Source organism: Lysinibacillus telephonicus, assembly GCF_003966145.1.
In the GTDB taxonomy this organism is placed as follows: Bacteria; Bacillota; Bacilli; order Bacillales_A; family Planococcaceae; genus Ureibacillus; species Ureibacillus telephonicus.
In genome coordinates this window covers 1-57671 of record NZ_RXNR01000018.1, presented here as the reverse complement: position 1 = coordinate 57671, position 57671 = coordinate 1, and the positions used below count along the sequence as shown (strand labels likewise).

50 protein-coding genes, 2 pseudogenes and 3 riboswitches (1 of these 55 running past the window's edge) are annotated in these 57671 nt (G+C 35.0%); of the genes and pseudogenes, 15 read left to right on the top strand and 37 right to left on the bottom strand.

Annotated elements, in window-relative coordinates; genetic code table 11:
* On the top strand, positions 1–1021 hold the 3' portion of the coding sequence (locus tag EKG35_RS08335; protein WP_126293984.1) for a saccharopine dehydrogenase family protein. The gene continues 203 nt to the left of window position 1, outside the view; 1021 of the gene's 1224 nt are visible here — the last part of the coding sequence; the start codon falls outside the window, past its left edge; the stop codon is at positions 1019–1021.
* The gene (gene nspC, locus EKG35_RS08330) at positions 1022–2161 is read left to right on the top strand and encodes a carboxynorspermidine decarboxylase (RefSeq protein ID WP_126293983.1); all 1140 of its coding nucleotides are present in this window, start codon (positions 1022–1024) and stop codon (positions 2159–2161) included.
* A 62-nt stretch (positions 2162–2223) separates the two neighbouring features.
* On the opposite strand, the gene EKG35_RS08325 is transcribed toward nspC, so the two are convergent.
* Complete coding sequence (locus EKG35_RS08325) at positions 2224–3402, bottom strand: MFS transporter (protein WP_126293982.1); 1179 nt, start codon at positions 3400–3402, stop codon at positions 2224–2226.
* A gap of 426 nt (positions 3403–3828) precedes the next feature.
* Between EKG35_RS08325 and EKG35_RS08320 the strand changes: the two genes are divergently transcribed.
* The 3 genes from EKG35_RS08320 to EKG35_RS08310 all read left to right on the top strand — a co-directional run bounded on the left by EKG35_RS08320 (position 3829) and on the right by EKG35_RS08310 (position 8193).
* Entirely contained in the window at positions 3829–4026 is a 198-nt protein-coding gene (locus EKG35_RS08320) for an SE1561 family protein (protein WP_126293981.1), read from the top strand.
* Between the two features lie 134 nt (positions 4027–4160).
* On the top strand, positions 4161–5711 hold the full coding sequence (locus EKG35_RS08315; protein ID WP_126293980.1) for a fumarate hydratase: 1551 nt from the start codon (positions 4161–4163) through the stop codon (positions 5709–5711).
* 577 nt (positions 5712–6288) lie between these two features.
* Positions 6289–8193, top strand: coding sequence for a heavy metal translocating P-type ATPase (locus EKG35_RS08310; RefSeq protein WP_126293979.1), 1905 nt, complete (start codon positions 6289–6291; stop codon positions 8191–8193).
* 38 nt (positions 8194–8231) lie between these two features.
* On the opposite strand, the gene EKG35_RS08305 is transcribed toward EKG35_RS08310, so the two are convergent.
* Both EKG35_RS08305 and EKG35_RS08300 read right to left on the bottom strand, forming a co-directional pair.
* Positions 8232–9173, bottom strand: a complete 942-nt coding sequence (locus EKG35_RS08305) for a YihY/virulence factor BrkB family protein (protein WP_126293978.1) — start codon at positions 9171–9173, stop codon at positions 8232–8234.
* A gap of 247 nt (positions 9174–9420) precedes the next feature.
* A complete protein-coding gene (locus EKG35_RS08300) occupies positions 9421–9750 on the bottom strand; it encodes a YtxH domain-containing protein (RefSeq protein ID WP_126293977.1) in 330 nt (109 codons plus the stop codon).
* Between the two features lie 175 nt (positions 9751–9925).
* Between EKG35_RS08300 and EKG35_RS08295 the strand changes: the two genes are divergently transcribed.
* Positions 9926–10147, top strand: a complete 222-nt coding sequence (locus EKG35_RS08295; RefSeq protein ID WP_126293976.1) for a DUF1128 domain-containing protein — start codon at positions 9926–9928, stop codon at positions 10145–10147.
* 207 nt (positions 10148–10354) lie between these two features.
* On the opposite strand, the gene EKG35_RS08290 is transcribed toward EKG35_RS08295, so the two are convergent.
* The 4 genes from EKG35_RS08290 to motA form a co-directional block, all read right to left on the bottom strand.
* Positions 10355–11269 (bottom strand): pseudouridine-5'-phosphate glycosidase, encoded by a 915-nt coding sequence (locus EKG35_RS08290; protein ID WP_126293975.1) that lies wholly within the window; start codon positions 11267–11269, stop codon positions 10355–10357.
* A complete protein-coding gene (locus EKG35_RS08285) occupies positions 11269–12357 on the bottom strand; it encodes a PfkB family carbohydrate kinase (RefSeq protein ID WP_126293974.1) in 1089 nt (362 codons plus the stop codon). Before EKG35_RS08285 ends, EKG35_RS08290 begins: the two co-directional genes overlap by 1 nt.
* 181 nt (positions 12358–12538) lie before the next feature.
* Complete coding sequence (gene motB / locus EKG35_RS08280) at positions 12539–13306, bottom strand: flagellar motor protein MotB (protein ID WP_126293973.1); 768 nt, start codon at positions 13304–13306, stop codon at positions 12539–12541.
* Positions 13290–14093, bottom strand: coding sequence for a flagellar motor stator protein MotA (motA, locus tag EKG35_RS08275; protein ID WP_126293972.1), 804 nt, complete (start codon positions 14091–14093; stop codon positions 13290–13292). Before motA ends, motB begins: the two co-directional genes overlap by 17 nt.
* Before the next feature lie 448 nt (positions 14094–14541).
* Here motA and EKG35_RS20850 point away from each other — a divergent pair, with 448 nt between their 5' ends.
* Together EKG35_RS20850 and EKG35_RS08270 are read left to right on the top strand one after the other, a co-directional pair.
* A complete protein-coding gene (locus EKG35_RS20850; protein ID WP_185807684.1) occupies positions 14542–14682 on the top strand; it encodes a hypothetical protein in 141 nt (46 codons plus the stop codon).
* A 96-nt stretch (positions 14683–14778) separates the two neighbouring features.
* Entirely contained in the window at positions 14779–15381 is a 603-nt protein-coding gene (locus tag EKG35_RS08270) for a beta-class carbonic anhydrase (protein WP_126294006.1), read from the top strand.
* Between the two features lie 34 nt (positions 15382–15415).
* Here the strand turns inward: EKG35_RS08270 and EKG35_RS08265 are convergent, their stop codons facing one another.
* Positions 15416–16015, bottom strand: coding sequence for a GNAT family N-acetyltransferase (locus tag EKG35_RS08265; protein WP_185807683.1), 600 nt, complete (start codon positions 16013–16015; stop codon positions 15416–15418).
* Between the two features lie 68 nt (positions 16016–16083).
* On the bottom strand, positions 16084–16905 hold the full coding sequence (locus tag EKG35_RS08260) for a polyphosphate kinase 2 family protein (RefSeq protein WP_126293970.1): 822 nt from the start codon (positions 16903–16905) through the stop codon (positions 16084–16086).
* A gap of 112 nt (positions 16906–17017) precedes the next feature.
* On the opposite strand from EKG35_RS08260, the gene EKG35_RS08255 reads away from it, so the two are divergent.
* Complete coding sequence (locus EKG35_RS08255; RefSeq protein WP_246020264.1) at positions 17018–17749, top strand: hypothetical protein; 732 nt, start codon at positions 17018–17020, stop codon at positions 17747–17749.
* An 88-nt stretch (positions 17750–17837) separates the two neighbouring features.
* Here the strand turns inward: EKG35_RS08255 and map are convergent, their stop codons facing one another.
* Both map and thiT read right to left on the bottom strand, forming a co-directional pair.
* Entirely contained in the window at positions 17838–18587 is a 750-nt protein-coding gene (map, locus tag EKG35_RS08250) for a type I methionyl aminopeptidase (protein WP_126293969.1), read from the bottom strand.
* Positions 18588–18788: 201 nt separating this feature from the next.
* Positions 18789–19346: an energy-coupled thiamine transporter ThiT gene (gene thiT / locus EKG35_RS08245; protein WP_126293968.1), complete on the bottom strand. Its 558-nt coding sequence runs from the start codon at positions 19344–19346 to the stop codon at positions 18789–18791.
* A 139-nt stretch (positions 19347–19485) separates the two neighbouring features.
* A riboswitch (TPP riboswitch) is annotated at positions 19486–19593 on the bottom strand.
* A gap of 143 nt (positions 19594–19736) precedes the next feature.
* On the opposite strand from thiT, the gene EKG35_RS08240 reads away from it, so the two are divergent.
* Positions 19737–20057 carry a magnetosome magnetite crystal formation protein family gene (locus EKG35_RS08240; protein WP_126293967.1) on the top strand — a complete coding sequence of 107 codons (321 nt, stop codon included), beginning with the start codon at positions 19737–19739 and terminating at the stop codon, positions 20055–20057.
* Positions 20058–20233: 176 nt separating this feature from the next.
* Here EKG35_RS08240 and EKG35_RS08235 read toward each other — a convergent pair whose 3' ends face one another.
* The 13 genes from EKG35_RS08235 to EKG35_RS08175 all read right to left on the bottom strand — a co-directional run bounded on the left by EKG35_RS08235 (position 20234) and on the right by EKG35_RS08175 (position 38134).
* Entirely contained in the window at positions 20234–23308 is a 3075-nt protein-coding gene (locus tag EKG35_RS08235) for an AAA family ATPase (protein ID WP_126293966.1), read from the bottom strand.
* The gene (locus tag EKG35_RS08230) at positions 23305–24477 is read right to left on the bottom strand and encodes an exonuclease SbcCD subunit D (protein ID WP_126293965.1); all 1173 of its coding nucleotides are present in this window, start codon (positions 24475–24477) and stop codon (positions 23305–23307) included. Before EKG35_RS08230 ends, EKG35_RS08235 begins: the two co-directional genes overlap by 4 nt.
* A 126-nt stretch (positions 24478–24603) precedes the next feature.
* Complete coding sequence (locus tag EKG35_RS08225) at positions 24604–25833, bottom strand: aminopeptidase (protein ID WP_126293964.1); 1230 nt, start codon at positions 25831–25833, stop codon at positions 24604–24606.
* Position 25834: 1 nt separating this feature from the next.
* Entirely contained in the window at positions 25835–26983 is a 1149-nt protein-coding gene (locus EKG35_RS08220) for a DEAD/DEAH box helicase (RefSeq protein ID WP_126293963.1), read from the bottom strand.
* Between the two features lie 222 nt (positions 26984–27205).
* Positions 27206–27916 (bottom strand): cysteate racemase, encoded by a 711-nt coding sequence (gene cuyB / locus EKG35_RS08215; protein WP_126293962.1) that lies wholly within the window; start codon positions 27914–27916, stop codon positions 27206–27208.
* The gene (locus EKG35_RS08210; RefSeq protein WP_126293961.1) at positions 27913–29133 is read right to left on the bottom strand and encodes a carboxylate--amine ligase; all 1221 of its coding nucleotides are present in this window, start codon (positions 29131–29133) and stop codon (positions 27913–27915) included. Before EKG35_RS08210 ends, cuyB begins: the two co-directional genes overlap by 4 nt.
* Positions 29134–29440: 307 nt before the next feature.
* The gene (locus tag EKG35_RS08205; RefSeq protein ID WP_126293960.1) at positions 29441–30772 is read right to left on the bottom strand and encodes a DUF2252 domain-containing protein; all 1332 of its coding nucleotides are present in this window, start codon (positions 30770–30772) and stop codon (positions 29441–29443) included.
* A 244-nt stretch (positions 30773–31016) separates the two neighbouring features.
* Positions 31017–32198 carry an acetyl-CoA C-acetyltransferase gene (locus tag EKG35_RS08200; protein WP_126293959.1) on the bottom strand — a complete coding sequence of 394 codons (1182 nt, stop codon included), beginning with the start codon at positions 32196–32198 and terminating at the stop codon, positions 31017–31019.
* A 23-nt stretch (positions 32199–32221) separates the two neighbouring features.
* Complete coding sequence (locus EKG35_RS08195; protein WP_126293958.1) at positions 32222–33715, bottom strand: class I adenylate-forming enzyme family protein; 1494 nt, start codon at positions 33713–33715, stop codon at positions 32222–32224.
* 65 nt (positions 33716–33780) lie between these two features.
* Positions 33781–34929: an acyl-CoA dehydrogenase family protein gene (locus EKG35_RS08190; RefSeq protein ID WP_126293957.1), complete on the bottom strand. Its 1149-nt coding sequence runs from the start codon at positions 34927–34929 to the stop codon at positions 33781–33783.
* A 178-nt stretch (positions 34930–35107) separates the two neighbouring features.
* Positions 35108–36856, bottom strand: coding sequence for a methyl-accepting chemotaxis protein (locus EKG35_RS08185; RefSeq protein ID WP_126293956.1), 1749 nt, complete (start codon positions 36854–36856; stop codon positions 35108–35110).
* A gap of 268 nt (positions 36857–37124) precedes the next feature.
* Positions 37125–37364 carry a hypothetical protein gene (locus EKG35_RS08180; protein WP_126293955.1) on the bottom strand — a complete coding sequence of 80 codons (240 nt, stop codon included), beginning with the start codon at positions 37362–37364 and terminating at the stop codon, positions 37125–37127.
* 68 nt (positions 37365–37432) lie between these two features.
* The gene (locus EKG35_RS08175) at positions 37433–38134 is read right to left on the bottom strand and encodes an arginase (RefSeq protein WP_126293954.1); all 702 of its coding nucleotides are present in this window, start codon (positions 38132–38134) and stop codon (positions 37433–37435) included.
* Positions 38135–38325: 191 nt separating this feature from the next.
* Between EKG35_RS08175 and EKG35_RS08170 the strand changes: the two are divergent.
* Positions 38326–38861 (top strand): annotated as a pseudogene (locus EKG35_RS08170) (pyridine nucleotide-disulfide oxidoreductase).
* 53 nt (positions 38862–38914) lie between these two features.
* Here the strand turns inward: EKG35_RS08170 and EKG35_RS08165 are convergent.
* Together EKG35_RS08165 and EKG35_RS08160 are read right to left on the bottom strand one after the other, a co-directional pair.
* Positions 38915–39109 (bottom strand): gamma-type small acid-soluble spore protein, encoded by a 195-nt coding sequence (locus tag EKG35_RS08165; RefSeq protein ID WP_126293953.1) that lies wholly within the window; start codon positions 39107–39109, stop codon positions 38915–38917.
* Positions 39110–39237: 128 nt separating this feature from the next.
* On the bottom strand, positions 39238–39954 hold the full coding sequence (locus tag EKG35_RS08160; RefSeq protein ID WP_126293952.1) for a hypothetical protein: 717 nt from the start codon (positions 39952–39954) through the stop codon (positions 39238–39240).
* 157 nt (positions 39955–40111) lie between these two features.
* On the opposite strand from EKG35_RS08160, the gene EKG35_RS08155 reads away from it, so the two are divergent.
* Positions 40112–40702 (top strand): metallophosphoesterase family protein, encoded by a 591-nt coding sequence (locus EKG35_RS08155; RefSeq protein WP_126293951.1) that lies wholly within the window; start codon positions 40112–40114, stop codon positions 40700–40702.
* A 191-nt stretch (positions 40703–40893) separates the two neighbouring features.
* On the opposite strand, the gene EKG35_RS08150 is transcribed toward EKG35_RS08155, so the two are convergent.
* The 3 genes from EKG35_RS08150 to EKG35_RS08140 are packed head-to-tail and all read right to left on the bottom strand — an operon-like array spanning position 40894 to position 43718.
* Positions 40894–41886, bottom strand: a complete 993-nt coding sequence (locus EKG35_RS08150; RefSeq protein ID WP_126293950.1) for an ABC transporter substrate-binding protein — start codon at positions 41884–41886, stop codon at positions 40894–40896.
* Positions 41876–42682, bottom strand: a complete 807-nt coding sequence (locus tag EKG35_RS08145; RefSeq protein ID WP_126293949.1) for a heme ABC transporter ATP-binding protein — start codon at positions 42680–42682, stop codon at positions 41876–41878. Before EKG35_RS08145 ends, EKG35_RS08150 begins: the two co-directional genes overlap by 11 nt.
* Entirely contained in the window at positions 42675–43718 is a 1044-nt protein-coding gene (locus tag EKG35_RS08140) for a FecCD family ABC transporter permease (RefSeq protein WP_126293948.1), read from the bottom strand. Before EKG35_RS08140 ends, EKG35_RS08145 begins: the two co-directional genes overlap by 8 nt.
* Positions 43719–43851: 133 nt before the next feature.
* A riboswitch (cobalamin riboswitch) is annotated at positions 43852–44029 on the bottom strand.
* Positions 44030–44189: 160 nt separating this feature from the next.
* A riboswitch (cobalamin riboswitch) is annotated at positions 44190–44366 on the bottom strand.
* 175 nt (positions 44367–44541) lie between these two features.
* On the opposite strand from EKG35_RS08140, the gene EKG35_RS08135 reads away from it, so the two are divergent.
* Positions 44542–45117 carry a YitT family protein gene (locus EKG35_RS08135; RefSeq protein ID WP_126293947.1) on the top strand — a complete coding sequence of 192 codons (576 nt, stop codon included), beginning with the start codon at positions 44542–44544 and terminating at the stop codon, positions 45115–45117.
* Positions 45118–45206: 89 nt separating this feature from the next.
* Here the strand turns inward: EKG35_RS08135 and EKG35_RS08130 are convergent, their stop codons facing one another.
* From EKG35_RS08130 to EKG35_RS08110, 5 genes are all read right to left on the bottom strand, one after another.
* Positions 45207–46088: a DMT family transporter gene (locus tag EKG35_RS08130; RefSeq protein ID WP_126293946.1), complete on the bottom strand. Its 882-nt coding sequence runs from the start codon at positions 46086–46088 to the stop codon at positions 45207–45209.
* A 130-nt stretch (positions 46089–46218) separates the two neighbouring features.
* Positions 46219–46776 carry a TetR/AcrR family transcriptional regulator gene (locus EKG35_RS08125; RefSeq protein ID WP_126293945.1) on the bottom strand — a complete coding sequence of 186 codons (558 nt, stop codon included), beginning with the start codon at positions 46774–46776 and terminating at the stop codon, positions 46219–46221.
* 16 nt (positions 46777–46792) lie between these two features.
* The gene (locus EKG35_RS08120; protein WP_126293944.1) at positions 46793–47506 is read right to left on the bottom strand and encodes an MBL fold metallo-hydrolase; all 714 of its coding nucleotides are present in this window, start codon (positions 47504–47506) and stop codon (positions 46793–46795) included.
* 190 nt (positions 47507–47696) lie between these two features.
* Positions 47697–48395, bottom strand: a complete 699-nt coding sequence (locus EKG35_RS08115) for a hypothetical protein (RefSeq protein ID WP_126293943.1) — start codon at positions 48393–48395, stop codon at positions 47697–47699.
* 155 nt (positions 48396–48550) lie between these two features.
* On the bottom strand, positions 48551–49255 hold the full coding sequence (locus EKG35_RS08110; protein ID WP_126293942.1) for a DUF421 domain-containing protein: 705 nt from the start codon (positions 49253–49255) through the stop codon (positions 48551–48553).
* 281 nt (positions 49256–49536) lie between these two features.
* Here EKG35_RS08110 and EKG35_RS08105 point away from each other — a divergent pair, with 281 nt between their 5' ends.
* Positions 49537–51135, top strand: coding sequence for a ribonuclease J (locus EKG35_RS08105; protein WP_246020266.1), 1599 nt, complete (start codon positions 49537–49539; stop codon positions 51133–51135).
* Positions 51136–51381: 246 nt separating this feature from the next.
* Positions 51382–53013: a catalase gene (locus EKG35_RS08100; protein WP_126293940.1), complete on the top strand. Its 1632-nt coding sequence runs from the start codon at positions 51382–51384 to the stop codon at positions 53011–53013.
* 134 nt (positions 53014–53147) lie between these two features.
* On the opposite strand, the gene EKG35_RS08095 is transcribed toward EKG35_RS08100, so the two are convergent.
* The 3 genes and pseudogenes from EKG35_RS08095 to EKG35_RS08085 form a co-directional block, all read right to left on the bottom strand.
* Positions 53148–54086 carry an SDR family oxidoreductase gene (locus EKG35_RS08095; protein WP_126293939.1) on the bottom strand — a complete coding sequence of 313 codons (939 nt, stop codon included), beginning with the start codon at positions 54084–54086 and terminating at the stop codon, positions 53148–53150.
* A gap of 357 nt (positions 54087–54443) precedes the next feature.
* Complete coding sequence (locus tag EKG35_RS08090) at positions 54444–55043, bottom strand: YitT family protein (RefSeq protein WP_126293938.1); 600 nt, start codon at positions 55041–55043, stop codon at positions 54444–54446.
* Between the two features lie 279 nt (positions 55044–55322).
* Positions 55323–55955, bottom strand: a pseudogene (locus EKG35_RS08085) (SpoVR family protein); the annotation flags it as partial.
* Positions 55956–57671: the final 1716 nt, after the last annotated feature.

Sequence of the window (57671 nt, the reverse complement as noted above, 5' to 3'; positions counted from 1 at the left end):
TGAATTAATCAATGGATTTAAACCAGATGTGGTAATTAACGTAGCTTTACCATATCAAGACTTAACAATTATGGATGCATGTTTAGAAACAGGTGTGCATTATGTAGATACTGCAAACTATGAGCCACCTGAAACAGCTAAATTTGAATATAAATGGCAATGGGCTTACAAAGAAAAGTTCGAAAAAGCTGGACTTACAGCTTTATTAGGTAGCGGATTTGACCCAGGTGTAACAGGTGTATTCAGCGCTTACGCATTAAAACACCATTTTGATGAAATTCATTACATCGATATTTTAGATGCGAATGCTGGTGACCATGGTTATCCTTTTGCAACAAACTTCAACCCAGAAATTAACATCCGTGAAATTACAGCAAACGGACGTTACTGGAAAGAAGGCAAGTGGGTAGAAACTGAACCTTTAGAATACAAAGAAGTTTATAACTTCCCTGAAATTGGACCTAAAGATATGTACCTTCTATACCATGAAGAACTAGAATCTTTAGCAAAAAATATTACAGGAATTAAACAAATCCGTTTCTGGATGACATTCTCTGAAAAATATTTAACTCACTTACGAGTTTTAGAAAACGTTGGAATGACATCTATTGAACCAATCGAATTTGAAGGACAAATGATTCAACCACTTCAATTCTTAAAAGCTGTTTTACCAGATCCAGCTTCACTTGGACCTCGTACAAAAGGTAAAACAAATATCGGTTGTATTTTCCGTGGAATTAAAGACGGGAAAGAAAAAACTTACTATGTGTATAACGTATGTGACCATGAAGAATGCTACCGCGAAGTTGGCAGCCAAGCAATATCTTATACAACAGGTGTACCAGCAATGATTGGTGCAATGCTTGTTATGAATGGTGAGTGGCAAAAACCTGGTGTATGGAACGTGGAAGAGTTCAATCCAGATCCATTCATGGAAGCATTAAATAAATGGGGTCTTCCATGGCAAGAAAGTCATAACCCTGAACTACTTGACCTTGACCTAGAAAAAGAGGCAAAGTAAATGAAAACGATTGATTGGAACCAAGCACCGTCACCTAGTTATGTAGTGGACGAGCGCTTGCTTGAGCGTAACTTAGAAATTTTAAAATCTGTACAAGATCGTACAGGTTGTGATATTTTGCTAGCATTAAAAGGCTTTTCAATGTTCTCAACTTTCCCTATGGTACGCAAGTATTTAAAAGGGATTACTTCAAGTTCATTATTTGAAGCCCGTCTTGGATTTGAAGAGTTCGGCAAAGAGGTGCATGCATATGCACCTGCTTATGCGGAACATGAAATTGATGAGTATTTAAAATATGTGGATCATATTGTGTTCAACTCATTTGACCAATTAAACAAGTACAAAGAAAAAGTACAAAGTTTGGACAAGCACGTATCAATTGGATTACGTGTAAACCCTGGCTATTCTGAAGTTGAAACAGAGCTTTACGATCCATGTGCTCTAAACTCTCGATTAGGAATTCCTTTTGAGCAGTTCCGTCCAGATGAATTAGACGGTGTTGAAGGAATTCATTTCCATGCAATGTGTGAGCAAAACTCTGATGTGCTGGAACGTATTCTTCCACATTTTGAGGAAAAATACGGCCCTTATTTACATCAAATGAAATGGGTGAACTTTGGTGGAGGCCACCATATCACTCGCCCTGATTATGATGTAGATAAGCTTGTAAATTTAATTAATTATATTAAAGAAAAATACGATGTTCATGTTATTTTAGAGCCAGGTGAAGCAATTGCTTTAAATACTGGCTACTTAGTAACAACTGTACTTGATGTTGTGAAAAACGGTATGGAAATTGCCATTTTAGATTCTTCGGCAACATGTCATATGCCAGATGTTCTTGAAATGCCTTACCGTCCACAAATTATCGGAGCAAGTACACCAAACGACAAACCATACACATATCGCCTTGGCGGTATGACATGTCTAGCTGGAGATGTGATTGGTGACTATTCATTTGATAAGCCTCTAAAAGCTGGAGATAAAGTAATTTTTACAGACATGGCACACTACACAATGGTGAAAAACCATATGTTCAATGGTGTAAACTTGCCTAGCATTTGCTTATACAATGAAGAAGAAGGCGTAAAAGTTGTTCGTAAATTCGGTTATGAGGACTACAGAAATAGACTTTCATAAGTCAGTACAAGTTTAGAAACAAAGGCTCTACATGAGAGGTTTCTCGTGTAGAGCCTTATTATTTAATCTGTTATAGTTTTTAATTTTTTTCCAAAGAAAAAGACAATACAATACATAATTATTAATATAGCTGCGATAAATAGTAAAAAACTAATCGTTTGAACTAATTGTAAATACAAACCCCCAATAAACGGTCCAGTGAGGCTTCCTAAGCTGAAGAAAATCCCACATAGTAAATTTCCTGTTGGCAAAAGCTCTTTAGGTGTAAGTTCAGCCATATATGTAATACCCATTGAGAAAAGCGATCCTAGGAACATACCCGATAATAAAAATACCGCCACAACTACAGGCTGAAATTGTTCTAGTAAACTACCAACGCTAAAAATAACTGCCCCTGCAAAAAATGTTACTAATATAACCTTTCTTCTTCCAACCTTATCTCCAATAATTCCTATAGGTACTTGCGTTAAAATTCCTCCTATTGAAAATGCGGCTAAAATAACTGACACGATAGATACATCAAACTCTTTTCGTAGGGCATACACTGGAAACAAGGCATTCAATGATGTTTCTAATACGCCATATACAAATGGCGGCAGAAACGCAACCCATGCATACTTAAACGATAACTTATATCGAGTAATACTATTTGTTTCATTACTATCCCCTTTCAATACTTCTGGATGTTCATTTCGAACAAAAAATACTGAAGACCACGCAATTATGCAAAGTATTGAAGATAAAATAAATGGAAGTGCTTGGGAAATTTCTACAAGGTTTACCATTAACGGTCCAACTGCAAAACCAACACCGAAAGACAAACCATATATGGACATACTTTTTCCTAAGCTCCCTTTAGGGGCAGAGCTAGTTAGCCATGTTTGAGTGGCAAAATGAAGACAATGATCCCCAATACCTATAAGTAAACGTAAAATAAACCAAAACAAAACGTTTTGCCAAAGTGGAAATAATAATAGTGAAATAAAAACGATTGCTCCTCCAACTACAATAACGGATTTATACCCAAATTTTCTTAATGGTTGTTCTATGAATGGTGAAATCAATAATGTTCCTATGTATAATCCAGTAGCATTTAATCCATTTAGTGTAGAAGAAACACCGTCTTTTTCAAAAATCACGGAAATTAGCGGTAATAGCATACCTTGCGAAAATCCTGAAATTGAAACAATGGCTATTAAAGTCCAAAATCTTCGTTGTTCGTATTTTTCTGTTGTTAACATGCCTGCCCTCCAACATACATCATCCCAAATCTGCGATACTATGTTAACATATCAAGTGGAAAATAGCTTCAAAATTTTCCAAATAAAAAACCCTAGCGACATCAAATCGAATGTTCGCTAGGGTCTTTACATTTCAGATAACTCCATTTTCAGTTGCATAAACTCCAATTCGGCCATTCGATAGCCGAAAAATTGTTTAAACTCCCTCCTTTTCATAGATTGAGTGAGCATTTATCTTCCGACCATCTCCTTTACTTATAAGTATTATTAATTTATCACATAAAACCATTTGTGTAAATATTCAGAATAAAAAAATAACTTAAATGATTCAATGGACCCATTTCAAATCCTAAGCTTTATTTCAACATAACAATTGAACATAGGCTATAAATTCGCTATGATGGTCATGACGAAAGAGGTGGATTTATGTCGAACCCAATAACTGATAAAAATAAACAAGTCAATTATTTAAAAGAACGTCTTCAAATTTTCGTCGAGGTTTTAGATGCTATCGATCCTGAAACTGCTGATATTGAAGATATCGATCGACTTATCAAAATTATCGATGATGTTGAGGAGAAAATGGACCAATTCCATAACCGCAATGAATTGACAAACGAGTAACAAATAGGCCAAGCAACAATGCTTGGTTTCTTTTTCTAGCAAGACTATTAAGCTATCACACTTTTTTTCATGAAATTAAAAAGGTATAATAATGCTTGGAGTGTAAATTTCAAATATTCTGGGGGGAATATATAATGTCACAAGTGGCAACATCCTATTTACAAACTTTAGAAAAAAGCCTTTATGATTTAGTAACTGAAACGTCAACAAATTTACCTGCAGACGTTCGCCGTGCAATTAAAAAGGCAAAAGAAGCAGAAAATGCAGGCACTCGTGCTGCAATGAGTTTAGACACAATTACTAATAACATCGTAATGGCGGAGGATAACGTATCACCAATCTGCCAGGATACAGGCTTACCTACTTTTAAAGTAAAAACTCCTGTTGGCGTAAACCAAATCGAAATTAAAAAAATGATTCGCAATGCTGTAGTTCGAGCTACAAAAGATGCAAAATTACGTCCAAACTCTGTTGACTCATTAACGGGTAAAAACAGTGGGGATAATTTAGGTGAAGGTGTACCTGTAGTTAAATTCGAACAATGGGAAAAAGACTACATAGAAGTAAAGCTAATTCTAAAAGGCGGCGGCTGTGAAAACAAAAACATTCAATACAGCTTACCTTGTGAATTAGAAGGTCTTGGCCGTGCTGGTCGTGACTTAGACGGAATCCGTAAATGTATTCTACATTCAGTATGGCAAGCACAAGGACAAGGCTGTTCAGCTGGATTCATCGGTGTAGGTATCGGAGGAGATCGTTCTTCTGGATATGATCTTGCGAAGGAACAACTATTCCGACATGTTGATGATGTTAATCCAAATCCTGATTTAGCAAAATTAGAAGAATACATCGTAGAAAAAGCAAATACATTTGGTGTTGGAACAATGGGCTTTGGTGGTGAAGCAACATTACTAGGCTGTAAAATTGGTGTAATGCACCGTATACCGGCATCATTCTATGTATCAGTAGCGTATAACTGCTGGGCTTACCGTCGTATGGCAATTGATATCGACGCAAATACAGGCGAAATCATTAAATGGCATTACCAAGAAGGCGAAAAAATCTCTTTCCGTGACGAGCCAAAAACTGAAACAAAATCTGAAAGTAAAGTAGTAGAATTAAAAGCACCTATTACTGAAGAGCAAATTCGTGAACTTAAAGTTGGGGACGTTGTTAAAATTAGCGGCCGTATGTATACTGGACGCGACGCAATCCACCACCATCTAATGAGCCACGATGCACCAGTTGATCTAAACGGTCAAATTATTTATCACTGCGGACCTGTAATGGCAAAAGACGAAAACGGCAACTGGACAGTTAAAGCTGCTGGTCCTACAACGTCAATTCGTGAGGAGCCATACCAAGGCGACATCATGAAAAAATTCGGCATCCGCGCTGTAATTGGTAAAGGTGGTATGGGACCAAAAACTTTAGCTGCACTTAAAGAACACGGCGGTGTTTACTTAAATGCAATTGGTGGAGCTGCTCAATACTACGCTGACTGTATTAAATCTGTTGACGGTGTTGACTTACAAGAATTCGGTATTCCTGAAGCAATGTGGCACCTAACTGTTGAAGACTTCACAGCGGTAGTAACAATGGACTCACACGGCAACTCATTACACGCAGACGTTGAAAAATCATCACTAGAAAAACTTTCGCAGTATGCGGAGAGAGTATTCTAAATAAAAAGAGAAAATTTTATACTTTGAAACACTATACTCAGAAGTTTTTATTTTATCTCCGCTGCGCGAAAGGCGAAGCCGACAGCGATAACCGCAGAGAGAGTATTCTAATAAAGAAAGGTATTCTTTTTCATAAGTATTCTTTATTATAAGCTTTTATTTTAACTCTGCTGCGCGAAAGGCGGAGCCGACAGCGCTAACGCGGAGAGAGTTTTCTAAATAAAAAGAGAAAATTTTATACTTTGAAACATTATACTCAGAAGTTTTTATTTTATCTCCGCTGCGCGAAAGGCGAAGCCGACAGCAAAAAACACAACTTACCAAGTTAACATTTTAAGCTCGTAAGAATCCCATTCTTACGAGCTTTTTTTATTTCCCTGTCCCCCTCTTCAACTCAATCTAAGAAGTAAACTTTCTTCACATTTCTTCTAAAAGGAATTTAATTAGTTTTACATTATACTCGTTCTATATTATAATAATTATAAATTAATAAGAATTATAGTTTAAATGAAAACTGTTATCATTGTTGATATTTAAATAATTTGATATTGATATTCATTATCAGGAGGAGGATATGATGGATACTTCTAATCGAGAAAACGATGTTCTAATTGAGAAAATTAAGGAACATGGCGAACTGATTGCCGCTCTGTTATCAGGATTGCTTATATTGCTTGCATGGAGATTGGAATCTAGTGGCCTAAATACAGCGGCAATTATTTCATACTTAAGTGCATTTATTATCGGTGGCTACGCAAAAGCAAAAGAAGGCATTCTTGAAACCATTCAAAATAAAACATTAAATGTTGAATTATTAATGGTATTAGCTGCAATTGGTTCTGCAATCATTGGCTACTGGACTGAAGGGGCAGTATTGATCTTTATCTTTGCACTAAGCGGTGCCCTTGAAACGTATGCAATGAATAAAAACAAGCGTGAAATTACAGCATTAATGAATCTACAACCTGAAGAAGCTTGGTTAGTTCGAGGTGCCTTTGAGCCAATAAAAGTTGCTGTTTCTTCCTTAATTGTTGGGGATCATTTGTTAATAAAACCCGGCGAACGCATTCCCGCCGATGGACAGATTCTAAAAGGAACATCTACTATAGACGAATCTGCCATAAGTGGTGAATCCATGCCTGTAACAAAACAAGCTGGTGATGATGTCTATGCTGGAACAGTGAACTTAAATGGAACTTTAACTATTAATATGACAAAACCAAATTCAGAAACATTGTTCCAAAAAATTATTACGCTTGTTCAATCAGCTCAGAGCGAAAAGTCACCATCTCAACAATTTATCGAAAAATTTGAGGGTATATATGTTAAATTTGTTCTTTTAGCTGTTGCTTTAATGCTGTTCCTGCCTCACTATGTACTAGGCTGGGATTGGACAACAACATTTTATCGAGCAATGGTTCTTCTAGTTGTTGCATCGCCTTGTGCACTTGTTGCATCAATTATGCCTGCAACCTTAGCTGCCATTTCAAATGGAGCAAAAAATGGTGTTCTCTTTAAAGGTGGTTTACATCTAGAGCATTTAAGTGTTCTTAAATTGCTTGCAGTTGATAAAACAGGCACTTTAACTGTTGGGACTCCTGTAGTAACAGATATTATCGTACGTGAAGATTTAGATAAAACAAATACAATTGCAACTTTAGCGTCCATTGAATCACAATCAAACCACCCACTCGCACAAGCTATTTTGAAATATTCAAAGGATCATAATATCAACACTATACAGGGGATTGATATTGAAGATGTTCCTGGGTGGGGTTTAAAAGCAAAGTTTGACGGACATAGCTATATTGTTGGAAAGCCCGATTTTGTAGGTCGGAAAGAGGCTCAAAGCTTTGCTAGTGGAGCTGCTGAAAAACTTGCTGAAGAAGGAAAGACAGTTATTTTTATGCGTGACGACCTAGGAATTGCAGCACTTGTTGCGATGAAAGATACTGTGCGTGAAGAAGCAAAACAGGCTATTAAATTATTAAAAGAGTTAGGAATTCACGTTTCAATGCTGACTGGGGATAATGAAAAAACGGCAAAAGCAATAGCTAAGGAAGCTGATGTAAATGAATACATTTCAGAGTGTCTACCTGAAACGAAAGTAAATTATATAAAAGACTATTTAGCAAAATATAAATATGCTGGAATGGTAGGCGACGGTATCAATGATGCCCCTGCGCTTGCAACTGCAACAGTCGGCATCGCAATGGGTGGAGGTACTGATGTTGCATTAGAAACGGCAGATGTAGTCTTAATGAAAAATGATTTATCAAAAATTGCCTATGCTGTTCGATTATCCCGAAAAATGCAGCGTATCGTAAAGCAGAATATTATTTTCTCTATTGCAGTAATCGCCCTTTTAGTCTGTTCAAACTTTTTACAATTAGTTGACTTACCATTTGGCGTTATTGGTCATGAAGGAAGTACAATTTTAGTAATATTAAACGGCCTTCGCATGTTAAATTCAAAAATATAAAATTAAAATGACCCAAAATATTGATTTTGGGTCATTTTTTATGTTGACGCTAATTTTTTCCGTTTCTCAATTTTGGCTAATTTTCTTTTCTGCATTGAGGCATTTAATAATCCACCAAAAATTAATATCATACCAGTCATATATAGCCATAGCATTAATAAAATAACACTAGCAATACTTCCATACGTTGAAGCAAAATTGCCAAAATTATTTACATAGTATGAAAATGCATAAATTAACACCAGCCAAGAAACAGTTGAAAAAATAGCACCTGGTAAAACACTTGTGAAATGTAATCTAGGATCTGTATTTGGAATAATCCAGTACATTAAAACCAATATAATAAAAATTAGTATCGGCGGCAGTATCCATTGAACAAATCTCCAAAATTCAGCAAATGTTTCTTCTACTCCTAAATAGTTAAACAGCGATAGCGCGATTTGATGCCCGAATATAGGAATTAGTAATACCATTAAAATTACAAGTACAAGTGAAATTGTAAAAACTAATGACCACGCACGGTTGATTATACTTAGCCTTGCCTCTGCCTCATATGCATCATTTAAAGTTTTAATTAGTGCATTTACACCTCTCGAAGCTGACCAAATTGTTCCGATAATACCGATTGATAATAATCCTCCGCCATTATGAGTCGTTAAAATTTCAGTCAATGTTCCTTGTGTTAGTAAAAATACTTCAGTTGGTACAATCGTCTGAATAAAGTCGAAAACATAATCTTCATTTAAATCTAAGTAAGGCAATAGCGTTACAATGAATATTAATAAAGGAAAAAATGATAATAAAAAGAAGTAAGCTAATTGAGCACCCATTCCAGATATATCAACATCTCTCATACGAACGATTAAATCTTGAAAAAATCCCTTTACTGTCGTTACATCAATATTGGATTTATCAGGTGCAATAAAAGTTTTTATAAAAGATAAAATTTCATTTTGAGATTCCTTATTGTTTTTACTCAAAATTAGCTCCCCCCTTTATTGAAAAGTGCAAGCACCCTGCTGGCATCGGCGAACGCTGCTTACCATATCAAACCGTCAATTTATTTGCATCAAAAGTGAAATTTGCATGATTTACGCCGTTGCGAGCCCAAATTAGAAGACAGAAACACAAATTTTCAACCGAGGTCAAATCACGCTCTTAAGGGCTGGGGGCCTTGTGCCAGACATTCTTCAAATATTTTGTACTTTATTGTTCAGAAAAAGATCATTATTTTTCTATCACATTATTTGTAAACGCGTTTTTTGTATCACTAACAATATTTTGAATTGTATTTGGCAGCTCTTTTACCTCTTCTATTTTGTGAACAATCGTATTTATATTATCTGAAGCATTATCGTACAACTCCTGTACTTCATCCAATTTTTCTTCAATTATATGTTGTAACTCATCTTTATTCTTCGCATAATAAATGACAGTATCTTTTACTTTTTTCGACATCTCAATTGTATGTTCTCTCGTTTTGCGGTCAAACATACTAATTATCGCTCCTGTTAGTGCACCTATTACAATTGATTTGAATAATTTACTCTCACTCATCATGTTTTCCTCCTAAAACTTTTTAAAACATTAAAATAGTTATATTAGATTTCTTATCATTACCATGATATATAAATTTTTACGTTTTTTAAAGGGAACGTCCCAAATTAGGTTGACACGAAGCGTATGTAATGAAATGATAAATCCGTATAATTGAAAGGTAGGGCGATAAAAAATGAATTTATCAAATCCATCAAGAGAAAATGTCATCTTTATGATTGAACAAATAAAAGAAAAACTTCGAATGGTTAATGTCGATGCTATGAAATCTGAGCATTTTAATGATGAAAATTATGAAGATATTTTATATCTTTACGAAATGGTGATGAAACGCAATACATTCAGCCCTAGTGAAATGCAAGCAATTGTTTCTGAACTAGGTGCACTACGTAAATAATAAAGGCAATCTGCACTCTTTAGACATATGTGAACGGGGTGTCAACTCAATTCTAGGCAACAGGGTTTATTTTGTTTGAAACTTGGCTGTTTCCCCCTTTGACACATAAAGGAGCTTTAGATCATCCGACTCGATTGTTCTTACTATAGACTTTCAAAAAAGAAGTTTCCATTGATAAAAATATCAGTGGAAACTTTAATTTTTAAACTATTTATTTTTGTTTAGGGCAATAGCGATTTCTGCGCCAATTTTGGCATTGTTTTTTACAAGTGCAATATTTGCCTCCAACGATTTTCCTTCTGTTAATTCTTTTACTTTTCCAAGTAAGAAAGGCGTAACTTCTTTACCTTGTATACCTTTCTCGTCAGCCTCTTTTAACGCTTGTTCAATAATTCCGTTAATAAAGTTTGCATCTAATGCATCTTCTTCTGGTATTGGATTGGCAATAACTGCTCCACCTTGCAAGCCTAATTCCCATTTCGCTCTCATCATGTCTGCAACTTCCCGGGCAGTATTTATTTGGAAGTTTACATTAAACTTACTTTCTCTTGTATAGAACGCAGGCAATTTATCAGTTCCAAATCCAACAACAGGAACGCCCTTTGTTTCTAAGTATTCTAAAGTTAGTCCTAAATCCAGAATTGATTTTGCACCAGCACATACAACCGCAACATTTGTTTGAGCAAGTTCTTCTAAATCTGCCGAAATATCCATTGTATGTTCTGCACCGCGGTGTACACCACCAATACCACCTGTAACAAATAGCTCAATTCCTGCTAGTTCAGCAGCAATCATAGTAGCTGCCACAGTTGTAGCTCCAAGTTTTTTTGTCGATAGTAAAAATGCTAAATCCCTGCGAGAAGCTTTTGCAACATCTCTTGCATTCCCGAACATCTCCAACTCTTCATCAGTTAAACCAATTTTAATTTTCCCGTCTATAAGTGCAATTGTTGCAGGTACAGCACCTTTGTCTCGAATAATTTGTTCAACTTCTCGTGCAGTTTGAACATTTTGAGGGTAGGGCATACCATGTGAAATAATTGTTGATTCAAGAGCTACGATTGCCAGCCCTTTTTCCTTTGCCTCGATTACTTCTTGAGAAAATGATAAATATTTTTCCATTATGAATTCCTCCAATGTATTAATTCTTGTGGTGATAAATCTTGCCTAACAGTTGTATCTGACTGCAATGTTTTTGCAGCATTATAAAGTCCAAATTCCACTGAGTCATGTAAGTGTTCTCCACTTATTATCCCATGTATAAAAGCACCTACAAAAGCATCTCCAGCACCTGTTACATCTACAACTTTGTTTACTTTAGCTGCTTTAAAATGAATGATGTCATTATGATTTCCAACAATAACACCATGCTCGCCAAGTGTTAAAATGACGTTACTTGCTCCTCTTTCAAGCAATTTCTTTACTGCAATAAAATAATCATCGTTATTTTGAATACGAATATTTAAGTAAATTTCTGCTTCATCACGATTGCAAATAAAATACGTTACTCCTACTAAATCAGGCGGCATATTTTTCATTTTTGGAGCTGATACTGGGACAATAATAAAAGGCATTTTTTTTAGATAGGCTATATTTTTCAAATAGAGTACAGTTTCTTTAGGACAATTTAAATCCACTATAATGCACTTTGCATTCATTAAAACTGCTTCATGTTTTTTTATTACAGCTGGTTGAAGCTGATCATAGATTGCCATGTCTGCCATCGCTAGGATGAGTTCCCCACTGCCATCTAAAACTGCGCTATATGATCCTGTTTTATTTTTGGATGTTTTCTCAACTAAATCTAAATTAAAAAATGCTTTACTTTGTTGTTCAATAGTTACCGCATCCTGATCTTGTCCAAGTATTGTCATAAGTTTTACTTCATTACCTAGACGACCTAGATTTTCAGCAATATTTCTAGCTACACCTCCAACACTTTCAGTTACTGATGCTGGATTTGAGGTACCATACTGAACACTTCCTTCAAGATGGAATTTTCGATCCACATTTGCTCCACCAATTGCAACAATTGAATTTTTTTCAGGCAGTACATATGCTCTTCCAACAACTTCGCCTTTTTTAATAAGTCCTGAGATGATATTTGCTAAAGCTGGTCTTGACATATTCAACTGTTCAGCCATTTCCTGCTGTGATAAAAAAGGATTGTTTTTTATTAACTGGAGAACAAGTTGTTCCTTTTCATTCACGTCCAACCCACCTTTATATAAACATTTGTTTAAAATTATAAACTTTTGTTTTGTTAAAGTCAAAATAAAAAAGAGCGTTAAAAAAGTCTTTGAAACGCTCTCTTAGGAAACAATGTAAATCATATACTGCCTACAATAAAGGGGCTAGTCAGAAACTATCTGATTAGCCCCTTAGGTTTAACTATTCATCCTCATTTTCTGCGGAATTTTCCGGTTCAACTAGTTGTTGAATTAAAACTTCCACACGGCGGTTTTGTGCTCTACCGGCTTCTGTATCATTTGATGCTATTGGATTATATTCACCATAACCCTTAGCGCTAAAATATTTAGGATCTAATTGCGGATTACTATCCATAATTAGTTTCATAAGGTTTACTGCACGCATCACAGAAAGTTCCCAGTTTGATCTAAACTCCGCATTATTTTGAGGTACGTTGTCTGTATGACCCGTTACAACTATAAATCTAGGAGGATCTAATTGTAAAAGTTTAGATAATTCTTCTGCAATTGATATATAATCCTGTTTTACATCTGCTTTACCCGAGTCAAACAGTATACTATCTCGAATTGTTATTAAAAGACCTTCGTCCGTTATTTTTGTAGCGAATGTGCTTTCTAGCTCGTTTACTGCAATGAAGTTATCAATGCGTTCTTGAATTTCCTTTAATTCTTTTTGATCTTGAATATAGGCTGCTTGTTGTTCAGATACACCATCTGTTATGGCAGTTGGATTCTGTATAACAGAAGTATGATCCATAAAACCTGATGAGCCTTCAAAAATTTCAGTAAATACTTGAGACATTTGCTCCATTTTTGCTTGGTCAATAGAGCTAGAAGCAAATAATACAATAAATAGGGCTAATAAAAGGGTTAATAGGTCAGAATATGGTAAAAGCCATGATTCATCAATATGTTCATCATGCTTCTTCTTTTTAGCTTTCTTTGCCAAGACCGCCCGCCCCGCTTTCGTTTAATATTTGTCGGCGCTCCTCCATTGTTAAGTACGAAGCTAATTTTTGTTCGATTACACGTGGGGCTTCACCTTCTAATACGGATAAAATCCCTTCAATCATTAGATGTTTTTGTTTTACTTCCTCTGCGGATTTTCTTTTTAATTTATTGGCAAATGGATTCCATAAAACATATCCAGTAAAAATACCAAGCAATGTTGCAATAAAAGCAGCTGAAATTGCATGGCCTAAAGCATCAATATCACTCATATCTTTTAATGCTGCTATTAAACCTACAACAGCGCCAAGTACCCCAAGAGTTGGGGCATATGTACCAGCTTGAGAAAAAATTTGTGCACCACTTGCATGACGTTCTTCTAGAGCTTCTACTTCTTCTGTTAGAACATCGCGGATATAGTCTGCATTTTGTCCGTCAATCGCTAATGTTAATCCATTTTTTAAAAATGGATCTTCAACCTCTGCTGCTTTGCTTTCCAGTGCTAACAATCCTTCACGGCGAGCTAAATCAGCCCATTGTGAAAATAGTTTAATAATTTCTATATCACTTGCAAGCTTCTTTTCAGTAAAGAGAATTTTAAATAACTTTGGCACTCTCTTTAACTCTTTCATAGGAAAGGCGATTGTTACTGAAGCTATTGTACCTAAAATAATAATTAAAAATGCAGCGGGATTTACTAATGAAGCTAAACTAGCTCCTTTTAACACCATCCCAACAAATACAGCAATAAATCCAAGTACAATCCCTATTATCGTTGATAAATCCATATACGTACCTCCAAAATATTCAACCTATAATATTTTTCGACATTCTTTCAAATATTTTTACTTTCTTATCACTAAGTATAATAGGACTTATCTATTTTTTCGACGCAATATTCGTTTTTTCTTTATAAATTCGACATTTTGATTACATTGAATCAAAAATTTCCTATTTTTATATTTTGAGGGTGAGAATTATACGGAAATAGGTAATTGTTTTGATTAAATAGTATTATTTTAGAAATATAAATCCATTATCTAGGTCATATTATCTAGATTTATAGTCATAGTGTTCAAAAATTGATATTTCAGCTTTTTATTAAATGAAAGGGGTAACTTCATAACAACAATTCTTAAATTTGCCAATATTATTTTCTTTAATAGGCTACAAAAAATAAAGATATATAGTATAATAGTATTCAATGACATCTGTTAAATAGAAAGGAGTCTAACAATGGGCTTATATATTTCTACTGTTGCTGGTTTCTTTGCAGTTATTATGATTAGTATGGCAATGTTCATCCACTATTTACGTATTGGTTTAGATTCTTCATCATCTGTAAGAGTTGATCCTAAACCAAATGAGAAATTTTAATAAATAACTAGTCGACAAACTCTAACGGCGAGTATTGTCGACTTTTTTGTATATAATAGTGTTAGGTTAAATGATTGGGGGATGTGAAGAAATATGGTGTCTTCTTTAAATGAAATTTTGAGCTTTAATGATTCTTTTGTAAAATTTAAACAATACGAGCCTTACATAACATCAAAATTTCCTGATAAAAAAATAGTTATTTTAACTTGTATGGATACACGTTTAGTTGAGCTTCTGCCAAAAGCAATGAACATGCGCAATGGTGATGTGAAAATTGTAAAAAGTGCAGGAGCTCAAGTCAGCCATCCATTTGGAGCAATTATGCGAAGTATATTAGTCGCTGTATACGAGCTGAAGGCAGATGAAGTGTATATCATTGGCCACCATGATTGCGGCATGAGTGCAATCGACCCAGAAGTTATGATTGAACATATGATTGAACGTGGTATAAATAGCGATATTGTAAACACGGTAAAATACTCGGGAATTGATTTAGTTGAATGGCTTCGTGGCTTCGGTGATGTTTCGACAAGTGTATTAAAGAGTGTCGATATTATTCGTAATCACCCATTAATGCCAAAAGCTACACCAGTTCACGGACTCATCATGGACCCAAGTACAGGTAAGTTAGATTTACTATCTGATGGAAACAAGTACCTAAGTGATAATGGCATTACAACATCTACTTCAACCGAATAACAAAATCAAAACAGGTCTCGCCTTGCGAGACCTGTTATTTATGTCGATATTCATCTCTTAGCAGCGAATAAATGTAATGATCTTCCCATACGCCATTTATATAGAGAAGCTCTCTTAAAAGCCCTTCACGAATGAAATTTGCATTTTCTAATACCTTAATTGAGCCGTTATTTTTGGGTGACACATACGCTTCTATACGATTCAGTTTTACTGTGCTAAAGGCAAATTGGACAACTAGATTAACAGCCTCTGTAGCTATCCCTTTTCGAGTGAATTTTTCATCGACTGAGTACCCTATAAATGCACTATTATATGGGAGCCTTTTAATAGCGTATAAAGAAATATGCCCGATTAATTTATTGCTTCCCTTTGGATAGATGCCGAAAGAATACTCTCGGTTTGCACGAAGTAAATGTATGCTTTCTAAAATTTTTTTAAATTGTGCTTCCTCCGTGTAAAATTCTTCTTCATGCAAAGGTTCATGGGTTGCCCAAAAGTATTTATTGTTTCGCATTAGTTCTGCTAAACTTTTTGCATCGGACTCCACAAAGGTGCGCAAACACAATCGGTTTCCTTCAAGCCTTATCACACTATCACCCTTTTTATGTAATAAATTAAAAAATTTTCTCACCATCGTGTATACCCTAATGCCTTTCCCCGAGAATTTACGTATAAGGACAACAGTTATTTTGTCATTTAATTTTATTTATTGTCTATATCATCTTGCATATTTCCCAATTGGTCACTTGCTAAACTTTTAGCATGATCATCTTTTTCCTCAATATGATGATATGTGATATTTAGTCCACGTCGCTTTAATTCTGTTTCAACATGTTTAATTGTTTCTTTTAATACTTTTATGCGTGCATAGTTTTTATTATTTCCGGGAATTAATATCCACGGTGCATTTTTACTATCCGTCTTCTCAAACATTTCATCTGCAGCTATCACATAATCATCGAATTTGCTTCTATTTCTCCAGTCTTCATCAGTTAATTTCCAGCTTTTATAAGGATCAGTTTGTCTTGCTTTAAAGCGATTTAATTGTTCATCTTTGTCAACATGAATCCAAAATTTTAGCATAATATATTGTTCTTCTGTTAATATTTTTTCAAATGAGTTAATTTCATTATATGCTCGGTTCCACTCTTGTTCTGATGCAAATCCCTCAAGTCGCTCTACTAATACTCGGCCGTACCATGAACGATCGAATATTCCAATCTGACCGTGCTGAGGTAATTTTCTCCAAAAACGATGCAAATAATGATATCTAAGCTCATGCGGCTGTGGCGCTGAAATTGGATGCACTAAATAACCTCGTGGATCAAGTCTTTGGGTGAGTCTTTTAATTGCTCCGCCCTTTCCTGCTGCATCCATCCCTTCAAATGCTATAATTAAGCCGATTTTGTTATTGTATAAAAACTGTTGAATGTTTAACATTTTGTACTGTAGTTGTTTTAATTGTTTCTTATACTCTTTCTTCTCAAGTTTTACATCAAAATTTAATTCACTTATTTTCTTCATCGAATTCACCCCTTTTATGTTTATTTTTATTTTACAAAAATTTGTATGTTTTTGGTATCTGTTGTTCAATGTTATGTAAATGTATATAATTTTATAGAAAGGAGAGGAATGTATGCGTCAAATAAGCATAATTATTATTGCACTCATTGTAGCCACTATTTTTACTATTAATGCGTTTTGGCTGCAACTACAAGGGGCTTCAACCATTGACATCATAAACCGTTTACCTATTCTATTTGCACCTGCAAATTATGTTTATTACATATGGTTTCTTGTCTTTATATTTCTTTTCCTATGGATTAAAAACTATCTGCCTTTACGCCAATCAGATCAGTTTATTACACCAGTGCAAACAATTTTATTTTTGTGCACAATTATTTTCCAAATCACTTCTCTTTTAAATTGGCATAATGGCCTATTAATTGTGTCATTGATATTGTTAACGCTACAGCTTATATCGGTGTTTGCGTTATATTTAACATATCCATTAAAAAAAGAGATGCTGAAATTAAGACTTCCAATTGCTATTTATTTTAGTTGGACTACATTTTTATTTATCCTGCATATATGCTACTTATTAGTAGACTACAGTTGGCGGGGATTTGGTTTAAGCAGTGCGTTATGGGCCGTCATTATCATGACAATCGGTACTGCCATTGCATTGCATCTGCGTTTCCATCATTTTGACATTGCCTATCCAATTGTCTTTATTTGGTGTTATATTGGCATTGCCATTGGAAATGGATTTGGAGAGTTATTAGTTACTACCGCAGCGCTTTTTCTAAGTGGTGTCATGATTGTCGGTATACTTTTTATGAAAAAAAATCCTGTGCACTTGAAGTAATATTCAAGAGTACAGGATTTCTTTCTGAAGTGAAGTGACATGTAAAATATCGCTCTTGCAGATGAGCAAATTATGACGCTTCCGTTTTTTAGTCTAGCTGTGTAATAATAATTGGTTTATCTTTTGTAACAATAACAGTATGTTCTATTTGAGCAACTAGTGATTTATCAGGTGTAATAAATGTCCATCCATCACCAGCTTCAATAATATGCTCTGCCTTTTCTGAAATAAATGGTTCTACTGCTAACACCATTCCTTCTTTCATAATCGTTGAATCCCAAGCATCAAAATAATTTAAAACGTGATCTGGTTTTTCATGTAAAGAGCGTCCTACACCATGACCAGTTAGGTTCATAATAACAGTTAAACCGTGGTCTCTTGCTTCTCTTTCGACTGCTTTACCAATTTGATTTAGTTTTGAGCCTGCTTTTACTTTTGTCATTGCACGATCGAAAGCTGACTTTGCAACCATACATAATTTTTCTTTTTCAGGGTGTCCATCACCGACAACAAATGAAATACCTGTATCTGCAAAATAGCCATTATACGAACCGGATACGTCGATATTGACTAAATCTCCTTCGTTAATTACTTTGCCGCTTGGTATACCATGCGCTACTTCATGATTGACACTTATACATGTATATCCAGGAAAATCATATTCACCTTTAGGGCCTGAAACTGCACCAGCTTCTGCAAACATGCGGCCAGCGATTTCGTCTAACTCTTTAGTAGTGATGCCGGGCTTCGTAGCTGCCTTCAATGCATCACGTATTTCGGCACAAATGCGTCCAATTTTTTTTAATGCCTCTAATTCTTCTTTTGTTTGTACAATCATTGTAAACGTCCTTCCTATTTACATTTCACTATATAATATACCATATTTGAGATTAGATATTTGGGCATCTGCTTCTATTAATTTATTTATGGAGAATAAAACAGATTTATTCTTTTTTAAACTTAAAAAGACGTCCTAAAATTATTGTTGAACTAATACCATAAAATTGGTATGAGCAACGTATAATTAGGACGTCATATTTTAATTAATTCTTAAAAGTTTTGGGGCTGATGTAAAGATTAGAGAACCCACTATTGATGTTAGAATAATTGCAGGTATCATATAAGATCCGTTGTAAATGATTGTATACAACCACACATTTTGATCTCCCGCATATTCTTTAAAGAAAACTGCCCCAGCAATTGAGTGTGCAGCATATCGAAGCAATCCGCCCATAGTCGTACCAAGCACGATATAGAGGCTTATTTTCTTTTTATCTAAATTTTTTGCTGCTTCTAAAATTTGTGTACGGAATATCCCTGCAAAACCAACAACTGAAAATGCAACAATATAGTCTAGGAATCCTTGTACCCAATGAAGAACATAACCGCCTAACGCAATTTGAATTATTCCAATTAATAATCCAGTAATAACTCCCGCTGATAATCCCCAGCGAATAGCCATTAATAAAATCGGCAGCATGACAAAGCTAATAGAACCGCCTTGAGCCCAAATGGAAAACGATATTTTATCCAACACAACCCCAATTGCAGCAAAAATTGCAATTTCAACAAGCATTAGTAATCTTGATTTGTTCATAACAACTCTCCTCTCTTTTATTCCGATGTAGAACAACATGAGAAGGAATAGAAATCTAGAAAAATATTTACTCCAGTTGTAGATTTGCATACACAAAAATACAAAAATGGCGCCAGGACAGAGCCTGACGCCAGATGGAGTCGGTTTCTATCCACATCCCTACGCAAGTGTTAACTTACAGGTTCAAAGGGTTAGTGCAATACGTGCACAATCTCAGCTGACTTCATCAGCCCCCCTTGTGGGTAATACATCATATTTAACTGTTAGAACAAATTTATTGTATCAAAGTATGTGACTTTTTCAACTAGGATTTTTATTATTTTTCCAATTGAAACCATTATGAATGTTTTTCCGTATATAAAGTATCTTGGATTTAGAAAAGGAGATTCTATGGAACAGAATAAAGTACTATCTGCCCTATGTTACATTAGTTTGTTGTTCGCACCTTTTTTATTACCTCTAATTGTCTATTTTGTCGTTAAAGACTCGGAAGTGAAATTCCATGCGAAACGGGCATTTTTATCTCATTTAATCCCTGTGGTATTCTTGATTTTAATATCACTCTTCGGTGTTATCGGGATGTTTTCATCATATTATTATGATATGAACAGTTTTGCATATATCATATTTGGATTAATGGCTGTCTATATGATTATTTCAATTGCATGTATTATTTGGAATATTATTCAGGCAATTCGTGTTATCCGCTAATATCTAAAATAATAAAAAACAGAATGATAGCTATGAATAAAAGTGGTTTGGAGTAAAAAAGCGCCAGCATGAGTAGTGCTGGCACTTTTTTCGTCCGATTAAACTATTAGTTCCATATAAAACCACACTGAAAGAAATAGTCCTAACGAATTTTTATATTCTCTTAGAATAATTTTTTATTTCACAATAATTGAAGTTTTACTATAGCCTTCTTTTAATTTTTCTACTTGTAAAATAGCTGGCATTGCCGCTTTCAACTCCGAAACATGGGAAATGACCCCAATCATTCTACCCGACTTTTGAAGATCTATTAATGTATCAATTGCCTTCATTAGCGATTCTTCATCAAGGGAACCAAATCCTTCATCAATAAACATCGTATCAATTTTCACATTCCCTTGGAAGCTTTGAATGACATCCGCCATTCCTAGGGCTAGACAAAGGGATGCATTGAATTTTTCTCCTCCAGATAGAGACTTTACATCCCGTGACTGCCCTGTATACGTATCATAAACATCCAAGCTTAAGCCACTTTGACGTCCATGGGATTCCTGCCGATCTGAACATTGCAAATAATACTGTCCATTGGATAAATTTCGCAGTCGAATATTAGCAGCCTCTGTTATTTGCTCTAAATAGCCCATTTGAACATATCGCTCAAAGGAGATTTTCTTGCTATTTTGACCACGCAGCAAATTGTATAAATCTACAATTTGATTTGAAACTTCCTCTAATTGATATATTTCGTCGACAATTCGATCAAGCTTCTCAGAGAAGTCGATGCAATTTCGTTCACATTCTTTCGAGAAATTTAATGTTTCATGAGCTTTTTCTCTTACAGCTTCTAATTCTGCGAGTTGTTGCTCTTGTAATTTCAAGTCAACCCTTTCTTCTCCTTTTAACAGCTTGCCCTCTTCTTCCACCTGTATCGTTAAGGCATGAAGCTCATTTGTGTATTGGACATATTGCTGTTGTAAAAGCTGTTGTTCACTTTCGCTACGAATAGAAGCTTCGAATTGTTTATAATTCGCAAAACCAGCAGCAGCCATGGATTGTTTAAATTCTTCTTTTGCTTTTTCTAGGTTTTCTTCTAGTAGCTTTAATTGCTGCTCGGTATGTTTTAATGCCTCTTCATTTGTAGCTTGATTTTTTTCAGCTTGTTGTAATTGTTTCTGAGCACTTTCCCATCTTTGCTGCAAGTTATTTTTATTCTGCTCTGCTTCCACTAGTGCTTGCTTTACTTGAGAAAGCTGTTGGAAATGTGAAGGAATAAGTGATTTATATTGATCTAATACAGTATTTTCTTTTATAAGCTGTTGCTGTTTTTGTCTATATATATCTTCAACTTGTTTTCTTTGTAGATCCTGCTGCTCAATCATAGCTTGTAGTTGCTTTAACTGTTTTTTATATTGAGCAAGCTGTTCTGATTCAACCTGTAATTGCTTTACATATTCATTGATTTCGTTAAATTTATCTATAAATTGTTGTTGCTCATCTATTGGTGCATTAAGACGTTCCAGTTCATTTTGATATTGATTTAGATGTGCAATTGATGCATTAACATTCGCCTCAGCCGTATACTTGTTTTGTTCAGCAGCTGATAGATTGGTTTTCATTGCCTTCAAAGCTTTTTCGTCGATAACATCTACATGTTGGCGGTCTAATGTAATATGTTCAGTACTTCCACAAACAGGACAGGGTGAACCGGGCACTAAGCTGGCAGCCAATATCGCCGCCTGATTATTTAACCATTTTATTTCTTCTAAATCGTAAGCTGTTTTAGCTGCATCATACTCTTGAGATGCATTAATATATTGCTCTTTTAGTAGATTCACTTTTTTCGTAAGTTCATTATAAGTTGTAAATGTATTTACTACTTCACGTAAATGGATTTGCTGTTCCATTGCATGATTTAGCTGTTCGTTTCTTATTTCAAGTTGCTCAATTTGCTTATTTAACTTTGTCATCTTCTCTTTTTGCTGCTGAAGCTGCTGTTCTATCTGTTTAAAAGAAGTAAGTGCTTGATTTACTTCATTTTGCAAAGCCTGAACAATGAACGTTTGTTTTTCAACTTGCTCAAAAAGAGGGAGTAATTTTTGTAATTCGAGTACTTGTTGTAAGGAAGCATCGCGTTCATTTTGCTTTAAAAGTTCATTTTGAAATATTTCCTTTGCAACTGTTAATTGTTGTATTGCGTTTTCTAATTGTTGCAAGACTACTTGTAATCGTTGTTGCTGTTGTTGTTTTTGTTCATGTAATGTTAAGCATTGTTCATTCAAAGGCTTGATTCTACTGGCACGAATTGCTGCTTGATATTCATTGTTTATTTGTTCAAAATAAGGTTTTTGTTGCTCGATTTCATGCAGTTTTTGTACTTTCTTTTCATATGCATCAATTCGTTCATTTAAATTTCGCTTCGCTACGATAAACTCATATTTCTCTTTATATTTTCCTGCAGCTTCATCATAGCTTTTTTGATCTTTTTTTATTTTTTGTTGATAGTATTGGACCTCTTCATCGAGCGCATCCTGAATTTGATAAATGTTTGAGTTTTGATTAAGTACCGTAAACAGTAAGGATTCACGCTTTGGCAACGCCCCTTCAATTTGTGCAATATAGCTATTTTTTAACAAGCGAGCTTCATTTAACTTTTGTTCAGCCTGTCTCTTTTTCTCTTCTAACCTTTGCGTTAGCTCTCCATAGCGATTTGTTTTAAAAATTTTACGTAAAATTTCCTCTTTATTATCAGATTGAGAGGTTAATAATTTACGAAACTCTCCCTGCGGCAGCATGACAATCTGATTAAATTGGTCGTATGATAAGCCGATTATATCTTCAAGCTTTTGGTTAATATCTGTTATTCTTTGCCGTTCAACAACTGGAAGCTCTTGACCGTCTCGTATTTCAAACAACTCATATTTTTCACCAGTTGCACTTTTACGCCCTTCTTTAACATGAGGAAGCTGACGCAGTACACGATATATTTTTCCGTGGATTTCAAAAATCAGTTCCACTGCAGTATGGACATGGTCTTCTGCAAAATCGCTTCGCATCATTTTTGTGTCTTTACGATCTTGTCCACTGCCAAACCCGAATAACGCAAAACAGATGCCATCAAAAATCGTCGTCTTCCCTGCTCCAGTTGAACCTGAAATAACAAACAGACGATTATTTTGAAGCTCCGTAAAGTCAATTACTTCTTCGTTTTTATACGGACCAAATGCTCGCATTGTTAGTTTAAGCGGCTTCATTTCACGATCACCTCTTTACCTTCACGTTCTTCTGCCAGCATTTCCTGAAGAACCTCTTCAAATAGTTGCTGTGTAAAATCAGTTGGTTCTGTTCCCAAAATTTCTTTATGGAACGCTTTAAATAGACTGCCCTCATCCATCTGTTCCCTTCGAACGATTTCTCCATTTTCAGCGTCTTCTAATCTCGGCAATGCTTTTCGTTCAACATGCATTGCATTTGGATAAACCGTACGAATTTGTTCCATCGCTCCAACAACAGGCGTTAAATCTGTTAAACGAACAAATACGTAATCCTCACTAATTCCATGTTTTAAAATATCTTGAATTGTTCCTTCAATAATGCGCAAATCTCTACGTGGAATGAAGGGGCGTTTTGCAACCGATACTTGTCCATCCTTATTTAAATCAACAATTAAAAAACCTTTTTCGTGGTTTGCTTCAGAGGCAGAATATTTTAAAGGAGAACCTGAATATCGAATTGTTTCATTTAGAACATAGTGTGCCTTATGTAAATGCCCTAGTGCCGTATAGTGGAATGGCTTAAAGTACTCGGCGTTTACACACTCCGAGCCCCCTATTGCTAAAGGACGTTCTGAATCACTCGTATTGTGCTCTTTTTCTCCATACGGTGTGACAAAGGCATGTCCAATAAAAACATGTCTCTTGGATTTGTCCATTTTCTCTTCAATTATTTGAATAACTTTTTTCATCGCTTCATCATATGTAGTAACTGCGTCATCCTCAAATATATTTTTAACAGTGGATGGTTCTACAAATGGTACTAAATGAAAATGGACTTCTCCAAACTCATCGTTCAAAATAATTGGTTCGATGCTTTTTGAAAGCTCACCAATAATATGCAGTCCGCTTTCCTGCATCAACTTGCTGCCAAACTGTAGACGTGTCGGGCTATCATGGTTTCCCGCAATACTTAGTACAGGTACTTTTCTTTTTAAAACAATTTCTGCTAACGTCTCGTCCAATAAATCAACTGCTTCGACAGGAGGAAGTGCACGGTCATATAAATCCCCAGCAATTATCACGACATCCGGCTGTTCTTCATCAATTGCTTGTAAAAATTGCTGTAAAATATAGCGTTGGTCATCTGTCATATAAACCCCTTGTACAAGCTTACCTAAATGCCAATCTGCGGTATGGAATATTTTCATTTACATCGACCTCCATGTTTCGATTTTTTTCTATTGTATCATTTTTCAATAAAAAAAGCCCACTTCACACGAACAAACATTCGTGAAAAGTAAGCTTATTTTACTGGAAATTTTTTATTACTTTACTTAAAATGCCCAATTCCCTTTTCGGAAAATCGGCTCTTCAGTACCGTCAGGCAGGACGCCGTCAATATCCATTTCCCCGCTGCCAATCATAAAATCAACATGAGTAACAGAAACATTTATTCCAAGTGACTCTAGTTGACCGTCCTGTAGTTCGCGTCCACCTTCATAGCAAGTAGGATATGCTTCACCAATTGCTAAATGGTTTGAAGCATTTTCATCAAAGAGAGTATTGTAATATAAGATACCTGAAGTTGAAATTGGCGACTCATGAGGGACAAGAGCAACTTCCCCTAAATAGCAAGATCCTTCATCCGTTGCAATTAATTCTTGCAATAAATCATTCCCGACTTCAGCCTCTGCCTTCACAATTTTCCCTTTTTCAAACATCAGCGAAAATTTATCGATAATATTCCCTTGATATGCTAACGGTTTCGTATTGCTTACAACACCGTTTATCCCATACTTAGAAGGTAGTGTAAATACCTCCTCAGTTGGCATGTTGGCAATAAATGTCGTTCCCTCAGGAGTGTTGCTGCCGCCTGAAAGCCAAACATGTTTTTCAGGAAGTTCTATCGTTAAGTCTGTACCAGGAGCCCTGTAATGTAATTTTGTAAATTTTTTGTTGTTTAGTTGCTCTGCACGTTTTTCTAAATTATTAATATGATGACGCCATTTTTCTACAGCATCACCTTCACCAATGCGCACTGTTTTAAAAATTGCCTCCCATAATGCAGTCATCTGTTCGCTTTCCGATAAATCTGGAAACACTTTTGCAGCCCATTTTTTCGATGGTACTGCAATAATCGACCAAGCGATATCATCATTCATAATTGCTTTACGGTAACGAACTAAAGCATTTCCCGCAGCTTTTTGCTGTGCTGAAATACGGGAAGTTGCGATTCCTGCTAAAAGGTCAGGATCCTCTGCATCAATCCATAAAAGAGCGCCCTTTCGTTCTATTAACTCATCGCGTTGAGCGACAATCCATTTTGGATATTTATTAAATTCTTCTTCTGCACCATGTTCATAGAACTCACGAGTAAAAAAAGGGTCTGTTAAATTCACTTGAACTCTGCCTGCACCTGCTTCATAAGCTTTTTTCACAACAATTCTTGTAAAATCAAGGGTCTCTGTTGATGTATTAATTAGTAAGTATTGACCTTTTTGAATGTTAACGCCAACTTTTACTGCCAGTTCAGCATATTGTTCCAACTTTTCATCAAACGTCATCCTATTTCCCTCTCTTTTGTAAAACTGTTTTTGAATTGCCCTCGATTACTTTTCCTTGGTGCCAAATTTTCTGCACTGGTTTAACATTTATTTCTCGTGTTAATTTCTTATATGTTTTTTCATCTTTATAGGAAAGCAATGTTAAAACTTCTCCATCAGCTCCAGCTCGTCCTGTACGGCCAGAACGGTGGGTATACTGCTCGATTGTACGCGGTGCATCTACATGAATAACGTGTGTCAAACCACCTATATCAAGGCCACGTGCTGCAATATCTGTTGCAATTAAAATGCGTGCATCTCCCTTACGAAATGCATCTAAAGCACTTTTACGTTCTTCCTTTTTCATATCTGAGTGGAGAGTTACAATTTTTGCATCCTTATATTTTAATTTTGTTTCTTTCATTAAAACTTGATCAATATTATTAACGAATGCTAACCCACGCAGCTCCTCAATATTAGCAAGACGTCTTAACATTTCTGTCTTATCGCGTTCTTCTACTTTAATAAACGAATGAACAACTTTTCCAACTTGAACCATATCTTCAGGTTTAATCTCAATACTAATCGGTTCAAACATCATACGGCTTGCTACCAGTTTTATTTCATCAGTTATTGTCGCCGATACAACAACAACCTGTCTACCATATGCAGCACCTTCAATAAACGATTTTATTATAACGCGGTATTCACGGCTAAGAAGTTGATCACATTCATCTAATACTACAATTTGAATTTCTTTTAATTTTAATTTATTTGATCTTGCCAATTCATTTAAACGTCCTGGTGTTCCAACAACGATAGTTGGTTTTTTCTTTAATTTTTCAATTTGACGAGCTGAGTTTGCTCCACCTATTAATTGCTGAACAGTAATATCTGTGCCAGTTGTCCATTCACGAATTACTTCAACAATTTGCATAGCAAGCTCTTGTGAAGGTGCAACGATTAGTGCTTGCGTTTGTTTTTTGCTTCCATCTACCTTATTTAAAATCGGCAAAACATATGCAAGAGTTTTACCAGAACCTGTCGGCGATTGTGCAACAATGTCTTTTCCTTCAAGCATTGCTGGAATCATTTCCTCCTGCACTTTCATTGTATCTTCAAATTTCCATTTATTTTGTAATGTTTCGTTTAACAAACTAATTACTGACATTTTTTACCCACCTTTAGTTACTTGCGTTTAGTGTACCATAATTTAGTCATTTATACCTTGAAAAGCAGAAGCTGCACGTTTTGGCTCTATATGTGCTAAGAGACTACCGCCAAACACAGAAGGAAGTTGAATAGACACGAGAGCAGACGTGCGCAGCTAAACACTTTCCCAAAAATTAATACTTGCCATTCAGTAAAAAAACCTGCCTATTAAAAGGCAGGCTTAAACTCTTACAGGGTTATTCAGTTCATATCCACATGCAACAATTGCACTTTCTGCTAGGACCATTAATGAATCGATATAGCGATCATTTAATTTTAAATCTTTGTTTACAATTGAAAGCTCTGTACATCCTAAAATTATTTTGTCGCATTGTAATTGCAGAATTGCCTGCTCTATCACATTCCATTGATAAAGCGAAACTTCTCTTCCTGCCTTTACATAATCGTAAATAACTGACATAACTTGCTTTTGTATTGCTCTATCAGGAATAACGGGTTCAATTCCTTCCTCAAGCAGCGCTTTTTGATAGACAGCTGAAGCCAACGTACCATCTGTTGCTAAAATTCCAACACGTTTTGCTCCTAAACATGCTGCACGTTTTGCTGTCTCACGAATCATATGCAAAACAGGTACTGGAGAAGCTAATTGTAATTCATCATAAAACGTATGTGCAGTATTACAAGGTATACAAATTAAATTTGCTCCTGCATTTGCAAGCTTTACTGCATCATTTATTAAATACGGAACTGGATTTTCATTCGTATTATCTAAAATATACGCTGTCCGATCTGGAATAGTTGTATCATTATCAATAATTGTATGAACATGCTCTTGATCTTTAGAAGCTCTTGTACGGCGAACAATCATTTCACCAATAAACATCGTTGCTAAAGGACCGACGCCACCAATAATACCTAATGTTTTTCTCATTCTTCCAAACCTTTTTTATTAAAGTATTTTTTATATTTTCGGTAATAATTTAAATTGTTTAACGTTAGTTTAACCCAACGCTTTAAATTCATGTCTTCTTTATAAAACAAAGAGTTTGTCCACTTTCCTTGACGAATTAAGCTTTTTGCTTCAATTTTCATTTTTTCATTTGAAGCATATTTAAATAAAACGCCTTTCGGGATAATCATCCATAAGTGCTTATTGTTAGCATATGTTAAATCTTGTTTTATGTTCAACATACGATCATCTGCAACATATTTCATTAAGTTATAACCCGCTGCTGTAACGTAGTAGCTTGAGCGGCCGTTTCGCAAATTAATTTCAAAGAGCTTATATTCTCCGTCACGCACGTCATACTTCATATCGAAATTGGCAAAACCAGTATAACCGATATCTTCCAAGAAATAGCGGACTTTATCCATTAATTTTTCATCATGTGTTGTAATAATTGCTGCATAGCTTCCAATTCCTTCAGGTGAATGCTCCTCTAAAATTGGATTTCCTAAGCACATTAATTTTACTTTTCCGTCTTTCCCAACATATGCATTAAGAACACGCATATACGAATCATCGCCAGGAATAAATTCTTGAACAATCATTGTATCTTGATAAGAAGAACTATAAATTGCCTTTAAAATAGCAGTCTTTTCTGCTTCATCATTGGCAACAAATACTTTCTTTTTCCCTGGGAACTTACAAGCCCAATAAGCAACTGAATTGGATGCCTTTAAAATTATTGGATATTCAAAAGGCGGTGTAAAACCTTCGTAATTATCTGCTGTAACAGTTGTTGTTCCAGGATATTTGAAATTATATTTCTCACACATTTTGTAAAAGTTTTCTTTTAACAAAATTTGATCCATTAATGTTTCATCGATATATGGTACTGTAAAGTATTTTTCTAATGCAGGTTTATTTTTAATAATTAATTTTGCATAATCATCCCCACATGCAAGCAGCAATAACTTTTTATCTGGGTACTGTTTTGCAATTTTTTCAAGTGCAGGTACAAACACGTCTTGTTGATTTAAATTTGCAACTTCTTGAAAGTTTAAAATGCGGCTATTTTGAGTTGCAGTTAAATGAGAGCGGCCTAATACAAGCGGCTTTAATCCATATGCTTCATAGAAAGCACGCGCCATGCCGTATGCGTTCATGTCAGAACCTAATAATATTGGTAAAAATGGTTGTTCCATTGTGTTTCAGCTCACTTTAGTTATTTTGTATAGAAGATAGTTTAACACATTTTGTTAGGTTTTTAATAAGCTAGGCAGCTAAAATTTTCTTTACTTTTTATAGACGTTATATTTACCTATACAATGTTATACAGGCTTAAAATCTATGCTGTTACACTAATCCTATTAAACGGTGCATTTTTTATCGAAATGCAGGGGCTTATGTAGTCTGTGGTAGAGTTTAGTCACCTATTTTATACATTCCTATTCAGTTAAAAGGTCCTATCTAAGATGATTCTCCTACCATCTTAAATAAGACCTTATCATTCTAGAATGTTTCTTTTACCCATTCAGTAAATAAATTGTAATCATAATTTACTTGTACCTTATAGGTCATTGCTGAAAAAGAAAGCTGCTCTTTAAATGCATCGAAATTCTTCCCAATCGCATCTAATATTTCTTCTTCACTTTCATGTGTAAATAGTTCATGTTCTGTATCTACATCGGCTCTTGAATGAATTTTCGCAGTAACTCTGCCCATTATTTCCAATACTGCATCAAAATCTTCGACAGTATCTAATTGAGAAGCTTTTACCTTCTTCTTATATGGTGATCGTTCTCGAACGTAAAATTCCCTTCCATCCATAGTTAGATAACCTAAAAATGGGTCTTCTAAGTGATGCATTGCCTTTTGTGTAGCGACTACACGTTTTCCTTGATGCTCGTATTTTTCCCAAAATTTATCCCTGTATGGCAAAAAGTAGGCTGGAATTGGTGTTCGAACTTCCTTTACTTCAAGAACTAAATCATCTTCACCATTTAATTCTTTTTCTCCTTCTATTAAAATATAATATCGATCAAGTCCTATTGAAGCCGTTCCCGTACCATGTTTAATAGCAATATCCTTGATTGTATAGTATGAAATATCCTTTTGATCTTCCTGATCTAGTGAATTAAAATAAGACTCTGTTAGAGACTCCAGCAATTTCCTTTCCTCCACATTAAGAGGTTGGATTTCCTCTGACCATGAAAAAACACGTTTATTTTCCTCATTGAGGATTGTAATGTCTTTCAATAAATGTTCTCTTTGTCTTTTTGCCAGCTTTTTTAATAATTTTTTAATAGGACCTTTAGTATTGTTTTCTGTAAAGGTTAAAGTGAAAGGATCATCTTTCCCTTTCTTAAATCGTTTCAATTGATCATAGTATGCATCTAAATATGTTTCAATTCTTCCTTTTTGCTGCTCCTCTGATAGACCTTGTGCTTCGCAATATAAAGCAATACTTGTAGCCATGCGCAAAACATCATATAAATAAGAGCCAATATAGCCTTCATCAAAATCATTTACATCGTAAACGATTTCCCCTTTTTCATTTTGAAAGGCGCCAAAGTTTTCCATATGCAAATCCCCTTGAATCCACGTTGGCTTATTCTGATCAGTATGATAAGGAAATGGGATTTTTGTCATATCATAATAGAATAAATAAGCACTTCCTCTGAAAAAACGGAATGGACTTTCCATCATTTTCGTGTACTTCAATTTCCGTTTCTCACGATCAAGCCCCATACATTGATCATCAAATTCATTCAAAATGGTTTCAATTACATACTTGCGCAGCACATCTCTTGTATCTTTTACACGGTGAATTAAAGTTTCCATACAATTCTCTCCTGTCGTTATTCTATTAGTTATTCATTATACTCTTGTTAATAGTTTTTTTGGGAATAACCTATGAAAATAATGTAATATATTCCACCAATTGGTCACAACAAATAAAAAAAGAGCAAAAAATACAACTTTATGATGTTCACCCTAAAATTAAACTACAAAAAATTTAACTTTTAGGACATCATAATATGAATTGTACTTTCTGCTTCTTTATATGGTTGAAATACTCTCGTAATTAAATAGCTGTCATTATTAATGCTATTCCTTGACCGCCCCCGATGCAAAGACTCGCTGCTGCATACTGCCCTCCACGGCGTCTTAATTCATAGGCGCTTGATAGAATGATTCTGGTACCGCTTGCCCCAACAGGATGTCCTAGAGCAATGGCACCACCATTGACATTTGTAGTATCTCGATTTAATCCTAATTCTTTTTCAACAGCTAAGTATTGAGCAGCAAATGCTTCATTTACTTCAACTAAATCCATATCTTCTAAAATTAAGTTTGCTCGTTGTAAAGCCTGCTTTATTGCAGGAACTGGACCGATTCCCATAATCGTTGGGTCGACTCCTGCAACTCCCCAAGAAATAATGCGTGCAATAGGCTTAAGTCCGTTTTCTCGAACAGCTTTTTCGCTTGCAACAATAACAGAAGCTGCCCCATCATTAATTCCTGAAGAATTTCCTGCCGTTACAGTACCATCTTTTATAAACGCAGCCCGTAATTTCGATAAACTTTCGAGATTGGTATTTTCCTTTATATGCTCATCGACTTCAATAGAAATTTCATTTTTCCTCGTTTGAATAGTAACTGGTACAATCTCTTCTTTAAAGTACCCAGCAGAACGTGCATTGACAGCCCTTTGATGGGAAAGTGCCGCAAATTCATCCTGTTCCTCGCGTGAAATATTATATTGCTGTGCTAATTTTTCTGCGGTCATCCCCATTCCTGATCCAGTATACTGGTCAGTTAAGGTAGCTTGGAGCATATCGACAAATTGTAAATTTCCCATTTTCGAACCGTTAAACCGTTGTTCAAAATTAGAATACGGAGATTGCGACATATTTTCTGTTCCTCCAGCCAGAACAATGTCAGCTTCTCCTAACAATATTTGTTGAGCCGCAGTTACGATTGATTGCATACCTGAACCACATAAACGATTTACTGTTAAAGCCGGGGTTTCTTTTGGCACCCCTGCATTCAAACCAATATGTCGAGCAAGATAGGATGCATTCACACCAGTTGCAATTACTCCACCGTAAACGACATGATCAACTTGTTCAGGATGCACCTTTGACCTTTTTAATGCTTCTACAGCAGTAGCAGACCCAAGCTGTACAGCATCAATGCTTGCAAATGAACCACCAAATGACGTAAAAGCAGTTCTTGCTCCATCTACTATATATACATTGCTCATATCCAATCCCCTTTATCTTAAAATTATGTTGTTTTACTTTCTATTGGTTTTAATGTATGTTTTAACACTTTCCCCGAAGCATTGCGCGGCAATTGATCTAAAAATTCTACTTCCAATGGAACTTTATATTTCGCAAGCTGTGTTGCACAATAAGATAAAATCTCTTCTTCTGTAATAGACGCTCCTTCTTTTAGAACAGCAAATGCCTTTGGAACCTCACCGTAAACCTCATGGGGCACTCCAACAACAGCTGCTTCAAGAATTTGTGGTATTTGATATAAAACTTCCTCTACTTCAATTGGATAAATGTTTTCTCCACCACGAATGATCATATCTTTTTTACGATCGACTATAAATAAAAATCCTTCTTCATCAAAACGTCCTAAATCCCCTGATAATAACCAGCCATTTTGTAATGTATTTGCGGTTTCTTCTGGATTTCTAAGGTACCCTTTCATTACTTGAGGGCCCTTTACACAAATTTCGCCTACTTCCCCAAGTGATACTTCTTCACCATATGCATCTACTAACTTAATCTCTGTTTTTGATAATGGTCTGCCTACAGATCCTATTTTCGTTAATGCATGTTCATCTGTTAAAGAAGAGGCAGCTGGTGTATTTTCAGTTTGGCCGTAAAGATTTTGCACTTTTACATTTGGGAAAGTATCTTTTAATCGCTTCACTAACTCATAGGGCATAGGTGCAGCACCGTAGCAAAATAGTCTTAAATGTTCGAAATTATAATTCTTTAATTCTGGTTTGTTTAATAAAATCGTGTACATTGCGGGTACACCAAAAAATATCGAAGCCTTTGTTTCAACTAAATTCTTTAGCGTTCTATCAGGAGAAAATGCTTCTTCTATAATTACCGCTCCTCCACGATACATTGTCGGCACGGCAAAAACGTGGCTTCCTGCACAGTGGAATAGCGGTGTACAAATATACATCCGGTCATTAGCAGTCATATTCATAGACTCGGACCAAATGTCAGCGGTTTCGTAAATATTTTTGTGAGAAAGCATAACTCCTTTTGGTTTACCCGTTGTTCCTGAAGTATACATTACTACTGCAGTATCCTCTTCATTAACTGGAGGACTGTTAAAATGGATTTCATCTGCATTAAGAATGTCGCGTATTTTAGTTGAATTAATTTGTTCATTAAAGCTATGAAGGGAGCCTTCTATTGTTTGTTCAATTTTCTCATCATAGAATAATACTTTTGCTTCAGAATTTTTAAAGATGTATTCCACTTCTGGTGGAGCAAGCTTTGTATTAATAGGCATTATAGTAAGCCCTGCAAGCTGCACCCCATAGTAAACTGCCATAAATGCATCTGAGTTAAGCATAAATTGCGCTATAATATCCCCTTTTTTATAGCCCTGTTTTTGCAAGTACCCAGCAATTTTTTTGGCATTCTCATATAGCTCACTATATGTCCATTTATTCCCTTCAAAAACGATTGCTAGTTCATTAGGTTGATTCTTTGCGTGCTGTGCTAAAACATTTGTAATAAACATATAACTTCCCCCTTTTATTTATGAAATAAATCCTCATCCCCTAGCGGCTAAAGCTCTTTAATATTTCACTTTAAAATCTCTTTTGCAATAATCCCTTTCATAATTTCTGTTGTTCCGGCATATATCGCTGCAACTGGTATATCTCTGAAACGTCTTGCAATCTCGTATTCTTCCATATATCCATAACCTCCATGGAGCTGAAGACACTCACTTGCAACACGCTTTGCCATTTCACTAATCCACCACTTTGCCATCGATACCTCTTTTACAATCCTTTCCCCTGCAATATGCTTAGCTGCAAGAGAATTAATATAGTTGCGTCCTATATCAATCTCTGTCGCCATTTCTGCTAGTTTAAATTGTGTATTTTGGAAATTTGCTATTGTTTGATTAAAGGCTTTTCTGTTTTTAACGTAGTCCTTTGTTATACGAAACATTTCTTCTGCTTCAATTTGCACTTCAATGGCAACCAACAACCGTTCTTGCTGTAGTTTATCCATTAAATAGTAGAACCCTTTTCCTTCTTCTCCTAGTAAGTTTTGAGCAGGAACCTTTGCATCTTCAAAAATGAGTTCTCCTGTATCGGATGAATGCATACCTACTTTATTTAATTTTTTACCCCTTTTGAAGCCTGGTGTTCCATCTTCTACAACGATTAGACTAATGCCTCGATGTGCTGGACTAGCCTGTGGATCAGTTTTGCAAACAACTACTACATAGTCAGCATGAATGCCATTTGTTATAAAGGTTTTTTCTCCATTTAAGATATAAAAATCACCTTCAGGGCGAGCTGTTGTTTGAATACCTGCTAAATCAGATCCTGCACCTGGTTCAGTCATAGCAATTGCAGAAATATATTCTCCTGATATACTTTTTGGAAGCCATTTTTCTTTCTGCTCTTCCGTACCATACTGTTCTATATATGGTGTAACTATATCTGAATGCAGCACGATTCCACTTGCGGGCCCTGCACCAACCCGCTCTAACTCTTCCGCTAGAATCATAGAGTATCCAAAATCAAGCCCCATCCCACCATACTGTTCACTTACTTGTGGACATAAGAAACCATGCTCTCCAAGCTTAAGCCAAAATGACCTAGGGACATCCCGTTCTTGTTCCCACTGTTCAAAGTATGGATAGGCGTCTTTTTCTAGCATTTTTCGAAGTGATTTTCTAAACATCTTATGTTCCTCTGAAAAAATATCCCCAATCATATTTTTCTCCCCAATCAGATTGTAGAATTTTCTGAAAATATAATCATATTTTAACAAAGGATTCTTCAACTAAGCAACAAAACAAAGTGAAATACGTTCGTTTTCGAGGGTATTAAGTACATTAAAAAGAAAAAAACTCAATTGAGACATTTGTTCAATCGAGTTTAAAATCGCTTTATTAATGATATTGTAATTTCTGATCAATTAGAATTTGCTGTAATTGTTTAAGTTTGTTTATAACAATATTTGAAACGTCTGTTATTTCTTCCATAAATTTTTCAGCTAATTCCTTATCTTCAGCATGATAAGCTTCAACAGCTTTTTTTGCGATTATGTATACTTGTTCATGTAATTCCTCTAAATCCTGAAAAGCCTTCTCCGCACCTAATAATTCTTTGCCTTTTCCGTAGTACCACTCGCCTAATCTCGAAGTTTTAGGCGAACCAATATCGTCTGTAGTCATCTTTTCAAAGCCTAGAATTAGATTATAAATTTTCCATCTCCATAAAAGATGGTCAGTAATCGCAACCTCTATAATATCTTCTTGGCTTAATATGAAGTTTTTAGAAATGGTCTTTGTACGATAACCATCAATCATTTTACTTAATTGATAGATAGCAAGACCAACTTCAAATGTAATGGCTTTACTACGTTCTGCACTTTCTGCAATATTTTTGTTTCGTTCAGAAATAGAGGAGGATGACTGAGCTTGAATTTTGGCCGCTGTTACAATTTCATCAAAACGTTCACCTTGTATTTGTAATGCATTATTTAGCTCAAATAATGTTTTTGTAACTTGTGACGCTTCTCTAACGCTGCTATGCAAGTCGTTGGCTGATTGCTTTATTTGCTGGTCAATCTCACTTGTAATTTGCAATAGCTTCTCAATATCATCGTTTATTGATTGTACAGAATGCTTTGTATTGTCAGCTAAATTTCGAACCTCTTCAGCTACTACTGCAAACCCTTTCCCTGCTTCCCCAGCTCTGGCCGCCTCAATCGATGCATTAAGTGCTAATAGATTCGTCTGCTCTGCAATATCCTGAATGAAGGACATTAATTTTGAAACACTGTTTACCCGGTCTACTAAATGTTTCACATCCGTTTGGATTTTTTGTTGACCATCATCTGTATTTTGAAGAATTGTTGATACATGTTTTAAAGAGGATATATCGTGGTTTAATTGATTCAATGCTTGCTGAGTTTGCATTGCAACATCTCCCACTGATGCTGCAATTTCTTCAATACTTGCATCAAGTTCTTGCATAGCAACACTTGCTAATATTACTTCTTGCTGCTGTACTTCTTGGAATTGAACAAGCTCTTTTATTTGTTCAAGCTGTGTATTGTATTTAATAATTTCTCCCAGTCCATTTACTACTGAACCACCCTGTATTTCGATATAGGTTTCAACAATAATCTGGATATCAATTGTAACTAAACTATCATATGTAAGTAGTATATCCATCATTGTACGTTCATTTTTAGAAAAACTTTTTATAATAAGCGGAATAAATAATTGATTAATTAATGTATAAGCGGAAATCATCCAATTAGGTAAAACACCAATTTGAGCATGCGTATAAGCAATTTTCCGCCGTTTAAAAACATATTCAATTGATAATTCATCCTCGAATAAGCTAACAAAATGTCGATCCAAAGATACTTTTAAGCGTTCAACAGAAGAATAAGTAGTAATAATGTAATTTAACTCTGGAATCTCCAATAGTCGCTTGTAAAACATATCAAGTATATACTCTTTATTTTCATTGTAAAGTTTATGTAAAGAGCGTACAGAATCACGTCGAATTTTAGTTAAAGCTAGAAAATCCAATTTTTCTTTAAAGCGTTCGTTTGTTTCTATATCAGAAATTTGAGATTGTGAAAAGTATTCATAGTTTTGAAGCCTCTTATATTTTCCAAACATAAAATGACCCTCCTTAACAAGAAAATAAATGCTAAGTAAATTCTAATATACAAAAGTTAAAAACGGATTATAAAATATGTATATTTTGTCAATCTTTTAGGTAATTTCGGTGACAAAATACTATGTGCATGATGCTAATAGGGTGACTGCCCTGAAAGTTTATTCTGGACAGCCAACCTAAAGAAAATGATTAATTAAGTTGCTCTTACCATCCTCGGAAAAAAGGGCATCCAAAATAACTTTTTGGATGCCCCTTTTAAGACTTCTATCAGCTATGTTTCTTCTCATCTGGAGATTCTTTTCGAAATACCTCTGTAATGAGTTCATCATCTTCAGTTTTAACACGTTTATTTAACTCTTCAACAGGTATCGCATCAACAGTTTGCATATCTTCATGCAAATCAAAAAGACTAATATTTTCAGAATTCACCATATCAGGTTTATCCGTATAAGGTAAATCTGCGTATACATTCTTTGACTCCGGCAGAGAGTCCCAGTCTTTTTCCATACCAACACACTCCTTTATCATAGTGTGTGTAATGAAAGGTTAAATATGCAAAATTTAAAAACTCTCGGTTATGTCAACATATAATTTAATTGATCTGCAAAGCTTATATTCTTTGTACTCCACTTTCTTATTGGACAATCAATCACTTTATAAGGTAATCCCAATTTTTGAATAAATTCCGTAAATTTATTATCAAACCAAGGTGGACTCCAAGCTCCTGATCGGCAGATATGTATTGCTGATGTCTTAATGCCACTAGGTAAATTTTCAAACTGCAAATAATTAATATTAAAAATATTGTTTATTTGTTTAAAGTATTCAGGTTGTTCCTTTGTAAAAGGACTATAAATTATATGTGCTTTTTCAATATCTTGTTGTTTTAAAAGTTTACCGAGCCAATTTGCACAATTCACTTCAAATTCAAGAGATTGTAAGCCGCCATAGCCTAAATCAGAATGTGCATCAAAAAGATAAACCTCTCTGCAATGATATTTTTTTGCAATTTCATAAGATAATGTATGGGAATCTGAAACAATTACTTCTGTATTTTCACTAATTTGAAATACTTGTTTTATTTTATCCCAAAATTTTTCTATTTCATGTGAAAGCTGAAAAGACTTTTGTAGATTTTTCCCTTTTGCCTTCGCTTGAATATAGCGTTTATACCAGGCATCTATAATCGTTTTTTTATTTTCTACATATGAAACAATCCCTTGATTTTCTGTGGAAATAAAATAGTCCCAATCGATTGATAATAAACTGTTCCCCATTCATATCACCTCAAAAATCAATATGTAGTTTTATAAACACTCACTAGCCTCATGTGACTATATAGTAATATTAATATTTATGAATCTATGAATCAAATAATAAATCCCATTAATTGTAAAAGCAATTCCAGAAAAGCAAAATTTATAGAGTTGTTTTTGTTAAAATCAAATTAATAACAAAAGGGGAATTGATGTATGATGTAGCAATTATTGGAAGAGGTTCCGCTGGGGGAAGCGCTGCGATATACACTGCAAAAGCTGGTAAAAAAACTGTTTATTGACAGCAACCAAGGAGCAACAAAACTGGCAATGCTGTATAACCATTATGGTACTGCAGATTCTGATTTAGTTGAAACAGGTTTAAACCAAGCAAAAAATATGGCGCCGAACTTGTTGAAACAAAGGTAATGAACCTTTCAAAAACATCTATTAGAATCTGAAAATGGGGTAATTGAGGCAAAGCAAGCAATTTTAACAACAGGGTTTCTTACAGACCTAGCTGAAAGCATTGGACTTGCTACAAAACCCAGAACTGAACCACAAGTAAAAAAATTTTTGAAGTTGATGCATTAGGTAAAACAAATATTGAAGGCATTGGGCAGCAGATACGTGTGCTGGTGTAAGTGTACATACCATTATTACTGCTTGAGATGGAGCCAAAATAGCTATTAATTTAATTAGTGATTTAAACGGCGAACGCTATGTTGACCATGATGTACTGAAATAAAAATCATAATGCAAAGTAAATTAGCGTCTCTAAGTTAAAGAGACGCTGATTTCTTAATTTAATGGCGGTTGAATTTTTCTTTTTATTTCCTCAGAATTAGTGTCGCTAAATTGAGCTGTATTATGACCGCCTCTTTTCGCAAGCATTTCTAATACCTCTTTATAAGACAGTCCTGACTGTGCATTTTTTCGTTTAACTTCTTCTATATCAGTGCCAGCAACTGTAAATTGTTTTTTTCCTTGCTCCAATTTTAATTCCTCCCTTCATATTTATAGTTCCTAAAAAAATTTACATTATGAATTGGAATTATGTATAAATTCTTTTTAAAATACTCATTTTAAAAAAACGCCCCATAGAGAGGCGTTTTAAAAATTCATTATTTATTTTTTCCTTGCTCTGCTTGAGCATTTTGACGTCTTACTTCTTGGATATCAGTACCTGACACTGTTTGACCCGCAGAAGGTTGACTAAATGGTCTAGCAAATGGAGCACTTTCTTGTGCAATCTCTTCTCTTACCTTTTGGATGCTTGTACCCGAAGCTGTTTTACCAGCTGCTGGTTGATTTTGTTGACCAGCAAAAGGTTGTGCAAAAGGAGCACTCTCTTGTGCGATTTCTTCTCTTACTTTTTGAATGTTTGTACCAGAAGCTGTTTTACCAGCTGCTGGTTGGTTTTGTTGACCAGCAAAAGGTTGTGCGAATGGTGCACTCTCTTGTGCGATCTCTTCTCTTACTTTTTGAATGTTTGTACCAGAAGCTGTTTTACCAGCTGCTGGTTGGTTTTGTTGACCAGCAAAAGGTTGTGCGAATGGTGCACTCTCTTGTGCGATCTCTTCTCTTACCTTCTGGCTGTCTGTTCCAGAAGCTGTTTTGCCAGCTGCTGGTTGATTTTGTTGGCCAGCAAAAGGCTTTGCAAATGGAGCACTTTCTTGTGCGATTTCTTCTCTTACTCTCTGGATATTTGTACCAGAAGCAGTTGTACCGCCTACTGATTGACTAGAAAAACCTTGTCCATTACCAGCTTGTGCATTTTGTCGTTTTACTTCATTAATATCAGTTCCACTTTGAGTAAAGCGTTTACCATTATTCTGCATATCAAAAACACCTCCAAAAATGTTATGTCTTTATCATGCCTAAATAAAATAGAATTATGAGCAGAATTAATTTTTTTCTTAGGAATAATCAACAAACTGTTCACAAATTACATTTTCGATATATTATACAAGTAACAATTGTTGAAGGATTGATTAAATGAAATATGCATTTTTAGGGGATTTACATTCAAATATTGAAGATACTAAGGCTGTCTTAAATCACATTAAAGAAACTGCACCTAATGCCATTGTTTACGGTTTAGGCGATTTATATGAATGTAAAATAGGAAAGAAAAAAGCTCAAATGGTTTCAAATGTTCCGCTTAAAGAAGCTGCAATAGTTGAAGAGAAATTTGAAGAACTTTTAACGTTTCCTTCAATTAGAGGAAATCAGGAAGAACGGATAACACTTGTAACCGGAATCAAGCGGTTTGCTAATTTGCCCGAAAAAATAATGATTGAAGACGCTGCAATAATCCACGGTCACCAAATAAATTGGGACAAAAATTGGGAGCCTTCAGATACATCGTTAACAGACATTGATACGCCGCTTTTGTTCTTTGGTCATAGTCACAGAAGTGGCATCTATAGAAAAAACAAAAAACTTCCTATAAATATCCAATTTGGACAAGAGCTCCAGTTAGTAAAGAAAAAGTATTGGATTAATGTAGGTTCAGTAGTAGATCATCGGGAATGGTGTCTGTATGACAGCAACGCAAGAACAATTACTTTTATGAAGTCAATGTAATAAAGAGAAGATATTGAAACTCTTCCCTTGTTCCATTCAATACAGATATTTGCACGTATTGTCTGACTTTTTCCCACAAAGATCACTACAAACACTGCAAACTTTCAATAAGAAACAACTGTCAAATTAAAAAAGACTGTAGATTAGTCCAATTATGACTTTTCTACAGTCCCCTATCTTAAAGATACATTCTAATTAAAATACTCTGGATAAAAACCTTTTGCCAAAATTTCGATTGCTTCAGCAACACGTACTCCTTCAGAGGCTGCTGATAACGGCAATACGACAAAACGATTGTTTTTTGCAGCAGGAGTTGTACTTAAAGCTGGATCTGATTTAATAAAATTGATCTTTTCCTGTGCAGTTGTAGAACCATAATCAACTACTACAATCACTTCCGGTGCCTTATCAACTGCTTCTTCCTTTGAAACCGTTGTCCAGTTGCCTTCAATATCACCAAAAATATTGACTCCACCGGCTAATGTTATTAGTTCATTCATAAAATTTTGCGAAGCTGTAAAAATATCCGTTTCCCCACTATCAAATACAAGAACTGGCAGCTCCTTATCTACTTCTGGCAATTGCCCTGTAATCTCGGCTATATCTGTATTCATTTCTTCAATTAATTGCTCTCCGCGCTCCTCTACTCGAAAAATAGCCGCAATATTTCGAATATCATTATAAATATCTTCTAGTTTCGGTGCTACCATCGTTGAAGAGGTTTGTAAATATGAGTGGATACCTAGTTCAAGTAATTCTTCTTGTGATGCAATCGTTTTTTCATCAAATGCACTAGACCAGCCGCCGTATAAAAAATCCGGCTCTAAAGCAATTACTTGTTCCTTTGACGGATATTGATCAGAAATAACTGGTATTTTCTCATATGCTTCTTGTAATGGTTCGTAAATTTCATCATCTAAATAAGCTGTTCCAATCATTGAGTCTTCCAACCCTAAAGCAAGCATAATTTCTGTTACATGTTGATTTAATGAAATTGCTCTAGTAGGAGCTTCTGTGAATTCTTGGGTGAAACCGTTATTATCAATAACAATAACTTCTGATTTATCCTTTGATTGTCCACTAGATTGTTCATCCGTATTCTCTTTAGATTGTTGATTGGTTCCACATGCAGATAGTATTAGTAATAATATGAAAATAATTAAATGCCTTAATTTAAGATTCATTCACTTTCCCCTTCTCTTTATACTTTTTAGATACAAACTGCAAATATGGTTTATTTGTAAAAGGGTTTGTCATAATTTCTACATCTACATTAAATACATGTTTTAATTGTTCTACTGTCAGCACTTCCTCTGGAGATCCGAATGCACACAGCTTCCCTTTTTGTAAAAGGAGCAATTTATCACAATAAGTTGCGGCTAAATTTAAATCATGAATTGCCATAATAACTGTCATAGAACATTCACTAAGTAAATCCAATAAAGCAAATTGATGTTCAATATCTAAATGATTCGTTGGTTCATCTAAAATAAGGACATCTGTTTGTTGTGCCAATGCTCTAGCAACAATTACTCTTTTTTTCTCACCGCCTGAAAGACTGGAATAATTGCGATTTGCTAAGTGAAGCACATCAGCTTTTTTCATTGCATCTTCCACAATTTCCTCATCCGATTTTGAGTCCCGTTTTAATAGTTTTTTATGCGGAGTACGTCCCATAAAAACAAGTTCTTTTACAGTAAAATCAAAGGCAACAGAGGATTCTTGTGTAACTACTGCAACTTCCTTTGCAAATTGCTTCTCTCCAATTTCCCAAACGTCTTTTTCTCTTAACCATACTTGTCCATTTTGTGGTTTTATGTAACGATACAAAAGCTTTAACAATGTAGATTTCCCACTGCCATTTGGTCCAATCAACCCTATAAATTTCCCCTCAGGAAGAACTAATTGAATATTGTTTAAAATTTGTTTCTCTTGTAAGGAATAGTTAAGACTACTGATTTTATATAAATATTTAGTCATTTGTTCCAAAGGTATAACCTTCCTTCCTTAGCAGCCATATAAAGAATGGACCACCGCATAGAGCTGTTATAATCCCCAACGGCATTTCTTCTGGTGCAATAATGACACGTGAAAGTGTATCCGCCCATATCAAAAAAATGGCTCCTATTAATGCACTAGAAGGCAATACGTAACGATAATGTGAACCTACCAGTATTCGAACAATATGAGGAATAATTAATCCAACAAAACCTATCGTACCACTTACAGCAACAAGTACTCCCGTTAGTAATGAAACGCTGATAATTACAATTAATCGGAATTTTTCCAGTGAGATTCCTAATGTTGTTGCTGTTTCTTCCCCAAGAAGCAGCGCATTTAGTGAATTTGTAAAGCAGTAAAGAAATAGAAAAACCGCAATACAAACAAGGATTGGAATTTGTATATTAGACCATTTAGCACCAGCAAGGCTCCCCAACATCCAATGCATTACAGCCTTCATCCCCCCCGCATCTTTTGTCATTATTAAAATAAAGTTCGTTATTGCTGAAAAAATAAGTGAGATAGCAATGCCTGCCAATAATAAACGTATTATCGATGTCCTTCCTCCAACACGAGCTAACAAAAATACAATGAATACAGCTATAAGTGCACCAATGAAAGCCGCTAATGATAATGCCCAATTTCCCAAAAATGAAAATGCACCTAGTATGATAACAGCTGTTGCACCTACTGACGCCCCAGAGGAAACACCTAGAATATATGGATCTGCAATTGAGTTTTGTACAAGCGCCTGAATAGCTGCTCCACTAATAGACAATCCAGCACCTACTGCTATTGCCAATAAAATTCTTGGAAGACGGATTTCCCAAATAATTGTCGATTGTGCTATGGATGCCTCTGTAAGCGAATTAGTAAATCCTAACTTCCAACAGAGGACATCCCATATAATACTTGGCGAAATATTTACTGAACCTACTAATATTGCCCCTACAATGGATGCAAATGTAATAAGAATTAGCAATAATAGAAAAATAGAAAAGTGTTTTTTTATCATAATTTTTGCTCCCATGAATGACGTTAATGAATTAACTACTCTTCTTTAGGTAAATAAAAACATGTAAACAACGGAATGTTTACATGAGGAAGCAAAGAATATATTAATTACAATGCTTCCTATAATCCCGTAGGTACATTTCGTTCATTCGGCAGGTCTCCTGACTTTACTTCATAGCAAACAAATCCCTTCCCGCATATGCAGTGGATATGATTTATTGCTCAGTTTCACAGTGGCGGGTACCGTGGCGACTTTTCATCGCACTTCCCTTTTAAATAGTAAAAATACTATACCGATGAACAATATTATTTTATTTGACCTATAAATTTAGAAAGGAGACTTTTTCCTGCATACAAAAAAGCCTGAATTCCTCTAATGGGGAAAACAGGCTTGTGTACACATATACATAAGAATGTGAATAAACACAAACGTATTGTAAACTGACTCACCTATACTTCTCCCACCGAAAAGTTTAGTTTACATTATTAAGCAGGTTTCCTGACTTAGGCTTCTCTTTACTCTCACACCTTCCTCAAAAAGAGTGGTCCTGTGATTTTATCAGCCATTACAGTAGCGGGGGCTGTACTAGATTCTCACTAGTTTCCCTTTTACCTCAACATTATGAGCACTTAATAACGATATTCAATTAATCTTTAAAAATACCATACCACAGTTTTACACTAATAGAAATATTATTAAAAGAACAAATAGATATTATTGTAAGCGGTATAAGATACTAACTTATTCCCGTTTTCTCCTCTGTATACATTTTCTCTATGTTTTTATCATAAAATGGTGCATGTCCGATTGTAAGGAGAAGTGCATGTATTATTTAAAGAAAGGTTTCGCTATTATTGTTGGTAGCATTTTTTTAGCTATAGGAATAAATCTCTTTTTAACCCCTTATGAAATTTTAGACGGTGGTATCATTGGGCTTTCACTAATTTTGCACTATTTATTCAGACTAAAAATTGGCTTAATGATTATTGTACTAAGCATCCCAATCTTTATACTGGCATGGTTTAAATATAAAAATTATTTTTTTAATAGTCTTCACGGCTTACTTATTTCATCCGTTGTAATTGATATGTTTAAACCTCTGCGTTTTCTTATTCAAATGGAGCCTATATTTAGTGCAATAATTGGCGGTATATTTGTTGGCTTTGGGATTGGATTAATGCTTCGTTTTGAAACAAGTACGGGTGGAACGGATTTACTGGCTCAATTTATTTCTGATAAAACTTCTATAAATGTTGGATTCGTTATCTTTATTATTGATGCAATCGTTGTATTATTAGGAGGTGCCTTTATTTCTACCAATACTTTACTTCTTTCAATCGTTACCATTATCGCAGTTGGCATCACCACTAGCTTTATAACAAGAAATTCTTATACATAAAAGAAGCTAGCCCGATACAAATCCTGCATCGTATTTTTCACTAAAGGTGAATAGCAGAAAATTAATATAGGACAAGCCTCTAGAATTATTTAAATTAACTTTTCAAGTCTGGATTTTTTCATGAAAGAAAGTTTCGTTTCTGAAATAATAATTGCGCACAAAATTAAAATAGCTCCGATAATCATTCTAGGCGTTAATACTTCACCTAATAAAATAATGGAGAAAACCATGCCCCAGAAAGATTCCGTAGAAAGAATTATGGCCGTTTTCGTTTCACTCGTGAACTTTTGTGCAATTGTTTGGAAAAGATATGCAATGGTTGTAGAGAAAATACCTAAATAGAAAATAGATGAAACTGCCTCCAACTCCATTGAAAAATTCACTTCTCCTTTAAATAGAACAACAATGCATGCTAGTATTGCCGCAAAGAACATTTGAATAATGGTTAAAGTAATTGGATCTTCATCTTTCACATACTTCGCTGTATAGAAAATTTGATAAGCAAACCCAACGGCACAGCCCAAAGTAAGCAAGTCCCCTATGTTCACATCTGTTGAAAATTGAAGTGAAAGAAACCCAATCCCAACAATAGCAAGAATTGCTCCGGTTAGTTCAAACTTATCAATTTTTCTTTTGTATGCTAAAAATGCAATGAACGGTACAATCACAACATTGACTGCTGTTAAAAACGCATTCTTTGATGGGGTTGTATATTGAAGCCCAACCGTTTGCAATGCAAAGGCTACATATAATAAAGCCCCTAAAACAAATCCTTTTAAAATAATACTGCGATTTAAGCCTCTCAGTTTCTTATAAAAGATAATGCTTAATATAATAAAACCAACTAAAAACCGTCCTGCTAATACTTGATAGGGAGTATAGTACTCTAGTGAAACTGCACTAACAACAAATCCACTTCCCCATATAATTGCTGTAATACACAGCATGATTTCTCCAATATACTTTTTCATTGCTGCCTCCACATATATGTAATGATTAAAATCTGAATATTAATTATATAATATTTACATATATTTGAATATTTATTTTTATGTAAAGATCAGTATATTTAATCATTGTAGTAAAACAATAGCATAAGGGCTACTTTATCGAATCAATAAATCCTTGGATCATCAATTCAAAAGTCTTTTCAATACTAACTGGGAGTCCGAATGCAGCCTTTTGTTCTAATGTGGAAAAGCCATGAAGAATGCTTCTTAAAGCTCTTATCGCATGAATCTTATACTCTTCTGATAAGTTATAATCTGAAAAGCAGCTGCTTAATAAAGAAATTATTCGGCTGCTGGCTGCTTGCAGTTCATAATCATCTGGTTCAGGAGCACGCAAGATTAGTTCATATATCCCTGGATGTTCCCTTGCAAACTGAATATATGCATATGCAAAAGAAAAAATTGCTTCATTTTTGTTCTTCTCTCTCGATGCTTCTTCAATCTTTTCATAAAATAAAGTTAACCCATATAAGGACAGCTCACGCTTGATGCTATGAAGGCCTTCAATATGGTTAAACAAAGAAGGGGGACGAACATTTAATTTTCTAGCAATTGTGGCTAAAGTTAGGGAATCAACCCCTTCTTTATCTACCAATTCGGCTGCAGTTTCTATAATACGTTTCACATCTAATCCAACTCTTGGTGACATGTTACTCTTTCCTTTCCTACCGTTTCAACAAAATCTCTTCAGCTTCAATAATTGCCCGGGCTATATTTTTTTCAGGATTTTGTATTATTGTGCCATGTCCTGCCGCTAGTAAAGAAGGCTTTAATTCCAGAATTTTTTTAGCGCTTTGTATGGCTATTTCTTTATTCCATGTTGCAAATGCAGGGAATGGGAAACTCTTTACAATCTTGCCGCTTACTGCGATTTTCCCTCTTGTTTGAAAGGCATCACCAACTATGATATGACCTGTTTTTTGTGCATATAGTGAGATTGAGCCTGGTGTATGTCCAGGTGTTTCCACTACTTCAAGAGAACCAATTTTATCCCCTTCCATCAATAATCGATTGGGTTCTGTTATTATCCCTTTTGGAATCCCACCTTTAATCGGTGTTTGTGGTTCACTTTCATTTAATGAAACATCCCCTTTTAATAAGCGGCTATCACGAACAGAAATTGAAAAGCAGGCCTCTGGAAAGCTTTCTTTTAGCTTATCTAATGATCCAACATGATCACCGTGTGCATGTGTCAAAATGATATTTGTTAGCGGCTTGCCTATATTTTTAATAGCATCGACAATTCCTTTAAAACTAGCTGGCATACCCGTATCAATTAAAGTAATTTCATGTTGTTCCTCAAAAATATAGCAATTCACAGGAAAAAGCAGCGGCCATAAAGTTAACTGATACATTTCCCCATATTTTGAAACCTTCATTCTACCCATCCCCTTTAATATAATAAAAACTAATACCGTTAGTTTTTATTATAACTAATGGCATTAGTTTTTCAAGTGATATTATGGAAACTTTTTCTTAAGAAAAGTAAGTGGCTGCCTAGAAAGCAACATTTTCTAAAACAGCCTCTCCTCTTCACACTAGTATGCGTATCAAAATAGCGGACTTTTGTTAAACCCAGCCATTTACTACAACTTCTTTTCGTTTATTTTCATTACGTTTAATAATCACACTTATTTTCTGGTACCACTTAGTACATTCTTTTAAAATATCCTTATATTCATCTAAATCTTTTGGAATGGCTTGTTCGTTATCTAAAAAAATATATTCAATAATCGGATTCGATAAATCATCTACAACGAGCTGCAGCATAAGCTTTTTAACTTCCTTATTCGATTTTTCCTCTGATTTGTTTTCTGATTCCGCATCGTATCCTTTCACATGAACATCAATTTTGGAACCACCATCAATTAAAGACCAGCCGTGCACACCACCTTTAGAAGTAAGTGCTATATTATTGCCATCCTCTACAATCGCTACTTCATATAACTCATGAAATGCGTACTCTCTTGCTTCAAATTCCTCCTCAGTATCCTCTCTTTGGAGTATTCGAAAAGTATCAGAATGTTCGTCTATCAAAAGTGCTTGTAAGCAATCAGAAGATAAAATATAGCGAGTATGAGGATACTCTTCTATTTGTTCGATTGTGTCCTGCTGAATTTCTTCATTTCGCCTTTTCGATTCCTTATTTAACTCGTATAACCACCAGCCACCTAATGCAACAGCAACAAGAATAAAAATTGTTTTGCCAGTTTTGAATGCTAAATATAGATAAATAGCTTCTAAGAGTAATAGAAATAACTGCAACAATCCTCTCACCCCATTTTCATATATTCTTTTGGAAGTTTTCTAGTAGTTACTAAAAATACTATTCAAGAACTTCTTTTTTCATTCTCTTTTTAATAGAATTTAAAAATAAAAAAATAGAACCCTTTGAAGGATTCTTTATCTAAGTGATAATAAGGTTAGTTATATAAGTAAACTTGCAAGTTAGCTTGTTGATCAATTGTAGCCAATAATACATCCTGAATGCCAACTTGATGTGTTGATTGGAGTTCATTAACAATCCAATCTTCATTTTGTGAAATTTTGTTTAACTGATGATAATCGATTTTTCCCTCTTTAATAATAGCCACAGGAAGAGAATATGGTTGTTTTGGCAAATTCATATCTTTTGGAGTTAACGTTTGATTTTCAGGATAAAGAAAACTTGATATAGATCCGTCTGGTTCCCAAAATGCAAAAGCAACTTTTTCTATATCATCTACTTTTTCTTTCCTTAATTCTGAAAGTAAATAATCAATCGAAATTCTAGCTTTTGTTAAGTTTTTAGATAGAATTTTCCCATTCTTAATAAGTGGTATAGGTGTAGGTTCTATAAAATGTCTGAAGGAGATCCATTTTAAACTCAAGTAGATACATGCAATATACAATAAGATTAAGACCGACATTGTAATCATTGACCCACCCATCCCTAAACCTTCATCAGATAATGGATGGGCTATAATATTTCCAACAGTGATAGCCATAGCAAAATCAAGTAATCCAAGCTGAGAAATTGAACGTTGCCCCATAATTTTTGCTGCAAAAAATAAAAAAATAAACGCTACTACCGCTCTTAATATCCATTGAATTGCGTTTAGTGATTCTTGCCCATAAAGAAAATCCACAATGACACTCCTTCTAAAAGCTTTCTACTCTAAATTATTGTCACCTTTATTCCCACTATTATGCAAAGCATTAATAAATGGCGAACTAATACAAAAATTAATTAACCCTATTTTGAATTTGATTTAATTGAAATTTGTTCACTTTACTAACCTGTATAGGACTACAACCTTAAAGCTATACTTAAATTTAGTAAAAGTCGTTGAAAAGAGGGGTTAATTTGTCTGTTAATAATACACTTTCCATTTTTGCACTTGGCGGCATTAATGAAATCGGCAAGAATATGTATGTTATCGAATACGGGGACGATTTAGTTATCGTTGACTGTGGAGCAAAGTTTGCAGATGAAGCTTTGTTAGGAATCGATTTGATTATCCCTGATATTACTTATTTACAGCAAAATGAACATAAAATTCGTGGTTTAGTTGTTACCCACGGACATGAGGATCATATTGGAGGAATTCCTTACTTCTTAAAAAAATTAAATGTACCTATTTACGCTACTCGTTTTACTCTCGGTTTAATTGAATTAAAGCTAAAAGAACATAAGTTATTAAGAGAGTCTACATTAATCGAAATTCATTCTGAATCACAACTAGATTTTGGTGAAATTAAAGTTAATTTCTTTAGAACAAGTCATAGTATTCCAGATTGTTTAGGTATCGTCTTTAATACTCCCGAAGGAAATGTTGTTCATACAGGAGATTTCAAATTTGATTTAACTCCAGTAAATGATCAATATTCAGATATTCATAAAATGGCGAACATTGGTGAGGAAGGCGTGTTAGTTTTAATTTCTGAAAGTACGAATGCTGAACGACCTGGTTTAACCCCATCTGAACGGGAAGTCGGGTCACATATTGAGGAGGCATTTCTAAATGCTACTGGCAAAATTATTATTTCAACTTTCGCTTCCAACGTAAATCGCGTTCAGCAAATAGTTCATGCAACAATTAAATCAAATCGAAAACTCGCATTATTAGGCAGGAGTATGTTAAATGTTGTAAAAGTAGCAAGACAACGCGGTTATGTTGATATTCCTGATTGGCTGTTGATCGATGCTCGGGATGTTAAACAGCATCCCCCAGATCGTGTTGTCGTACTTTGTACAGGAAGCCAAGGTGAACCACTTGCCGCGCTTTCAAGATTATCGACGAATAACAATCGCGATGTAAAGGTTTTACAAGATGATACAGTCATTTTCGCTGCATCTCCTATTCCTGGAAACGAAAAGGACGTCTCCAAAATTGTAGATAATTTATTTCAGCTTGGCGCAAATGTTATTTATGGTTCATCTAAAATTACAGGAATGCATGTATCAGGTCACGGCTATCAGGAAGATTTAAAACTGATGCTCACATTAATGAAACCAAAATATTTTATTCCGATTCACGGTGAATATCGAATGCTTCATTTACATCGAATACTTGCTGAAACTGTTGGGGTGGAGAGAGAAAATACATTCATTATTCGAAATGGTGATGTGGTCGATGTTCAGCATGGTGAGGCTCGGCAAACTCGTAAAGTACAAGCTGGTGATACGTATGTAGATGGTGTTGGAGATGACGAAATTGGTGATATTGTATTGCGTGACCGCAGACAGCTTTCTGAAGAAGGGATGCTTGTCATCGTTTGTACGATAAACAAAGAAGATGGCAAAAGAATTTCTGAGCCAGATAGCATTTCACGTGGATTTGTTTATGCAAAAAATTCAGAAGAGCTTTTATTCAATATCAATGAAGTCGTTAAGGCAACTGTTGATCCCTTTAAGGATGCCAATGTTTTGGGTATGAAAAGGGCAATTAAAAAAGAGGTTGGACAATATGTATTTGAACAAACGAAGAAAAAACCAATGATTTTACCAATCATCATTCCGATTTAATCAATGGTGATGGAGGCATCCCCCATCGATTGCTAGTTGCACCAATCGGATTTTTACGAGAAGTTAATCCACCACCTTTACTTATTACTCTTTCTTAAATCTTAAGGTAGTGTCTTACTTCCCATTAAGGCTGGAGAAATAGAAAAATCATTCCATTATAAGAATACTTTTAAAAAGCAACGGGCATTATAGTAATGTTTTTAAATTTCACGAGTGCCTATCACTCTAATGAAAGGATGACTTCTAGTGGAAAAAGACCCTTCAAATCAAGGCAAAAATGAAACAAATATTGAAAACGATAATTCTCTAACGAACAGACAAGGTCACCCGATTACAAACAATCAAAACATACGTACTGTAGGAAATCGAGGTCCTGCTACACTTGAAAATTATGATTTTATTGAGAAAATCAGTCATTTCGACCGTGAAAAGGTTCCAGAACGTATCGTACATGCCCGCGGTGCCGGTGCTCATGGGTATTTTGAAGCCTATGGTACAGTAGGTGATGAACCTGTTTCAAAATATACTCGTGCAAAACTGTTCCAGGAAAAAGGGAAACAAACTCCTGTCTTTGTACGATTTTCTACTGTTGTTCATGGCTTGCACTCACCTGAAACTGTACGTGATCCACGTGGCTTTGCAGTAAAGTTTTATACTGAGGATGGCAACTGGGATTTAGTTGGAAACAACTTGAAAATCTTTTTCATTCGTGATGCAATGAAGTTTCCTGATATGATTCACGCATTCAGACCTGACCCAGTAACTAATATTCAAGATTCAAGACGTTTCTTTGACTTCTGTGCTAATTCACCAGAATCATTTCATATGGTGACACTCGTTTATTCACCATGGGGCATTCCGGCTAATTATCGCATGATGCAAGGTTCAGGGGTAAATACCTATAAATGGGTAAACCAAGAAGGAAAAGCTGTTCTTGTAAAATATCATTGGGAGCCAAAACAAGGAATTAAAAACTTAACAGTTAAAGAGGCAGAAGCAATTCAAGCTAAAAACTTTAACCATGCAACACAGGACCTATATGAGGCAATAGAACGCGGGGATTATCCTGAATGGGAACTATTTGTGCAAATTATGGAGGATGGCCCTCACCCAGAGCTAGATTTTGACCCATTAGATGACACAAAACTATGGCCAAACGATAAATTCCCATGGTTGCCTGTTGGACGCATGGTGTTAAATAAAAACCCTGAAAACTACTTTAATGAAGTAGAGCAAGTAGCATTCGGGACAGGCGTTCTTGTAGATGGTTTAGACTTTTCAGATGATAAAATGCTGCAAGGACGTACTTTCTCCTATTCGGATACACAACGATATCGAGTTGGGGCGAACTATTTACAGCTTCCGATTAATGCTGCAAAAAAACGAGTTGCTACAAATCAGGAAGGCGGTCAACTTCGCTATTACAACGATAAGGCGCCAGGTCAAAACCTACATGTTAACTATGAACCATCGAGCATGGGCGGGTTAACAGAAGCTGAGCAAACTGGTAAAGAATATACACCACATGTTGAAGGTAATTTAGTTCGTGAATCCATTGATCGTAATGACAATACAAAGCAAGCTGGCGAAACTTATCGCAGCTTTGAACAATGGGAAAAAGATGAGCTCATCAATAACCTAGTTAACGACTTGGCTCTCTGTCCAAAAGTAATTCAGGATAAGATGATGGCCCTTGCCGATGAAGCAGATGAAGAATATGGACGCCGACTAAGAGAAGGATTAGCTGAAAAGGCAAAGACCATGAACAATAAAGAAGAATTTGGTCAAGATTTCAATCCGCATCCATTAGGTGCAAAAGAAGCAAGTCAAGCTGTAGACGATGCTGTCAACAAAGGACATGACGCAGATCCTTATTAATTAAAAACGCGTAAATATCAGTTAAACCTGCGTAAAAACTCAGCAGTAAAACCTTGTAAAAATGAAATTACACTGTAAAAGAGTACAATTCAATTTTTATGAATTGTACTCTTTTTCTTTCACAAGGTTTTAAATTATGATGACGTCACTTGGCCACCATTTACGTGAAGCGTTTGCCCAGTGACAAAGCGGGAATCATCAGATGCAAGGTAAACATAAGTTGGGGCTAATTCAAATGGCTGACCTTGGCGTTGCATCGGGTTGTCAGCAATTGTTACAGCATCAGCAGAGAAACTAGAAGGAATTAGTGGAGTCCATATTCTCCCAGGGGCCACTGCGTTAACCCTTATGCCTTTACTTATTAGGTTATTTGCTAATGCGCGTGTAAAGCCGACATTCGCTGCTTTTGTTGCTGTATAATCAATTAATTCTTTATTTCCATAATACGCCACTACTGATGCTGTGTTTATTATTGAACTACCTGTGTTTAAGTATGGCAGCGCTGCTCTTGTTGTATAGAAATGCGAATATATATTGACCTTAAAAGTATCATCGAATTGTTCATCTGTAATATCGAGTAGGCTTAATTGCTGAAACTGAATTCCTACATGATTACATAGTATATTTAGCTTTCCGAATGTTTGAATTGTATTTTCAACAATTTTTTTGCACTGTTCTTTATTCCTTAAATCACCTGGCAACAATAAACATCGCTGACCTAGTTCTTCAACTCTTGTTTTCGTTCGATTGGCATCCTCATGCTCGTCTAAATAAGCAATCGAAATATCCGCACCCTCTTTAGCAAAAGCAATTGCTACTGCGGCACCAATTCCACTGTCCCCGCCTGTAATTAAGGCAACTTTTCCTTTCAGTTTTCCGGAACCTTTATAATTTGGATTTTCTATAATTGGTCTTGGAACCATTAGTCCTTCTATACCTGGTTGTCGGTATTGTCTTTGCTCAGGTACTGTAACTGGAACTTCTTCAAACTGAGTAATTTTCCCATAGTTAGGGTTTAAAGGATACTGTTGACTATTTGATTCCTCTATCCCTTTCTTAAAGTGACTTTCCATAAAATCCTCCTAATAAGATCAGTACTAAAACATCTTATGTATACTAGGCTATTATGGTGCATATACAGAAAGTTACCTAAAAGAAGAAGTATGAATAAGATAGGATTAAAAGATTTAAGGAGGAATCAGTATTCAAGTTTATCAATCTTGTCCTGGGGTAAATCTTCTATTAATTCCCTACTCTAATGAAAAAGTAATGCTTAAATATGCAAATAACAGAAAACCTTTAAGAATGCCTAAAATAAGCACGAGGCCTCCATTCTATACAAATCCAAGATGTCAATGGTACTATCCAAACTTTTAATATTAAGATTTTGGGCTGTCCAGAAAATAGATTTTTCTAAGCAGCCCATCATTTTAAGTACGTACAATATCAACAATAGTCGTCGCAATAAAATATGTAATAATTGAAATTAATGCACCTTTCCATCCAAACAGTATAAAGGCAAATAAAAAAATAAAAATATTAATGGCAAAAATTGATTCCCCAACAGTATAAGACGTTTTATCAGAGATTAGTAACGCCAATACATCTGTCCCATCCAAAGCCCCGCCATTACGAATGACGATTCCTATTCCCATTCCTAACAATAAAGCACCAATAAAAATTAATAATATTGAATTCCCTTTAAGAAACGGTGGGAATACTTCTAAAATACCTGTAGAAATTGTTAATACAGTAATTCCTAATGATGTAGTAAAAGCAAAGCGTTTTCCTAAAAATATGTAGCCTAATAAAACAAATGGAATATTTAAAATAAATAACAAAACACTTAGTGAATACCCTAGAATTTCTGATAGTATCATCGAAACTCCCGTAATTCCTCCATCAATCAAACCATTTGGGATTAATATTACTTCAAGACTAATAGCTGCCATTATTGCACCGGAAATTATCCATGGTATTTTCATGAGGAGATCTAAAAAGTAAATTTTATATGAATTTTTAAATTTCAATTAAACTCTCCTTATTGTTAAATAAGATGTATTGGCTAAAATTTTTGATAATTGTCCCAATACAAATAACTATGAGTAATGAATGAAAATGATACGTAAAGTTTTAATATGTAGAAAATTTTATATAGAGGAATCAAAAACTTAATAATTGATCAAACTCAATCGCAAATAAAAAATGTACACTACTAAAGCATAATTTAGTAATGTACATTTTTTAATATCGTATTATTAAATAAATTGTCACTATATGCGCTTTTCAAAAGCAAACTGAACTATTACCTACAAGGCCTTTTTGTAATTTCGTTTACCGTCATACGTATAAAGTACAGGTCTTGATTCCACATATGTTTCCATATGAACAGGGCGACCCCAAAGCTGATAAATATATGGTAAAACATGCTCCAAATAGTGAGGATCAAGCTCCATCCCCTCATATCCATGCTTCAAAAATAACTCGCCATTTCGTAAATAATCCCCATTTTCTACCACTATATATGGAAATCCGCCATTTACCCTCATTGAAACGAGCTGATCCCGAACATGTTCATAATCTTTATCAGTAATTTTATATTCCGATCCTTTTTTCTCAAATAAATATAAGTCTTCTTGGTCCACCAATTCCTTTGTTAAATAGTTTCGAATAAAGGAAATATCCGATTCTATTTCACGTACCTCAAATATTTTTTCGCGGCCAGAATTCGGTTTTATTCCAAGCCTCTTCATTTCTTCTGTCGGGTTATTATAGCGTTTTTCGATATCTTCAAAAATTTTCAATCCTAGATAATAGGGATTAATGGATGTTTTTGACGGCTGCACTACCCCTGCGTTCAGCTTCGCATATTCAATCGTTTCTTCAGTCGTTAAGTTTAACTCCCTCATAATTCTTTGATGCCAGTATGAAGCCCAGCCATCCTATCGCATAGGTGTTTTTTATTTGATGAGTACAAAATTCGCTTGTGAACTGAACTGCTAAAGTCATTATACGTAAACAATACCGCAACTAGATTCTTTTATTCTCCATCCTTGTTTACAGGTCCACAACAACTTGGCCGTTCACATAAGTATTTCCCGCCTGTTTTCGACTGCAAGTGGATCAGAAGGGAGAGTCTGGGTTCCTTAGGAGCTAAAATAGTTTTGCAATAAATCATTTCCTATTCTTCCCCTCCATTTACAAAGATAAAATTATGCTAGTAATATTACTTACATAACATATCAAGTCTAAAATTACAGGACTGATGTTACAAAGGTAATATTACTGGTGCCAAGTAACCGAGGTAAGTTTACAAAAGTAACCTAAGAACCGAGATACCATTTTTTATTCTATTTCCAAATTCTAAAAACCCTTTAGAGACGATATATCAGCCTTCTTGCTCTCGGTTTTTGGATAGGCATTCGATCGAAACACTATACAAAAACCGAGAAGAATATGAATCTCTAGCCATAAAACCGAGAAAAGAAACCTTGATATAAAATAAAAAACTAGAGCCAATAAATAACGGGTTCGGTTGATGCGGAAAAAATACTAAATAATATGTAAATAACACACCAATTAGCATACAATTTAACATTATATTAGCAATGTAGATGGTAAGCAAAAACGCCCAGTAGTTTTAATCTGAGCGTTTTTCGTATAAATTACTATTCTTCTTCAACTAAATAAATGTTAGTTGAAGAAGAATAGAGACGCTTATTCCACAATCGCGATTGTGGAATAGTTAAAATACGTTTGAGCTGCAAATAATACCCTTTAATGTTTTGCTAATCATCCGTTCTATAAGAAAAGTTATGCCCATCACGCCAACCACTTCAAATTACCCTGCAAAAATTAATGTAACCCAAGCCCTGCTACCTCCCAGTCCTTATGTGTAATGAGCTTTAAGCCTAAAATACAGACTAAAAGTAAGGCGAGAAACAGCATTTTCGTCCAGTTAAACGCATCACCAAATACGAGTTTCCCACAATCACCGTTCCGCCGTCCTCATACCTATAAAGCTTGCATAAACCGTCGTTGCCGTTTGAGTAAGTCCTAACTAACATCTTAAATGGAGAATTCATATAATCCATAACATTGATTCTATTTTGAAATGCTTAAATTTTTTCCAATTTGAAAAGTGTTTATTGATTTCGTATATGCAGTCTCTTCTTTCTCCCACCATTCCTTCAATTCCGATCTTCGGTAAATTGTAACATGTTGCCACCTTCACCAAAAGTTAGGGGTGTAATAAAAGGGAAATTTGAAGCGGTAATTTGAGTTTATAAGTTAGACTATCAACAATCATAGATTTAAATCTGTGACTGCTTGAACAACTTCGGTTTATACCTTTGGATTATCAAAAAAATAAAACCCTACTTACCTTCTTGTAACAGGATGCTGCTCAGCATTATTAAATCTTTGAGGTTTAATAATATTTATTTTATTTTTTGAATGTATAAATTATTAATATTTAAAACACGATTTACAAAATTTGTATAATATGGTAAGTTTATGTTGCTGTATTAAAAATACAAAAGGAGCATTCCTGTTAGAAGGATTTTCAGGGTCTTGAAATAAAAAAAGCCCTCTAGTATGATGCATGAGTGTCAACAGCCATTGACCCATCATCACACAGGAGGACTCCGTCTATGAAT

Excerpts from the sequence above, each read along its gene's own strand:
- EKG35_RS08140 (WP_126293948.1), bottom strand. The coding sequence starts at position 43,718 with ATGATAAAAAAACACTTTTCTATTTTTCTATTATTGCTAATTCTTATT.
- EKG35_RS08195 (WP_126293958.1), bottom strand. The coding sequence starts at position 33,715 with ATGTTTATTACAAATGTTTTAGCACAGCACGCAAAGAATCAACCTAAT.
- EKG35_RS08265 (WP_185807683.1), bottom strand. The coding sequence starts at position 16,015 with ATGGTGAGAAAATTTTTTAATTTATTACATAAAAAGGGTGATAGTGTG.
- EKG35_RS08320 (WP_126293981.1), top strand. The coding sequence starts at position 3,829 with ATGTCGAACCCAATAACTGATAAAAATAAACAAGTCAATTATTTAAAA.
- EKG35_RS08120 (WP_126293944.1), bottom strand. The coding sequence starts at position 47,506 with ATGAAGGTTTCAAAATATGGGGAAATGTATCAGTTAACTTTATGGCCG.
- EKG35_RS08300 (WP_126293977.1), bottom strand. The coding sequence starts at position 9,750 with ATGAGTGAGAGTAAATTATTCAAATCAATTGTAATAGGTGCACTAACA.
- EKG35_RS08130 (WP_126293946.1), bottom strand. The coding sequence starts at position 46,088 with ATGAAAAAGTATATTGGAGAAATCATGCTGTGTATTACAGCAATTATA.
- thiT (WP_126293968.1), bottom strand. The coding sequence starts at position 19,346 with ATGAACAAATCAAGATTACTAATGCTTGTTGAAATTGCAATTTTTGCT.
- EKG35_RS08240 (WP_126293967.1), top strand. The coding sequence starts at position 19,737 with ATGGAACAGAATAAAGTACTATCTGCCCTATGTTACATTAGTTTGTTG.
- EKG35_RS08200 (WP_126293959.1), bottom strand. The coding sequence starts at position 32,198 with ATGAGCAATGTATATATAGTAGATGGAGCAAGAACTGCTTTTACGTCA.
- EKG35_RS08325 (WP_126293982.1), bottom strand. The coding sequence starts at position 3,402 with ATGTTAACAACAGAAAAATACGAACAACGAAGATTTTGGACTTTAATA.
- EKG35_RS08255 (WP_246020264.1), top strand. The coding sequence starts at position 17,018 with ATGCGTCAAATAAGCATAATTATTATTGCACTCATTGTAGCCACTATT.
- EKG35_RS08145 (WP_126293949.1), bottom strand. The coding sequence starts at position 42,682 with ATGACTAAATATTTATATAAAATCAGTAGTCTTAACTATTCCTTACAA.
- EKG35_RS08205 (WP_126293960.1), bottom strand. The coding sequence starts at position 30,772 with ATGGAAACTTTAATTCACCGTGTAAAAGATACAAGAGATGTGCTGCGC.
- nspC (WP_126293983.1), top strand. The coding sequence starts at position 1,022 with ATGAAAACGATTGATTGGAACCAAGCACCGTCACCTAGTTATGTAGTG.
- EKG35_RS08295 (WP_126293976.1), top strand. The coding sequence starts at position 9,926 with ATGAATTTATCAAATCCATCAAGAGAAAATGTCATCTTTATGATTGAA.
- EKG35_RS08190 (WP_126293957.1), bottom strand. The coding sequence starts at position 34,929 with ATGATTGGGGATATTTTTTCAGAGGAACATAAGATGTTTAGAAAATCA.
- EKG35_RS08155 (WP_126293951.1), top strand. The coding sequence starts at position 40,112 with ATGAAATATGCATTTTTAGGGGATTTACATTCAAATATTGAAGATACT.
- EKG35_RS08220 (WP_126293963.1), bottom strand. The coding sequence starts at position 26,983 with ATGTCAGTAATTAGTTTGTTAAACGAAACATTACAAAATAAATGGAAA.
- EKG35_RS08235 (WP_126293966.1), bottom strand. The coding sequence starts at position 23,308 with ATGAAGCCGCTTAAACTAACAATGCGAGCATTTGGTCCGTATAAAAAC.
- EKG35_RS08290 (WP_126293975.1), bottom strand. The coding sequence starts at position 11,269 with ATGGAAAAATATTTATCATTTTCTCAAGAAGTAATCGAGGCAAAGGAA.
- EKG35_RS08315 (WP_126293980.1), top strand. The coding sequence starts at position 4,161 with ATGTCACAAGTGGCAACATCCTATTTACAAACTTTAGAAAAAAGCCTT.
- motA (WP_126293972.1), bottom strand. The coding sequence starts at position 14,093 with ATGGATTTATCAACGATAATAGGGATTGTACTTGGATTTATTGCTGTA.
- cuyB (WP_126293962.1), bottom strand. The coding sequence starts at position 27,916 with ATGAGAAAAACATTAGGTATTATTGGTGGCGTCGGTCCTTTAGCAACG.
- EKG35_RS08310 (WP_126293979.1), top strand. The coding sequence starts at position 6,289 with ATGGATACTTCTAATCGAGAAAACGATGTTCTAATTGAGAAAATTAAG.
- EKG35_RS08160 (WP_126293952.1), bottom strand. The coding sequence starts at position 39,954 with ATGCAGAATAATGGTAAACGCTTTACTCAAAGTGGAACTGATATTAAT.
- EKG35_RS08230 (WP_126293965.1), bottom strand. The coding sequence starts at position 24,477 with ATGAAAATATTCCATACCGCAGATTGGCATTTAGGTAAGCTTGTACAA.
- EKG35_RS08180 (WP_126293955.1), bottom strand. The coding sequence starts at position 37,364 with ATGGAAAAAGACTGGGACTCTCTGCCGGAGTCAAAGAATGTATACGCA.
- EKG35_RS08135 (WP_126293947.1), top strand. The coding sequence starts at position 44,542 with ATGTATTATTTAAAGAAAGGTTTCGCTATTATTGTTGGTAGCATTTTT.
- EKG35_RS08175 (WP_126293954.1), bottom strand. The coding sequence starts at position 38,134 with ATGGGGAACAGTTTATTATCAATCGATTGGGACTATTTTATTTCCACA.
- EKG35_RS08105 (WP_246020266.1), top strand. The coding sequence starts at position 49,537 with ATGTATGTTATCGAATACGGGGACGATTTAGTTATCGTTGACTGTGGA.
- EKG35_RS08125 (WP_126293945.1), bottom strand. The coding sequence starts at position 46,776 with ATGTCACCAAGAGTTGGATTAGATGTGAAACGTATTATAGAAACTGCA.
- EKG35_RS08095 (WP_126293939.1), bottom strand. The coding sequence starts at position 54,086 with ATGGAAAGTCACTTTAAGAAAGGGATAGAGGAATCAAATAGTCAACAG.
- EKG35_RS08260 (WP_126293970.1), bottom strand. The coding sequence starts at position 16,905 with ATGAAGAAAATAAGTGAATTAAATTTTGATGTAAAACTTGAGAAGAAA.
- EKG35_RS08185 (WP_126293956.1), bottom strand. The coding sequence starts at position 36,856 with ATGTTTGGAAAATATAAGAGGCTTCAAAACTATGAATACTTTTCACAA.
- EKG35_RS08210 (WP_126293961.1), bottom strand. The coding sequence starts at position 29,133 with ATGGAACAACCATTTTTACCAATATTATTAGGTTCTGACATGAACGCA.
- EKG35_RS20850 (WP_185807684.1), top strand. The coding sequence starts at position 14,542 with ATGGGCTTATATATTTCTACTGTTGCTGGTTTCTTTGCAGTTATTATG.
- EKG35_RS08150 (WP_126293950.1), bottom strand. The coding sequence starts at position 41,886 with ATGAATCTTAAATTAAGGCATTTAATTATTTTCATATTATTACTAATA.
- map (WP_126293969.1), bottom strand. The coding sequence starts at position 18,587 with ATGATTGTACAAACAAAAGAAGAATTAGAGGCATTAAAAAAAATTGGA.
- EKG35_RS08225 (WP_126293964.1), bottom strand. The coding sequence starts at position 25,833 with ATGACGTTTGATGAAAAGTTGGAACAATATGCTGAACTGGCAGTAAAA.